This window comes from Aliiglaciecola sp. 3_MG-2023 (assembly GCF_030548205.1).
Lineage (GTDB): Bacteria > Pseudomonadota > Gammaproteobacteria > Enterobacterales > Alteromonadaceae > Aliiglaciecola.
Genome location: NZ_JAUORV010000006.1, coordinates 115343 through 173013 on the forward strand (window position 1 = coordinate 115343; position 57671 = coordinate 173013).

Sequence of the window (57671 nt, forward strand, 5' to 3'; positions counted from 1 at the left end):
GATATCTTTTTTGCAACCAAAATAATTGTCTACCAAGGTTTAAACCTGCGGGGAGTTTTGGTGAGAGACTTTCTGAAAAGTCCGGTCTTAAGTCATCATATTCTCCACCACCAATGCCGGAATATTCGTAATCTAGTACAGGTAAGACCAAACCATTAGAAGACGCTTCGCTATTCCTGTCAATAAGTGCAGCAGTTGCTCCATGAGTCGTGACTGAAAAGGCTGTAATTTCGAATTGAGAGGTCAGGCGTTGACAAACGGACACCATCCAACCAAAAATACCATCAACATCTGCATGTGGATAAGCGCCTTTTGTCAATATGCTATTCGCTCTGGATTCACTAAATACCGATTTGCGGTTTTCATCTAAGAGGTGCAATTTAACGTTGGTCTTCCCAATGTCGAGAATTAGACTGTGATACATTTCAATTTTCCATTTTTGTTTGCTTGTAATACATAACCGTCTTTGTATTTATTTTTTACTTTTTAAACATTATGTAATACTTAATGAGCAATTTATTAATTGATTGTTAAATACTTTACCTTTAAGTGACTTGTTTTGCAATTATTTGATTGGATATGCTGATTGAGGTGTGGGGAAGCTAAGTCGATTTGGATGTGAGCCTGAACAAATATGCGTGTAAGTAGTGTTGTATGTTATATACATCGCTAACTCGCTAAACTAAAATAACAACCTTAAATTTTCATATAGCGTCGATTCACGCCCATACTAAAAAGGCTTAATCGTAATTAAGCCTTTTGCTGAATTGACTTTTAGTAAATGTGTATACTTAGAGTTTAACTGTCATACCAAGGGTGATACGGCGATCGGTCAAGCTTTGTTCACAGAGTAACGTACCTTCATTGAAACACCATTTTGTGCGATCCTCACGAGTTAAATTCACGCCTTCTACGCCGACAGAAATCATTTCATTGATATCATAATTGACACTCATATTCAGTTGTCCACGAGCACCTATTACCGGTGGGAGGTTAAATCTCATTACGTTTTCTGATTGTGTAAAAGAATCTCTCCAGGTGTATCGCATACGGACGTTTAAACCGTATTTGTCGTAAAATGCGGTAATGTTATATGCATTTTCAGATAAGTTATCTAAGGTAATACGTTCTGTAACAACGTCGTCGGCTAAGGTTGCTGTGCTGTTGTCAGTATCTGTTCTACCTAATAATTGATTAATAGGATTGGTCGCATCGCGGAATTCATCAAGGGCTTCCCCTGATTTTTGGTACGTATAATTGGCAATAATACCAAAGCCCGAAGCCCAACCTAACTCGTCTTCATATTCGCTCAAATCGAATTGACCAGCAATTTCAATTCCAGATTGCGTCTCTGTGCCACTGGCATTAATTTGACTGCGTTTAATTACACAAATACCAGTAGTGTCCGTTCGGCTGGAGAAAACGTTATAATTTTCTGCAGGTACATTTGGATTGAAAATACCGCCTCCTTCACAGGGCGCAGTGACGTCACGCTCAATTTGTCCCGTTTCTCCTATCGGCTCAGCGGGTTGGTCTTGAATACTTGCAATCAGATTTTTACGCTCTTTGTGAAAAGCGCCAATACTGACAAAACTTGAATTTGTAAAATAGTATTCCATAGACAAGTCGTATGACCAAATCTGCTCCGGCTCAAGTGCTGGGTTACCTACATTTACGATCCCTGAAGCACTTGTGCCAAAAGTAGTAGAGGTAGATAGAGAATCAAAGTCTGGTCGACGTATATCTTTTCCTATACCCGCTCTAACAACGAGTTGCTCAGTTAATTCTGCCGCTAAGTTGATTCTTGGAAGTAAGAAGTTATAGCTTGATGATTCAGTACTCGGTGTGACTACACCGTTAATTTCACTTGTTCCGAGTGATTCAATATCGGTTGTAATATAACGCAGGCCAACATTACCTCTTAATATTGTATCCCCCAATTCAAGATTGTAGTTTCCTTGAGCATATAGAGCTGTTGTGGTTTCCTCTATATCGAAAAAAGACGAAATTTGTGTCTGTGGAGTGGCGAGTTGAGGGTTTACCTCCTCTCCATAAATCGCATTATTAGCAGTAATTGCCTGGTTAATTGTATCGAGCACGAGCTGTGGATTTTCAAACGAAACATTGTTATCGATTATTAAATAATCTGGTATGAACAAAGTTCGACCATCAGCGTCATTAAAGTTATTTGCGCCAGGAACCACGATATCTGCAAATAAATCAGCAGTAGGGCGGTTCCAGTTACCAAAGCTGTTACTCGACGATATACTATTGTTTGAATTTGATGTTTTATTCCACCGCACCCCTAAATCAACGTCATAAAAAAAAGAATTCATGTCTGATACATCGTAAGTAAAATCGAGTCGAGCAGCGGCTTCACTACCTTTGCGTCCACCTAACCCTTGTCCGATACTTCTTATTGCGTAATTACTAGGATCAAGTAATTGGGCACTGGTTGGTGACTCGGGCAAGCCCTGTGCAATACCAAATTCAAAGGTATTATTCGCAATATTAAATATTGCTGGTGTGCCATTGTCGTTGAAGGTATCCGGTCCTGGCTGAGTGCTATTAGGATTAATGAAGTCGAGCTGAGAGTTTAAAGAAGGACTATTTGTCTCTGAGTCAGAATAGGATAATTCAGCAACGAGTGTATACCGATCACCGGTCCATTCACTGCCTAAAGCAAATACGCTACTTTCTGTAAGTCGGGTAGAGTTTTGGTTTCCTGTACGCAAATTAGGATCGATTCGCTCACTACCGCCTACTAACTCAGAACCTACCCCCAAAATACCACTAGTAACAACCTCTACAACCCCCAAATCTAAAGAACCATAGCGACCATCAACGCTACCTAAATCGATACTTTCGAAGCCTGTATTGGTGGTGGCATTGATAACTGGATTACCGCCAGTGCCAGAAAAGAACACCCGCGAATTCTTCTGGGCACGTTCCTGATCATTTAAGGTGGCATCAAAATAGAATTTTAAATTAGATGACTTCTCAAGCTCGAAAGAGGCTGTTAAGTTTTTAGTTTCATAATCAGCCGCATTCAATGGTTGGTCTAAAAACTGTGTTCTTAAAAATGGAAATGTTTCTGCACTAGCTAATCCAGAATCAGGTAAAACCACTCTATCGCGATCAAATCTGGGGTTTGCAGAAGCAACATCTTGTTCCGCATAGCTGCCGGTTACAACAATACCAACCTTACCAAAGTCAGTCTGCCAATTGTCGCCAAATGTACCAGAAAACCTCGGGACTGTGCTGTCCGCTAAATCACTATTTTCAGCTTGAATTCTAAATTGCATTAGACGTTTTTTGAGGCTATTACCGCGCAAAGTACGTAAATTGATTGTACCACCTACAGAGCCTTCTACGGTTTTCGCGGTAGACGCTTTGGTGACCTCCAATGAGGCTATTAGGGCTGCTGGTAAGTCATCGAAACTAATACCTGTTCGTCCGCTGCCTGATGTAACTGTTGATACTCCATTAATTTCTACTCTGTTTGCATTGGTACCGCGAATTTGTACGCCCGTTCCTACGCCGTTTGTTCTATCAATTTGAACACCTGTGATATTTTCGAGTACTTCTGCTAGATTATTGTCTGGCAGTTTACCTATGTCATCCGCTTGGATGACTTCTTTTAAGTTTGCAGCATTTCTCTTTTCATACAGTGCACTGGCTAATGCACTTCGGATACCTTTGACTTCAATTACTTCGGTCTCCATGTTGTCTGATTCTGTGTCAACTGTTTGTGCAATCGATGCCATTGATGTTCCATATAATGCTGATGCTACAGCAACTGCAATGACTAATTTTTTGTTGTGTGTATTTGCTACCATTGTCGCTCCGTTTTCCCTTGAACTTTTGTGTTGAATAATAAATATAAACACAAAATTAACAATTAACAAACAATATAGGTACAATTAGATCATATTAGGTCGTCTTTGTTTGTTTTTGGTAGGGGGAATGCGCAAAATATGTCATTTATTATTAGGTGCTTGGCGTATCGGCAATCAATACTTCGACTTCAAAGGATTCAAAAAAGCGAATTAATTCGTTGGTAATAGCAGAGTCGGTTATCAATATATCGACTTCTGTTAGAGGGCATAAAATGTATTTACAGCGTTTGCCAATTTTACTGCTGTCGGCCAGTACAATAAGCTTGTCAGTGCGCTTTTTTAATTTTTGTTCCGATCTAATTAACAAGGGATCTGATTCCATTAAGCCATACTTGCCAATGCCTGATACCCCCATAAACATCATGCTCCCATGGTAATATTCAGAACCATCGTTTTCGTATGAACTTAACAATATTCCTTGTTCTCTATAGACTTCTCCACTGGGTAGAGAAATACGGTTTTCGCTATTTGCATTTAAATAGTTGGCTAAGACTAATGAGTTGGTCATTATATTGAGGTTTAAATCGGTCAAGTATTCGGCCATTAAATAAGTGGAGTGGCTTCCATTTATGATTAATGAGTCCCCATTTTTACACAATTGCGCCGCTTTTTTGGCTATCTGTTTTTTTACCGAATTTTTACTGTCTTTAGATTCAGAAAAGCTCGGGATATCCAGTATTTTTTTATTCAATGGGCGCTCGATAGATTCAGCTCCGCCTTGAATCTTTTTTACTACCCCCGTCTCTGATAATTTATTTATGTCTCTTCTTATTGTTGCCTCTGATACCTGTAATTGTTGCGTAAGGCTTTTAACACTCGCAAATTGCTTTTTGGCTAAAACCTCTTTTATTAATTCTTGTCTGTGTTTTTCTAACATCTGTCTTATACCTCATCGTATCCCAACATCGGCCTATTAATAGCTTTACAGATTATTCTCTACTTTTACTTGTCCCATTTTCCAATTGAAGTTCTCAGTAAGACTAAGAAAATCGCCAAGTAAAAATCAATTATAGTCAATTATTATCATAAATTGGAGTAACAAGTCATTTACAATCGTTAAAATTCACATTAAACTACCATTTATTATCATTTTGACAACAATTTGATTGAAAATGGTTTATTGATTTGCAGCAAGGTGATTATCTAATTGTGAACAATAAGGTTTGATTTTTTCTTTTTGAAGGGGAGTTACATGCCTAGAATAAGAGCAATTAATTACAAGCGTTTCAGTTTGTTATTGCTTGTGGTGATGCTGTTATCGTCTTGTTCAAAACTCTACGATTCTACAACTACCATTCCTCTTGCTCATACATTAGATGTTAACCATCCAGTTCATCTAGCGCTTTTGCACATGGATAAACGATTACAGGAATTATCTTCGGGACAAATGAAATTGAAAATTTTTCCTTCTGGCCAATTAGGTACAGAGCGTGAAATTCTTGAACTGGTTCAAATTGGTAGTTTGGGCATGACAAAAGTGTCGGCCAGCCCTCTGGAAGCATTTGTGCCTAAAATGAAGGTTTTTAGCTTACCGTATTTGTTTAATAACAATAAACATTATTGGGATACGTTAAACGGTGAAGTGGGTAAACGTTTGTTAAATGAAGGGACAGCATTTCGCATAAAAGGTTTAGGCTATTTCGATGCAGGTAGCAGAAGTTTTTATTCTTCTGATAATTTAATAAAAACGCCAGATGATTTGAACGGCATGAAAATTAGAGTTATGAATAGTCAATCTGCTGTAGATATGGTTAATACCATTGGTGGTTCAGCAACTCCTGTCAGCTTCGGTGAATTATACACTGCGCTTCAACAAGGGGTTGTGGATGGTGCAGAGAATAATCCGCCTAGCTTTTACTTTTCAAAACATTTCGAAGTCAGTAAATACTATTTATTGGATGAACATACCTCCATACCAGATGTAATTATTATTGGTACTCACATTTGGAATAACTTAAATAGTCAACAACAGGATTGGTTGACCCAAGCAATGAGTGAAGCAACGGATTATCAACGGGTTTTATGGAAGGAATCTACGGAACAATCGTTGAAAGCGGTAAAAGAAGCTGGGGTAGAAATTATTGTTGCTGATAAAAAGCCATTTCAAGAAAGTGTTAAGCCGATCTACGACAACTTGAAAGATGAAGAAATAATCACTTTAGTAGATGAAATCAAGTTGATAGGGGAACTGCCATGAGGCAAGTGAAATTAATGCTTGAGAAGCTTGATTATGTCCTTAGCAGATTACTAGCTTTCATTATGGTGATATTGGTTGTTGATGTCGCATGGCAGGTGATTACTCGTTTTATACTGCCAAAACCGAGTTCTTTCACCGAGGAGGTTGCTAGGTTTTTACTTATTTGGCTTAGTTTATTGGGTGCGGCCTATGCCTATAAATTGCACGCACATTTAGGGCTCGATATTCTGGTTCGCAAGTTATCTGCAAAGAATGCGTTAAGAGTTTTCCGCTTTAACTGTTCTTTGGTGGCTATATTCTCCGTTGTGATACTAATTTGTGGTGGAAGTCACTTGGTTTGGTTGACTTGGGTGTTAGGTCAGCAATCGCCAGTATTGAACATGCCAATGGCCTATGTTTACGTCGCAATCCCTCTCAGTGGGCTGATATTTCTTATTTATAGTATCTCTTTTATTTTTGCACCATCTGATAGCAAAGTTGATGATGCGAAGTAACAATTTGATCGTTCTCAGGGAAAACCAAAGTGATTAGCTTAATCTTATTCTTAGTATTTACGATTCTACTTATTATCAATCTACCGATTGCCCTCGCGATTATTTTTGCGACCCTTGTCACTATGCTCTTTACCATCGATACCTTGCCTGCCATCACTACCATAGCTCAGCGTTTGGCAGTTGGGATTGATAGTTTTGCGTTGCTTGCAATTCCTTATTTTATCTTGTCTGGCTATTTGATGGGACAGGGGGGGATTGCTGCTAGATTAGTTAATTTTGCTAAAACCTTAGTAGGTAGGTTGCCTGGTGGACTTGCTTACGTAAACGTTATTTCATGTGCCTTGTTTGGTTCTATTTCGGGATCTTCTGTAGCCGCTACCTCAGCCGTAGGAGGTTTTATGATCCCGGCAATGGAAAAGGAAGGGTATAACCGCCCATTTAGTGCCGCTGTCACTGTTACTGCGGCCACCACAGGTATGTTAATTCCACCAAGTAATATATTAATTATATACTCGTTAGCCAGTGGTGGAGTCTCAATTGCTGCTTTATTTATCGCCGGTTATTTGCCCGGTATACTCGTTGCCTTATTGCTTATGCTGGCGTGTGCACTCTATGTTAAACGCAACAAGATTAAGCCATTAGAAAAAGAAGCTATTGATCCTTTTTGGCCATCTTTTATAGGCGCATTGCCTAGTTTGTTTCTTGTTTTTGTGATTATTGGTGGAATTATTGGGGGGATATTTACGCCAACTGAAGCTGGTGTGGTCGCGGTTTTATATTCGTTGATTTTGTCTGTGGTTATTTATCGAGAATTAAAGATAAGTGATTTATATCCTATTTTGATTAAGTCGGTAATTACCACTTCAATTGTTATGCTTCTAATTGGTTCATCGTCGGCAATGTCTTGGTTAATGACCTATGAATCCATTCCTCAAGATATAAGCCAACTATTGTTAACTTTGTCAGATAATCCCTTAATCGTTTTGTTGATCATCAACTTAATTCTTCTGGTTATTGGTACTTTTATGGACATGACTCCAGCGGTATTAATATTCACTCCTATTTTACTGCCAGTTGTTGAAAACCTCGGAATTTCACCATTGCATTTTGGCATTATGATGATTTTAAACTTATCAATTGGATTATGTTCACCGCCGGTGGGAAGTGTTTTATTTATCGGTTGTAGTATCGCCAAAGTAAACATTACCGAAATAATAAAGCCTATTATTCCTCTTTATTTGGCGATGATTGCAGCGCTTGTGCTGGTGACTATCTTCCCTTCCATTAGTGAATTCTTACCAAAACTCCTTGGCCTAATCTAAATCTAGAACAATCAAGGGTTGATGTGAACATTGATGGGTAACAGAAACTGAATTAATTGCATCTCAAAGTGCATTAGTTCAGTTTTTCAACCCATAACTACATGAGTACAGCCGTAAAGTCATAGCGTTAGATAATTAGGTTTATGGGGCGGGGAGTTGCAACAGATAGAGAAGGATATAGCGCTTTGTATGTTTGTTGCGGTAACAAACATACAAAGCTTGAGATTAATTAGCAGAGGATCAATTACCTAGCCATCCAACCGCCATCGACTAATAGTGTATGACCATTGACATAATCCGATGCAGACGACGCTAAAAATATTGCCGCTCCTGCTAAATCTTCAGGCTGTCCCCATCGACCTGCAGGGATCCTAGCTGATATTGAATCATTGCGCTCTTTGTCGGCTCTTAAAGCTGAGGTATTGTCTGTTGCAAAATAGCCAGGGGCTATGGCATTTACGTTAAGTCCTTTTGCGGCCCATTCATTCGCGAGGGCTTTTGTTAGTTGCATTACCGCGCCTTTAGATGCGCTATATGCTGGAACCGTAATGCCACCGGAAAAACTGAGTAAAGATGCAATATTAATGATTTTTCCACTACCATTTGCCAACATGTGTTTGCCTATACCTCTAGAGAGTCTAAACACACCGTTTATATTTGCTTCCATTACCAAGTCCCAATCTTCATCTGAAAAGTCTTCAGCTGGGGCTCTTCTGATAGTACCTGCATTATTAACTAATATATCGACTTTACCAAAAGCTGCGATAGCATCATCTACAAGTTGCTTAACTTGCTCGGGTTTATCTTGCTCGCATCCCAAAGCAACAACGTTGCTGGTACCAAGCTTTTCTATTTCTGCGACTGTTTCTGCTACATTTTCTTTTTTCGACGCTACCGCAATGATATCTGCACCGGCTTGTGCTAAGCCAAGGGCAATAGCGCGTCCTAATCCTCGACTTGCGCCAGTAACTAATGCAACTTTGCCGCTAAGATCAAACATATTACTCATAAAACTCACTCCAATTAAAAAATTTCATCTACAGTAAGGTGATCCATATCTGTAAATTCTTGGTTTTCACCTCCCATTGCCCAACAAAATGTATATGCATTTGTTCCACAACCACTATGAATTGACCAGCTTGGAGACAATGCGACTTGTTGATTTCGCATCACTAAGGGACGAACATTATCTGCTTCGCCCATAAAGTGAAAAACAATATTTTCAGGGCTTAGGGTGTAATACATATAATATTCACTTCTTCGTCTGTGAGTATGTGGGGCCATTGTGTTCCACACACTACCAGGTTCAAGGCTTGTAAAACCCATCACTATCTGACACGTATCAAGATTGTCTGGACTGATAGCTTGGTAAATTGTGCGTTTGTTTGATGTTTCCATCGAACCCATATCTATTTTCTTAGCCATGGATTTGGTGATAAGTTTTGTAGGGTATTCTTTGTGTGCAGGGTAACTGACAATATAAAACTTTGCAGGGTTATTGCTATCTTCGCTCTCGAAGGTAATATCTTCGTTTCCTCTGCCAATATACAAACTATCTTCAAATGCTAACGGATACTCTTTTTGGTTGATGGTTACTTTCCCTTTTCCACCAATGTTTAACACGCCAACCTCTCTGCGTTGGGTGAAATAGCTGCAGGCCAGCTCTTTATGCACCGGTAGCTCAAGCGCTTTGTTGACTGGTACAGCTGATGCGACAACGCCTCTGTCTATGTCTGAGTAAGTCATAGGCACTTCATCTTCTGTAAATAAATTATCGACTAAAAAACTACTTCTTAGTTCGCTGCTAGTCATGCGTTTGTATCTAATATTGTCTGCTGAAACTCTTAAGTCCACTCTCAACTCCTCGTAAAATTTTACGTTATAAACATCGCGAAAATACGTGCTCTCTTATTTAGAATAATCAATATTGGCTAATCAACATTACTATTCCAAATACACGGATTTTTTGGGTCAATATTGATAATATACAGTCATATGTGATTAATATAAAGCAAAGTATATCATTTAAGGGTGAGAGAGTAGAGTACTTAAATAGTACAAATTTGAGTACTTGGTATTGAGGGAAGTTAAATTAGTAATTAGTCGATAAAAGTGCTGTTATTTAACACCTAATTTACTATTCTACACAGCATGTTGGCTATTCACTGTCAGGAACAGCAACGGTAATTACTTGGATCTTATGTTTTTCAAATAATTCTAAAAATCGGGGTTCGACCTTGTTGTCAGTTATTAGAATATTAACTTTATCAAGAGAACATAAAATCAAAGAGCTACGTTTACCAATTTTCGAGCTATCCGCTAAAACAATCAGTTGATCTGCCTGTTTTAATAACTTTTGCTCTGACAGTACCAGCATTGGATCTGTTTCCATCAAGCCAAACTCACCTATCGCAGGTGTGCCCATAAACATTTTACTACCGTGGTAATTAGAGATGCCATCGTTTTCAAATGAGCTTAAAATGATACTCTGTTTTCTATATAACTCACCGCCAGGAAGGGTTACTTGATTGTCAGAGTTATCGGCTAACTCCTGAGCTAGGGCAAACGAATTGGTTAGGATGTTTAAGTGTCTACTAGCAAGGGCGTCTTTCATCATAAAAGTGCTACTTCCACCATTAATAATGATTGATTCACCTTCTTCACATAAGGATACGGCTTTCTCAGCTATTAACGCTTTAATATCCTTATTTTGCTCAGTATCGGCCAGAAACACAGAGCCTTTAAGATGTCTGCGTTCGTGAATTTGAGACGAAACATTATTTGATTGGGCTCCGCCTCTAATTTTAGTTAACGCTTTTCTTTTTGAAAGTTTAGTAATATCACGACGAATAGTCGCTTCTGACGCTTTCAATTTATTTGATAAAACAGGAACAGATGCATAACCCATTTCGGCTAGTAACTCTAGAAGCAAATGATGTCTTTGTTTTTCAAGCATTTAATTAATCCTTTTTACATTATCTTCATATCCTAACCTAATTTGACAATTAAAGACATAATGTGAAAATTATTTATTTTAATTAATTATCGATATTATAAATGAGGTGAAATTAAGTTATAAGGTTTACTAGGAGTATTGTTCAAAATGATGGCATTAATGCCTTCTGAATTTGCAGATTGTGGGGCAAATTAACCGAGTATTTACCTATTTCCAGCACAGGTTTGTCGGGAGAGAATGATAAAGGTTTCTGGCAAGTTTGAGTGTTGGTTTATTTCAGTAATGCAGTTAGTTCAACGTTTCTTAGGTTTTTGTATCCTTATGTTTTCTAGCTATGTTAAATCCAGCCTGTACTAGCCTATGCTAGCTAGTTCAGGCTGTTGCATCATATAAGTTAATGACTCTAGGTGTGTTAATTTGCAACGATCTTAAATGTTCCTTTTGAGCGCACATAGAGAATGCTTTCATTTGTGGTGGCTATATTGTGGCTGAAATTGCCAGATGAATTGAACATTGAACCAGCCTGTAGATCCTTGGATTGGCGCATCTCTATGGAATCATAATTAACGTTACCCTGGATGACAACTGCCTTGAACTCAGTGGTTTTACTGCTGATTTTTCCGCTAAAGTTCGCAGGAAGTTTTATTAGGCTTCCGCTAAGTTGCTCCGATTTGTGGCTTTTCCAAAGGTTTGCAAGCTGTACGTTATCGCCGTCAATTAAATTTGTTTCTCTTTGTGTTAACCACACTAAATTAGAAGAGTGCACATTAATGGGTCTCTCGCCATTGTCATATTGCTCGTCAACTGATTTAACTAAGTATGGACCACTGTCAATTTCCAAATAGATTAAATTTGATTCTCCATTGGCCGCGGTAATGTGGTTTTCTCCTGCCGGTTGTGTCCAGAATGAGGTTTTGGGTAGCCACATGTGGTCTGCGTTGGGGTCATCATTGTGCATTAAACCTTGGATCACAATTCCCCGATAGGAGATGTTGTGAATATGCGGCGGTGAAGAAAATCCTTTGTTGAATTTTACCAACATACCGGTAGCGACATTTTTCGTTCTGTCTCCCCATAAATCCGCTGCTCCAGGACTCTTATCGCCGCGTAATGGGTTCAAATAACCCCATTTAATCTCTGCAGCATCAATCACTTTCGATTGATTTTTTGGGCTCTGTGCCATGCTTGTGGAGCTGAAAATAACGAGGCTTATGATTAGCGCTGCGCGTCGTATAGACATGTTCATCGTATGTACCTTTAAATGTATTTCTATTTTAATTACGTTTGTTACATTAAATCGCGAATTAGGTGACTGTTGATTTTTGCAATAATAAATTAAATATTGATAACCACTTTACCCATTGCTTTGCCACTTTCTAAACGCTTGTGTGCTTTGCCTACATCTGCCAAAAAGAAAACTGAATCGTCGAGTACGGGCTTTAGATCACCGGCTTCAACTATGCTTGTTAAGGCTTTCAAAATAGCGCCATGCTTTTCACGATGGAAATCATGTAACATGGGAATTAACATGAATACCACGTGTAAAGACAGTCCTTTGAAGTGAGCAGTGGTTAAATCAAGTTCAACCATGGAGACAGTTGATGCAACTTGGCCATTGAGTGCTGCAGCTTCAAAAGATTTAGCCATATTTGCGCCACCGACTGAGTCAAATACAAGGTCGAAACCGGCACCATTGGTGTGTTTTTGCACGTAGTCTTCAACTGATTCTGTGACATAGTTTATGGGTGTCGCACCGAGTTGTTGAATCATTTCCAGCTGCACATTGCCGCCACCTGTTGAAAATACATTAGCGCCAAAATGGCGTGCAAGCTGAATGGCGACGTGGCCTACACCACCAGAACCGCCGTGAACCAATACATTTTGACCTGCTTTTATTCCTGCTCGTTGTAAACCTTCATAAGCGGTAATCGCGACTAGCGGTAACGCTGCTGCTTCTCGCATGTTCAGATTTTTCGGTTTGAGTCCAATTAGATTGGCGTCTGCGACAATATACTCGGCTAGTGTCCCTGGAAGATCGGCTAGCCCGCCGGCGCAACCATAGACTTCATCGCCAATATTGTATTCGCTTACGTTTTCGCCAACCTCTTCAATAACCCCAGCAAAATCCATCCCTAATAATGCAGGTGCAGCGGGTGAAAGAGGTAACTCTGGTCCCATCTGACGGATCATTGTGTCTACGGTATTGACGCTGGTCGCCTCAATTTTAACTCGCACATGCCCCGGCTTTAGTGCTGGTTTAGGGAGTTCCATTGATTCAAATACATCAGAATCGCCAAAGTTGTTTACGATCATTGCTTTCATGTTTTGTTACCCTTAGTAGATTTACTGTTTAATTTAAAATAAAGAGATGAGTGTATTCTGCTACTTTATTGCGACTAGGCTTTGACGCCGAGTCGAGCCAGCACATCTTCCATGGCGGAAAGCAAAGCTGTATTTTTGGCGAGATCAAGTGCATCGGGATGGGGTTGTGACCAATTGCCAATATCGTTATCAAAATATTTGCCTGTGGCAGAGGCAAACTCGTCACTCAATGCAGCTCGTACTAAAATGTCCGCGCCAATTTGCAAGTCTTTTCCCTTTGAACCATAAGCTTCTTTAACCATTTTGCTGCCCAGAAAAGACGCAGGGTTGATAGCAATAAAAACCGGAGCGTTGCTGCTGTTTTCTTTCGCTAATTGGAATGTCCACATTGTTAGCGCTAGTTTACTTTGCGCATATGCATCGCTATCTGATAGAGACTGTTCGCCCTGTATGGCTTTCAGATTGACGGGGGCTTGAGCGGCGGAAGAAAGGTTGATAACCCGGCCACTAGCATTGAACAGTGGTAATATTTTCCGAGTTAATAAATAAGGGGCGAGGGTATTTACCATAAAACGAATATCGTAGCCTTCGTCTGTTATTGGATTAGGTACTTTGAAAACACCAGCGTTGTTTATCAATACATCAATAGCACTGACCTTTTGTTGTATATCAGATACCATTTTTTCCACATCCGATAAATTTGCCAAGTCTGATTTGAACAACTCGATAGACGTGTTTGGGTTAAGTTTTAAAAGCGTTTCTTTAGTCTGCGCGAGTTTTGCGCCATTGCGACCGTGTAGCAATAAGGTATGACCTTGAGTAGCAAACACTTTAGCGGTTTGCAAACCAATACCGTCGGTTGCACCTGTAAGTAAAATTGTTTTTTTCATTTATCTAGTCCTTTTGCTTGAATGCCCGAAGCACAACGTCTGCTATTTCCGCTAGGGTTTCTTCGGTATTTCGCTTGTTAAAGCGCAGGTTTAAGGCTATGTGATTGACGCCAATCTCTTCTCTAGCTTTGAGGTATTTACACAGTTGATTAATGCCTAGCTTATAACCCAGGTGAATTGGTTGGGGTAAACTGTCAGGGTTTTTGTCTAAATCAATATAAAGAGGCTCCATGACTGGACGGGGGGCGCTACTTTGGTTTTGACTATTGTCCCTTAGTTGCTGAATAAATTGCTGCTGCAGTTGTTGTGCTCTAGGGTAGGTAATCCACCCGTCACCATGTTCTGCTAACCAACTTGGAGATTGCTGGGATGAGCCAGTTATCAGCAAAGGTAAACGACGATTTTGAGGTTTAGGCAGCATGTCGATATTTCCTGCCGCTTTTCCAAAAGTATTATCAAATTTTGGATTAGAACCTGCCAGACGACGAATATATTCATAACTTTCTCGAAATAGTTTTCCACGGTCATGATATGACACATTCATGGCCGGATATTCTTCTGGACGATCACCACTGGCGATCCCTAAAATCAGCCGTCCTCCAGAGAGTTGGTCAACAGAAGCCGCTGCCTTTGCAACATGTGCGGGATGCCTAAGGGGTAAAATCAAACTGGCAACGCCAAGGGCTATGTCTGACGTTTGTCCAGCCAGTAAGCCAAGATATACAAAGGGATCGAGTAACTGCCCGGCATCACCAAAAGATGGGACGTTAAAGGGTACATCTCGCAACCACACCGCTGAGAATCCTAATTTTTCAGCTAATTGAACCCGTTCCACATGAGCATGCATTGACGGTACAGAATTTGTTGCGTAATTCTCAATGGGAACCACCAGGCCGATAGATAGCTTGCCTAGTTTGAATACACTATTGAAGCCTCGGTTAATGCTAGGAAAAGCAGTTTCATTGTATTTAGCTTGAACTAACAAGGTGACTCCTTAAAGTAGAGGTTCAGAACGATCCTGAATAATTTGATGAACTTATGGTATTGGTTTTGATATGATGTATAAATGGCTATTATAAGTAATCAGAATTCTGTTTTTGGATATAATAAGTGGACACAAGTGGCGTTCGACTCTTCGTTTTGGCAGCAGATATGCTCAATATCAGTGCTGCAGGTCGCAAGTTAGGGCTAGCACCGTCTGTTGCTAGTGCACGACTATCTAAACTTGAAATTCAATTAAAGGCAGATTTATTTCACCGATCAACCCGTAAGGTCAGTTTATCCATAGAAGGGGCTGAGTTTCTTCCATTCGCAAGAGAAATAATAGCACAAGAGGATGCCGCTTATGCGGCCCTAGGTCGGGGTAATTCTAATGTAAGCGGTACGCTCAGATTCGCATCTTCCAGTACCTTTGCTCAGCGTTATATCGTGCCAATACTGCCTGAGTTTTTACAATGCTATCCAGATGTAAATGTTGAGCTAAAACTCTCGGATACCCAGGTGAATCTAATTGATGGTGGTTTTGATTTAGCGCTACGTAATTATGCAGTAGAAGACAGCAGTTTAATTGGCAGAAGGCTGGCAAAAGATACCCGAGTATTATGCGCGTCACCGGATTATCTAGAAAGAAACGGTATACCCCACAGCCCCGACGATTTGAATCATCATCAATTGTTGATCTTTATGAATTCCAAACCAAGAAGGTTAATATCTTTAACTGGTAAACAGGAATACTCGTTTCCTCCTGCAAAGAGTCTATCTCGTGTCGTGTGCGACGATGGCGCTAGTATGCGAATAGCAGCCATTGCTGGTGGAGGAATTTGTATGAGTTCCATCTGGAATATTCATGCTGAATTAAAGCAAGGTAGCTTAGTAAAGGTACTGCCAGACTACCAAATTGATGATCATGCTGCTATTTGGCTTGTCTATCCAAAATCCAACGTTCTGACTTCTAAAGTTAGGGTATTCATTGACTTTCTAATTGAAAAAATTGCCAGTCCGCCAATTTGGGAAACTTAAACCTGGCTTCAATAGGGTCTATTCAGTCAAATTTGAATGCTATTGGGTGTTCTAAATCCTTTTTAATCTAGTGCATTTGCTGAATAACAAAAGACAAACTAAAAGCATAAGTGAGTAGGGAAGTTGTTGTTAAACCTTTAACGGCAAAGACTACCCATTCTTAATATTATGTCATCGTGCTTTGTCAGCTTAATCACATTTCCAAATACGCCTCGTTGTGAATAAAAAATCATACTTTTCAAATGCTTTGAAACAAGAATTAAAACTAAGCAAATAATTTTGAATTTAGCGTTGACCTTAGTAGTGTAATTGTCTAATCTAAATGATAATGATTATCAATTAGGTTTGTTGGCATGTATTGTTATACTTTTTCGTGTTTGGAAATGGCGGTTAAAAATCCTTCTAAAGACGCCGAACTGGAACTCATAAATCGATATGTACACGCGGGTTTAGAAAGAGCTAAAGCAATGGGCAATATCAAAGAGACTAAAACTGCGCACTTGCGGATCCTTGATACCTTATTGCATGTAGTATGCGATAGCTTGCTATCCACATCATGGCGTAAATATTGTTATCGCATGGTTCAACGTCTGAAACCGCTGTTATTTGAGATACTAGATAAGCGTCAATACCAACGAAAAATGGCGCAAATTAGTCTGCTTCATAATTATTTTATTGCTTATACACAGGGAGCAGATACAACCGATTTAAAAGCCTGTGTACCTCACATATTTTCTTATAATCCACCACGTAAATAATCAACATCGCGAGGTTTTTGCATGTCAAATTTTCAGTTTGTTTGTCCGAGTCACCAAAATTGGGTAGAAGACCATCCCAAAGAAGCATTTCAAAAAGTAAACGAGTTAACAGATTATGCGGAACTTCTGTTTCAAAAAGGCCAATACCAAAATGTGATTCCATTTTTAGGTACCGCGTTAGAGACAACTGAAATTATTTTCGATAGCCGGTTGGAATCGCCGCAATTGACGACGAAAATGACAGCTATTGCCATTATGTTGGCCAATTCATATTCTGCATTAGGGCAAACAGATAAAGCGGGTATCTTTATACGCAAAATTCGCCAAAAATTAAATAGAGCAATTAATTGTGCCGAAGGTTATTCTGCTAAAGTGGCATTTTTTAGACATTGTGAAACGGCTTTACTAGAAGCAAATTCAAATTTACAAGAAAATCATGGTTATTTTGACAATATGTTAGTTTCTCAATTGCATTAATTTAATAACTTTTTAAGATTCAATGTGTTGAATAACAAAGAAGCGTCTCTCTTAAGATTGAGAGTGTCTTTTGCTGAAGCTGATATATTTTTTCTAGCTTATTTAAGGTCATGCTTTTATTGAATATTATGTGTGAATTATAATTCCTCGTTGAACTTACTTATTGGGTCTGTTTTCGCTACTTTGTGCTGGAAGGATTGCTATTGAGGGAAATGCGGGTTCTAATATGCGGCTTTAGATATTGTACTAAAGTGAACTTTTCATTTTAGGTTGAAGTTGTATCAGGACGCATTTTTGAAAACATTTACATGCCAATGTGGGAATACATTACATTTCGCGAACGTTCAATGCGTTTCGTGTGGTTTAATGTTGGGTTTTATTCCGCAAGAAAACAGGTTGAGTGCTTTTACCACTAATCAGTATGGTAATTTGCAAGCCTCCAGCAATGGTAAGTTATATAAACAGTGTAAAAATTATTCTGAGCACAATGTTTGCAACTGGATGGTTCCCCTCGAAGATGATCATGATTATTGCGTTTCCTGTCGACTCAATGAGGCAATTCCTGATTTAAATGATCCTGAAAATAAAGCCTTATGGGCGAAAATGGAACAGTCAAAAAGGCGTTTGTTGTACACCTTATTAAAACTCAATTTACCCCTTGTTGATCGTGTGCAGGATCCAACCAATGGATTAGGCTTTGCATTTTTAAGAGACAAAACTCAAGATTCATTTGGCAATGAATTGACGGTGAAAAGCTTTGTGACCACAGGCCATGCAAATGGATTGATCACCATTAATCTGAATGAAGCAGATGATTCGGCTCGCGTGGATATGCGCGAGAAAATGAATGAGCGATATCGCACACTGCTTGGCCATTTTCGACATGAATCAGGGCATTATTATTGGGATAGATTGATATCCGGCACAGATAAAATAGATGAATTTCGCAGGTTGTTTGGTGACGAACGATTAGATTACGTGCAATCTATGGAAAGTTACTATCAAAATGGCCCTAGCGAAAATTGGCAGAGTGTCTGGATAAGTGCCTATGCCAGCATGCACCCCTGGGAAGATTGGGCCGAAACCTGGGCACACTATTTACATATGCTAGATACCCTTGAAACTGCAAATGATTACGATTTTTCGATTTCAGGTAATAAAATAGCCAGCCCGATACCGAATACCGATAGCGTCATCGACCAAATTTATACTTCAACCTCGTTCACCCACTTGTTTAATGATTGGTGTCAATTGACTAAGGTATTGAATGCTCTGAATAGAAGTATGGGCTTAGATGATGCTTATCCTTTTGTTATTTCTATATCTGCCCTAGATAAACTGCGATTCATTCATGAAGTAGTATTAGATACTGATATGCTTAAATTAACAGAAGGGGCCGCTTGAACTCGGGGCGCTTTTGTATCTGTACCTTCACTTTTTGATAAACTGATGATGAATCAGTGATTCAACTGAAATCACCATTGTTTCTTCTAACCCCGTATATCTTCGGTCTTTGCCTAATGACACCCTAGGGGAGAAGTTACTTCTCCCAATCGAAACGGGGGAGGTTCTCAAACGCTTTCTTTAGCCCTTCGTTCCACTGCTTCTGCACTGATCTGTACATGTTACTATTTGTGGTCAATACGTTGTGATAAGGCTCTTCAATATGGTCATTGCGATGAATCGCTATTTCAATTGGTGGCCCAACAGAAATGTTACTGCGGATTGTGGAGTCTAATGAAACGATTGCACATCTAGCTGCGTCTTCTAAAGAAGTACTAGGGGTAATAATACGGTCTAAAATAGGTTTTCCATATTTATTTTCGCCTATTTGCAAATACGGTGTTTCATCTGAGGCAGAAATATAGTTTCCTTGGGGGTAGATTAGGAAAATCTCACTTTTATTCCCTTTAATTTGGCCCCCTAATAAAAAGCTAGATTCATTGCTGGTCTTTGACTTCTCCATGGCGTCCGCATGGCGATTTTGTTCCTGTTGACTCAAGTCACCAATATATTGGGCTACTTCATGAAGATAGTTTCCTCGACTGATATCAAAGTCAGCGTTGGGATTTGCTAAGTCGCGCTTTATGGCGTTAATCACCGCTTGAGAAGTGGCTAAACTGCCAGAGGTGGTTAACACTATTGTGCGATTATCTGGAAACACGAAGGTCGTCATTTTACTGTAAGTGGCAACGTAATCTACCCCTGCGTTTGTGCGAGAGTCAGAGGCAAAAACTAAACCTTTATTCAAGGCAATGGCTAAACAGTAAGTCAATTGGCTTCCTTTTGATGTTGTGGTGTTTAAAAACCTTTGGTTATCGACAAAATCTTGTTCTTATAACTCTTTTTCGATATTTTGAACTCTGGTGAAATTAAAAACAATAGAATTTTAAATATAGCATCTATCAAATCATAACTAGTTGAGTATACTGATATAAAACAACAATAAATCAGCGCGGAGGATCTATGGCGATTAGATGGGGAAACTATGCAATAGGTCAATTCTACGATGAGCTGATACAGGGGCGTTCTAAACCCAGAAAACATGCAAAAGATTTGTGTGATTATCTCAAAGGGTTATCCGATAACGAAATAAAAGAGTATAAAGCGGCCTCTGATTCTGCTATTCAAGTCATGGGAATTACCTTCAGAGTATATAATGATGAAGAGGGATCGATTGACCGAGCTTGGCCTTTCGATATTGTTCCACGCCTTATTGAACTCAAAGAATGGCAACAAATTGAACTGGGCCTTAAACAACGAGTGAAAGCCCTGAATATGTTTATTGATGATCTCTACAATGATCAGAACATAATAAAAGATGGGGTGTTTCCAGCCGACTTATTAAAGAAATCGAAAAACTTTTTAAAAGATTGTATTGGCGTAAAACCACCGCAGGGGATATGGGCGCATATTTGTGGCTCTGATTTGGTAAGGGACCACAATGGCACTTTTTACGTTCTAGAAGACAATTTACGTGTTCCGTCAGGTGTTTCATACATGCTTGAAAATCGCCAGGTAATGAAACGTGTTTTCCCTGAAATGTTTGAAAAGTACAATATTCTTCCTATCGATAATTACCCTTCAGACTTATATGACATGTTGGCAAGTCTGTCGCCACGGGATGTAAAAGAGCCTGAAATTGTCGTACTCACCCCTGGAATTTATAATTCAGCTTATTTTGAGCATGCTTATTTGGCCCAACAAATGGGGGCTGAATTAGTTACCGGTGATGACTTAGTGGTTAAGGATGATGATTGCGTTTACATGAGAACCATTAACGGATTGAGTCGTGTAGACGTGATTTATCGTCGAATCGATGATTGGTACATAGATCCGGAAGTATTCCACCCAGATTCTCAATTAGGTGTTCCTGGGATCATGCGAGCATGGAAAAAAGGCAATGTAGGTTTAGCCAATGCACCAGGTTCCGGGGTTGCCGATGACAAAGTTGTTTATAGCTATGTTCCAGACATTATCAAATACTATTTAAATGAAGAGGCATTACTGCCGAACGTTCCAACCTATCGTTGTATTAACCCCGATGAACGTGAGTATGTTTTAGAAAATATTGAACAAATGGTGGTCAAACCGGCAAATGAATCCGGGGGTTATGGCATGTTGATTGGTCCACATGCATCGAAAAGAGAACATCAGAAATTTCGCCAGTTAATAAAAAAAGATCCACGCAATTATGTGGCACAACCCATGTTACTGCTGTCAACGGCACCCACTTTGATAGATAACAAAGCGGAAGGTCGTCATTTGGATTTAAGGCCATTCATTTTAAGCGGGCAAGATATTAAAGTTACCATGGGAGGGTTAACCAGAGTTGCAATGACTAAGGGCTCTACAGTGGTTAATTCATCCCAAGGTGGTGGTAGCAAAGATACATGGATTGTTGATATGGAGGGCGATTAATATGTTGTCACGTGTAGCCAGTAATTTGTGTTGGATGGGGCGTTATCTGGAACGTGCGGAAAACACCGCAAGACTAATTAATGTTAACTTTAATTTACTATTAGATCTCCCGAAAAGTATTGTTCTAGGTTGGGAGCCCCTGGTTGATATTGTCTCTAATCGAGACGAGTTTTACGCTAAATACCAAGAAGCAAATGAGCGTAGTGTTTTGAATTTTATGGTGGGGGATACTAAAAATTTAGGGTCTATTGTGAGCTCATTAAATGCTGCACGAGAAAACGCTAGAACTATCCGTGAAATTATTCCTAGAGAGGCTTGGGAACAAATTAATGAGTTGTATTTGTTTGCCCACAGCAATCGTCAAAAAGCCATCGCTCGACGTTCTCGCTATGAATATTTGACGGAAATTATTGAGTCAAATCAGAAAATAACCGGCATACTCGTTAGCACTATGACCCGCGATGAAGCTTATCAATTTTTGCGTATAGGTCGCAATTTGGAAAGAGCTGATATGACAACGCGGATCATTGATGTGCGTTCGGCGTCCTTAGTGCAAGATATGGAAACAGAACAATCCGCTTTAGAAAACCTGCAATGGATGAGCGTGTTAAAGTCACTGACTGCTTATCAAATGTATCGTCGAGAAGTGCGTTTCAAAATTCGCCGCCCGGATGTTTTAAAGTTTCTTATGTTGGAGAGCCGCTTTCCCAGAGCACTGATTCATACTTTGCAACAGGTTGAATATTGCTTGCGGGAACTGCCTAACTACGAGCAGTGTGTGGAAATGACGTCAATGGTAGAAAAGCAATTGATGGAAGCGAACCCGCAATTACTTATTCAAGATAAACTTCACGAATTTATCGATGAAATGCAACTTGGTTTGATTAAGGTATATAACAAGATAGACGAAACCTACTTTTAATCACGTTTGTATTTAGCTAAAAAGGCTCAACATTCACCAGATGTTGAGCCTTTTTTCGTTAGTTTGCCCCATCGTTGGCTGCGTCTTGTATTGCATCGCCTGCGCTTTCGATATCTTTACCAGCACCTTCAATGGTGGCGCAACCTGATAGTAAGAGTAGGGTGGTGATTAATGTAACAATAATTTTAGTTTTTGATTGTAAATTCATAATGTTGCCTCACTGAAATTAAACAGGGTATTTTCGTTTTCGAAAAAACTTCATTTTGCTTAAACTCGCTTTCCAGTATTCATAAAGCGAGTATAGTGCCAATAGTTAAGTTTATGAAAATTAACAGGTTTATTTTTTTGTTAATATTTTGAGGGTAAAGCTTTTTGCATTTTTTCATACAAATCGGAAGATTTTACACATCAACACTAATGAAAATGTAGCCGATTTAGATTACGCATTTGTTGGTCAAAGACGATCATGTTGATAACTGTGGTAGAGCTTCCCCCATTGCCATGAAAGTCCTAAATTGCATAGTTTTAATTGAATTTCACTTGGCTGGTCAGCACTGTTTATAGGTAAATCTGACGATAAATAGCGCACTCGCCAAATTCCAATGTTTGCGTCCCGTTGAAACTGAATCTTGCCGATCAATTGATTTTGTTTATAAACAAAACAAGTGCGTTTTGAGTAGCGAATTTTACTGGTTTGCATAACTGTTATTATATACAGTATCGTTTGTTTGGCTAGATTTTTTCTGAATCACTAACAGCGATTAAACAGCTCTTGCCACAGGCTCTTATGGATACGAAGTGCCTCAATATAAGCTTCAAAATCTAACTCTCTTTGTCCTAGAAAATCTGTGAATGGTTTCGCCAGTATTGGGTTTTCCTGCAACTTTTTAAAATGAGGCGTTAGTAGATTGGCAACATCAATTAAACGATCAGTTGTTGGTTGTATCTTCTTTATAAAAGTGTCGTCGTATAATTTTTTAAGGTTTTCTAATTGAGTGGAAGTGGCGGTAGACGAGCATGAAACGTCATTAAACTGTTGCTGTAAGTGCTTATTCATATCATTAAGCCAACGCGTCAACTGTCTTTGCGAGTACCATAATTGCGCCGCCAACGACTGTTTTCGCAAAGTATTTAATGCCAATTCTAAGTTTTCTATATCTGATGCTGTAGGTGAGTAAAGGGCAACTAATAGTCTTAGGGAGTCTTGATAGCTGTGTAGTTGTTGTTGGCCTATTTGGCTAAATAGTTCTGTTTTGGTAGTAAAAGAACCCCTGATTTCGCTACTGTGTAGGACCATGTGCGCCCAAACCAAAGGCAGCATTTGCTGTTTCTGCGCTATCCATTGCCTTAACTGTTGTTGCTTATCTTTTTCATGAGTGCGTTGAAGGCAGTCTCTAAGACCCTGTATTAATTGAACTTCATAGGCAAACCGTTTAGAGGGCAATTGAACCTTGCCCAGCGCCGTATTTCGTTGTGCTATTAACAGGGAAACAGAACAATGTTTTAAACCATAAAAGTCACTTAGCTTAATGGTGGTTTCAGGAATGATAACTTTGATGTCCTCTGAAGAGGGATAGCGAATAGCGACGCGGTCAGTGTTAAGCTGCATTGCAATGTTAAATTCGTCACTAATTTGATTTTGGTAATCACGAAAATTTGATTGAACAGAGGGTTGACCGCACGCATTAACTAACATTAAGCAACAGAAAAGTAGCAGCAACTGAACAGTTGACAAATGAACCCCCTTTTTGGCCTGTTTAAAGTCGCGTCTGCTATGGCTTTAAACAAGCGCAGTAGATGATGTTAATTATTAGCTTACTTTAATTGGCTACTCTAATAAAACTGCTCATCATCCGAATTAACCTTAATTTGAAGTTTATGGTTAAGCTCATCAATATGCAGTTTAACGTGAAACTCGTGACAACAATTTGGACATTCTTCAAAAAAGTCTTGATCACCATTACTGCAATCGACTCTTATATGCAGGTGATGCCCGCACTCTGGACAAGTAATGGTTTGTTCGGTTTCAAATACTTCAGTACTCATTAATTCTCCTATGCGACACTAGGGTTCGCTATGCTACGACCTCCATCAACCGCTAATATCTGTCCGGTGACATATGAAGCCGAGATTAGAAATGCGATTGCTTCAGATATATCTTTTTCGCTGCCTAATCGGCGCAAAGGTATCTGTGACAGAATCGCACTTTTCTCATTTTCAGGTAGAGCAGTGTCTGGCCACAAAATTGCGCCAGGAGCAACACCATTTACACGAACTTGAGGGGCTAATTCCTGTGCAAGTGATTGGGTCAGGGTCACTAAAGCTGCCTTCGCCATGCAATATATAGTATGGCCTGACAATGGACGTTGTGCATGAATATCTACCATATTGATTACAACGCCTTGATTTTGTATAAGTTGTTTTTGCAACTTTTGAATTAAAAATAGTGGTGCTTGGGCGTTACTCCCCATGAGAGCTTGCCAATCTGTTGAGTTGAAGTCGTTCAAAGGAGTAGGGTAGAAAGCCGAGGCGTTATTAATTAACACATCTATGCGCCCAAAGGCGTCAATTGCTGATTGGGCAACCCTATTTAATTCTTTTAAGTTGCATAGGTCGCCTTGAACCCATTTTGCTGAGTCAGCACGTTTTTCATTTAATTGTGTGGATAAATCTTTCACTTGTTCAATTGAATGGTGACAATGCAATACTATTCGATATCCTAAATTATGTAGAAATTTTGCGCTGTATGCGCCAAGACGCTTCGCGCTTCCAGTAATAAATACGACTTTGTTTTCCATAATGCCTAATTGTTTACGTTAGTGTTTCAGTTAGTATGGTTAAGAAGATTATCTGGGAAAGAATTTAGGTACAAGTTTGCTTTTAGCTTTGCACCCTGCTGCATGATTTAACCTTGCATGTTTTTCAGTAATGATTTCGCGGTTTGCAAATAAGTGCCACCAAATAACAAGGCGTGATTTAAAATATGGTAGAGCTGGTATACCGGCTTTCTGTAGGTATATTCATTGCTCAGTGGCCACACTGTATTATAGCCATCATAAAAAGCTCCCGGGAATTTGTTGAATAGTTCGGTCATCGCAATATCTGTTTCTCTATCGCCATAATAAAATGCCGGATCAAATATCACCGGCAAGTCATGTTGAAACCCTGTATTACCTATCCATAAATCACCATGCAGCATAGAAGCGGCTGGATTATGGCCATGTAATAGTTTTTCAACAGAAACCACTACCTCATCGATTGCTGCAAGAGCATGACCTTGTTCTGCCAGAAGCTGAAGCAGGTAACCAATACGCTGCTCGGCAAAAAATTGTGGCCACTTCTTGGTCCAGGGATTAGGTTGAGGAGTTAGGCCAATAAAGTTATCTTCTTGCCAGCCAAACATGTTCTGGGTTTGAGTTTGGTGCATGCAAGCTAATTTAGAGCCAAAGCTATACCAGCTCTGCTCATTTCCTTGGGCTAACCGCAGGTATTCTAATACTAGGTAACTTTTGTTTTCTGACACCCCATAACAGATCACCTTAGGTGTTTTGAAAATATTAGCTTTTGCAATGTGTTCTAAGCCCTCAGCTTCAGCACTGAAATTTAATATTTTATCTTCATCATTGAGTTTAACAAAAAAACGTTTGTGACCGTCTGAAATTCGGTAGGCGCTGTGAGAATCGCCTTCGGTTATTTCTCGGATATCATCACAAATAAATTCTTGGTTTAATTGTTGACTAATTTGATCGCTAACAAAATGCCACATAGTTTTGACTTAATTTAGCTGTAAATCCTGAGTATGGAACACGCAAAAATAATTGAAGGTATTTTTAATTATTAAAATGCGCTTATTATAACTTTTAGTGATTTGGTGAAGGTGGTGCACCTAAGGTTTCTCCTAAATTGCGAAACGTTTTAAACATAGAAGATAGGGCTAATTTATTGGCGAGCCAAATGGGAATATTACCTGAGGGCTCACCATAGCCGATATACTCAATCTTCATTTTATTAGTCCCAGTGCTTTGTATTAGCCAATTGCCTTTCACATTCTGCATCTGAACATATGAAGGGCGGGGGGGATAATGCTCAGAATAATCTTCTATTCGAATCCGAATGGTCTGGCTTTGAGGATCAATTTCAGTGAAAGACTGAGTTATCATTTCTCGGTTTTTGACTGGCCAAGGCGCGTTGAAAGTGGTTCTAACTATTTTCTCAGTAGTTGAAGAGGTGGTAAGAATTTCAACTTTTTCGCAATTATCAATCCAACTGGCGGCTATGTCTGTATTGTCTAGAAGGGTTAAAAAATCGTTGGGTTGGCCATGAACTAAAACAGAGGCTTTAAGCCAAACATAACCGCTTTTGTCTTTTGTTGTATGTAGACTGACATGTTCTTTTTGTTTAACCAACAACCACTTTGCGTTTGCAGGCTCAGCAAAGGTTTGAATAGGTAACATCAAGGAAAAGCAGGCAAAGGCATATTTTACGTATGCAATTGTCTGTTGTGATTGCATCGCCAGCAACATTTTAGGTATCATATAGCCTCCTCCCTGATCGTAGCAGGGCTGATTTTTTATTAACTTATCTATTTTTCGGTTTAAGTTACTTAAACACCCATATTTGGGTGTTTTTTATTGCTTATACATTAAGAGCCGAAAAATAACTTTATAATTCACAAGTGGCGCTTGGTAGGTGTCACCACTGTGTAAAGGATTATTCAATGCTTACAATTACGCTTCCTGATGGCAGTCAACGCCAGTTCGAACATTCCATTTCTGTATTAGATGTAGCCAATGATATTGGACCAGGGTTAGCGAAAGCTACCATCGCTGGCAAAATAAATGGCGAACTGGTCGATGCAGTCGACATGATCACCGAAGATGCTAGTTTACAGATTATTACCGCCAGAGATGAAGAAGGTCTAGAAATTATTCGTCATTCCTGTGCGCATTTGATTGGACACGCCATTAAACAACTCTACCCAGATGTGAAAATGGCCATAGGTCCAACTATTGATAACGGTTTTTATTACGATATCGATATGGAACATTCTTTAAATGAAGATGATTTGTTAAAACTTGAAAAGCACATGTTGAAGCTGGCTAAAACCAGTTATGACGTAGTCAAGAAGAAAGTGAGTTGGCAAGAAGCTCGGGATACCTTCGAAGCCCGTGGCGAGACTTATAAAATGGAAATTTTGGACGAAAATATCAGTAAAGATGACCGTCCAGGACTATACCATCATGAAGAATATGTCGATATGTGTCGTGGTCCTCACGTACCTAATATGCGTTTCTGCCAACACTTTAAAGTTATGAAAGTGGCTGGGGCGTACTGGCGTGGCAACAGTGATAACAAAATGTTGCAACGTATTTACGGCACGGCTTGGGCAGACAAAAAACAACTTAAAGCTTATCTCAATCGTTTAGAAGAAGCGGAAAAGCGTGATCACCGTAAAATTGGTAAAGCCCTTGATTTATTCCATTGGCAAGAAGAAGCGCCAGGCATGGTGTTTTGGCACAACGATGGTTGGAGCATATACACCGAGCTAGAAAAGTACATCCGTGAAAAACAACGTGAATATGGCTTTGGTGAAGTGAAAGGGCCCTTGATGATGGACCGTGTACTTTGGGAAAAGTCTGGCCATTGGGACAAATATGCGGAAAACATGTTTACCACTGAGTCAGAAAAGCGCGAGTATGCTATCAAACCGATGAACTGTCCGGGTCACGTACAGATTTTTAATCAAGGCTTGAAATCCTATCGCGATTTGCCGTTGCGTATGGCCGAATTTGGTTGCTGTCACCGTAATGAACCCTCTGGTGCATTGCACGGTTTAATGCGCGTTCGCGGCTTTACACAAGACGATGCGCATATTTTCTGTACTGAAGATCAGATTGAAGCAGAAGTCGCAAGTTGCATTGAAATGATTTACGAAGTCTACAAAGTCTTTGGATTTGAAAAAATTGTAGTGAAATTGTCGACTCGTCCTGAAAAACGGGTTGGTTCAGATGAAGTCTGGGATAAAGCGGAACAAAAATTGGCCGATGCACTCACGTCAAAGAACATTGATTTCCAATATTTGCCAGGAGAAGGGGCGTTTTATGGTCCTAAAATTGAATTCACTCTTCATGATTGCTTAGATCGAGCTTGGCAATGCGGTACCGTGCAGCTTGATTTCTCCATGCCTGAGCGTTTAGGCGCGACTTATGTTGCCGAAGACGGTGAGCGTAAAGTGCCTGTTATGATCCACCGTGCAACATTAGGCTCGTTAGAGCGTTTTATCGGTATCTTGACAGAAGAATACGCCGGTTTGTATCCAACATGGTTGGCACCCACACAAGTTGTGGTAATGAATATTACCGATAAACAGGGTGAATATGCGGCAAATGTAGCGAAAAAATTACAACAAATTGGAATTAGATCGAAGTCGGACTTGAGAAATGAGAAGATAGGCTTTAAAATCCGCGAGCACACTCTTAGACGTGTTCCATTTTTATTAGTCGTAGGCGACAAAGAAATGGAAGCAAACGAAGTAGCGGTGCGCTCTCGCAAGGGTGATGACCTCGGTAAATTCTCAATAGAAGGGTTTATGGAGTTGATTAATCAACAGGTCGCATCTAAGCAATTAGATTAATTTCGTGGAGGAACGACATATTAAAGGCGCTAATAATAAGGCTCAAGGCGATAAAGCCAACATCAATGAAGAAATCACAGCGACGGAAGTTCGCTTAATTGGTAAAGAAGGTGAACAGCTAGGGATAGTATCTCTAGGAGAAGCTCAAACTCTCGCCGACCAAGCTAGTTTGGATCTAGTAGAGATAAGTCCGAACGCTGAGCCGCCTGTATGTAAGGTAATGGATTACGGAAAGTTCCTTTTCGAGAAGAGTAAAGCTCAAAAAGAGCAGAAGAAGAAACAAAAGCAAATTCAGGTCAAGGAGATTAAATTTCGCCCTGGCACTGATGAAGGCGACTACCAGGTAAAACTGCGCAACCTGCGTCGCTTTCTAGAAGGAGGTGATAAGGCCAAGGTAACGATTCGTTTTCGCGGACGTGAAATGGCCCACCAAGAGATTGGCATTGAGCAACTGAAACGTGTTCGCACGGATTTAGAAGACATTGCCAACTGCGAGTCTTTCCCTCATAGGGTAGAGGGTCGTCAGATGATCATGGTGCTTGCCCCAATTAAGAAGTAGTAAAGGTTTACAAGTAACTGAGGACCGTAAAATCGGATCTGCACCTTAAGTTCACCTTGCTACTATGTTGAAACATCGACCCCAGAGTAGTCATGCAAAGCATGTCCTCAAGTGTGGTCTTAACAATGCGGAGTTTTAGCAATGCCTAAAATGAAATCCAATAGTGGAGCAGCCAAGCGTTTTAAAAAAACCGCTTCAGGTCGTTTCAAAAGCAAGCAGTCTCACTTGCGTCACATTTTGACCAAGAAGAGCTCTAAGCGTAAACGTCACTTGCGTGGCAAGAAATTAGCCCATTCAGCTGACACTGCGTTGATTCAACGCATGTTACCTTACGTTTAAAGCACAGGAGACTAAAAAATGGCAAGAGTAAAACGTGGTGTAGTTGCCCGTGCCCGTCATAAGAAGGTACTAAAGCAAGCCAAAGGTTATTACGGAGCTCGTAGTCGAGTTTATCGCGTTGCTGTCCAGGCAGTAACAAAAGCAGGTCAATATGCATACCGTGACCGTCGTCAGCGTAAGCGTCAATTCCGTCAATTATGGATTGCACGTATTAATGCTGCGGCACGTCAAAATGGCATGTCTTATAGCCGTTTCATTAACGGTTTGAAGAAAGCGTCTGTCGAAATCGATCGTAAGATCCTTGCAGACATCGCTGTGCATGATAAAGGCGCGTTTACTGCATTGGTTGATGCAGCAAAAGGCGCATTGGCTTAATTTTTTAACAATTAAGTTTAAGTTCTTTCGGAAAAAGGCGAACCAGGATGGTTCGCCTTTTTTCGTTTTAGGTCTTCAGTAGCCAAGCTCGGAGGATAAGGTGAAGCAAAGTAAACAGCTAAACCCTTAAAAAAAGTGCAAAGAGGCTATTCAGAACTTGCCTTTTAGTATGAGTTTATAAGATAATAAATGAAAATAGTTCTCATTTGTGGTCAGTTAATTATGTTGCAAAATACAGTGTGGGAACTTCCTACAAAAAAATCCGCTAAAATCGTTGGATTACAAAATGGATTGTCGGTTGCGATGAGTAATCGACTCAAAGAAATGGGCTTTTGTGACGGAGAGACTATCTCATGTCTAAAACAATGTCCGTTTAATGGTCCAAAGGTCGTGGAGTTGGGTGGAGCTATCTTGTCAATTGACAAAGAAATAGCACAAAATATCAAAATAAAAATGTAACGCAAATTCTACGAAGTAATTTAACCGTTATTTTCTACATTACTAATTCTCACTAAACAGGTACCCGTAGTGTCTTCAACTGTTTCAGATAATCATAAGAGTGCTCAACAAAAGGTCGTTTTAATTGGGCGGCCGAATAGCGGTAAAAGTTTACTGTTTAACCAATTAACTGGCTTGCAGCAAAAAGTGGCTAATTTCCCTGGTGTCACAGTAGAGCTGAAATCTGGAAAAATGAAAGATCTAACCATTGTTGATTTTCCGGGAACCTATTCATTACACAGTTTTTCTCAAGATGAGCAAGTGGCAGTAGACGCAATTTACAAAGCCTTAGATAGTGATGAGACTAGTTTAATCGTCTGTGTTTTGGATGCATCTCGCCTTGAACGCAGTTTGGTATTTGGTTTACAAATTCAAGCATTAGCTAAAAAGCATAATAAAGGCTTTGTGTTTGTAATTAATATGATCGATGACGCATTGCGTTTTGGTCATGAAATTGATGTACAGGGACTTTCCGCAGAATTAGGCTCGCCAGTTTTTGCATTGTCAGCAAAAACACTTATAGGATTATCTGAGTTTCAACAAGCATTACCTGATTTAGTCGAACAACAGACCTGTACTCCACAAAACGTGAGTGAAAATCATGATGAGGTGATAACACAAAGTCGCCACCTCGCTTATAAATACGGCATGAACGCCAATGTTGTGTTAAAACAGCAAAATAAAATTGATCAATTCCTACTGCATAATTGGTTGGGTGGTATCGCTTTTATGGCGATTATGTTCCTGTTGTTCCAAAGTATATTTACCTGGGCCACGCCGTTAATGGATGCAGTAGAAAGTGGCATAGGTATACTGGCTACTTTTGTGAGTGGCGCACTCCCAGAGGGGGTTATAAATGACTTCTTAAATGATGCAATTTTTGGCGGTGTGGGTTCTTTCTTAGTCTTTGTACCGCAGATTATGGTGTTAACCTTTATCATAGGGTTGTTAGAAGACAGTGGTTATCTAGCCAGAGCGGCGCTAATTTGTCATAAACCCTTAAGTTTCTTTGGTTTGTCTGGTAGAAGCTTTATTCCTTATTTATCCGGTCATGCCTGCGCCATACCCGCCATTATGGCGGCACGTACAATTGAATCACCTCGTAAGCGTTTGATTACAATGATGACGATTCCCCTCATGTCATGTTCTGCACGCTTACCCGTTTATGCCTTGTTAATTGCCGTATTTATTCCACAAACTCAGTATCTAGGCGGTTTAGTGAATACCCAAGGTATGGTGTTTTTTGGTTTGTATATGACCGGCATCATGACAGCACTGATTGTCAGCTTTGTTATGGATAAAATGCACTTTGCAGACGGTGATAAAAGCGAAATGCCATTTATATTGGAATTACCCAGTTACCGTTTACCCCATTGGAAACCACTGATGTATCGCGTATTTAATAGCGCTAAGTATTTTATACGTCGTGCCGCTCCGGTTATTTTTATGGTTGCTGTGGGGATCTGGTTTTTGGGGTATTTCCCAATCCATGAAGGGGGATTAGAAAATTCTTATTTAGGTCATATTGGTCACTTTATTGAACCTTTGTTTGAACCTCTTGGTGTGGATTGGCGTTATGGTGTCGCTATTCTGATGTCCTTCTTAGCCAGAGAAGTATTTGTGGGTACCTTAGGCACTTTGTTTGGAATTGAAGGTGCAGATGAAAATATTGCTGGTTTGGCTGCCAATATCCAAAACGATGGTTTAACCTTTGGTGCTGGAATGGGCTTACTAATCTTTTATGTTATTGCCTTACAATGCGTGGCTACAGTTGCAACCATTAAAGCTGAAACCGGAAGTCAAAAAATTGCCTGGGGCTTAGTGGTCGGTTATGGGGCACTTGCTTATTTAATGGCCTTTATAGTGAATTCTATTTTTTAAGTATAACTTCATTACAACCAGCATTAAGTCATCTGATATCGACTTTTTGAAACATGTAAAAATACAAAAAAGTGACAATATGATTGTCACTTTTTTTGTTTTACCGCCATTCAAATTGTTCATTATTAGTTAAATATAATTTCACTAATTTACTGAACTGCTAGCTTTCACCCTTATTTATCTTCCTTATCACCTAAATATACAAAAAATTGCTGATCAAACATAGCCTGATGCTAGCTATAAAGGTCTGATTTCGTGTAGAATTACCGGTTCTTTTTTAAAGTACACTTATCAGGTTTGTGAAGATAGGCCTTTAATTTATTAAGTAAAATTCCAATCCGAGGAAGCTATGGATCTCGACGCCATAATTGAACAGGCACAAATTAAAATTAACGATGCACAAGATGCGGCCACTTTAGACGCTGTGAGAGTAGAGTTTATGGGTAAAAAAGGTCATATGACTGATTTACTCAAAGGACTCGGAAAGTTATCTGCTGAAGAGCGTCCTATTGCCGGACAAAAGATAAACTTAGCGAAGCAAAAAATCCAAGGGCTTATTTCAGTTCGTGGTGAATATTTGCGAGATGCTGAGCTCAACGCAAAACTAGCTGGTGAAACCATTGATGTTACCTTACCCGGCAGAACGGAAAACTTAGGTGGATTACACCCCGTAAGTCGTACTATTCGTCGAATTGAAAGCTTCTTTGGAGAGCTTGGTTTTACAGTGAAATCTGGACCAGAAGTAGAAGATGGTTTTCATAATTTTGACGCATTGAATATACCGGCTAATCACCCGGCTCGAGCTGATCACGATACCTTTTATTTCAATCCTGATGTGATGCTTCGTACGCAAACATCAGGTGTGCAAATTCGCACTATGGAAGTTGAGAAGCCGCCACTGCGAATAATCTCTCCAGGTCGCGTATACCGAAATGACTATGACCAAACCCATACGCCTATGTTTCATCAGGTTGAAGGCTTGATGGTTGATAAAAATGTCAGTTTTGCTGAGTTAAAAGGCGTTTTACATGACTTTTTAAATAACTTCTTTGAGGCTGACTTGCAAGTTCGTTTCCGTCCATCTTACTTTCCATTTACAGAGCCTTCTGCTGAAGTGGATGTGATGGGACAAAACGGCAAATGGTTGGAAGTGTTAGGGTGCGGTATGGTTCATCCAAATGTCTTAAGAGCAGTCAATATTGACCCAGAAGAATATACTGGATTTGCCTTTGGAATGGGGGTAGAGCGTCTAACCATGTTACGTTATGGTGTGAACGATCTCCGAGCCTTTTTTGAGAACGATCTTCGTTTTCTTAAGCAGTTTAATTAAGAGTATTCGAACAAATGAAATTCAGTGAAAAGTGGTTGAGAGAATGGGTTAACCCAGCGGTATCAACGGAACAATTGTCAGAACAGCTGAGTATGGCCGGCTTGGAAGTTGATGGACTTGAACCCGTAGCAGGCGAGTTTTCAGGTGTTCTAGTGGGCGAGGTTGTCGAGTGTGGGCAACACCCCAATGCAGATAAATTACGTGTAACTAAAATTAATATCGGTCAAGACGAGTTAATTGATATTGTTTGCGGTGCGCCAAACTGTCGTCAGGGTATCAAGGTTGCCGTAGCAACGGTTGGCGCTGTGCTGCCGGGGAACTTTAAAATTAAAAAAGCCAAATTACGCGGTGAGCCTTCCTTTGGCATGTTGTGTAGTTTTTCTGAACTGGGCATTAGTGAAGATCATGATGGTATTATTGAACTACCGAGTGACGCACCTATTGGCCAAGATATCCGTGACTACCTAGCATTAGATGACGTTACTATCGAGGTGGATTTAACCCCTAATCGTGCGGACTGCTTAGGAATTAGAGGTGTTGCGCGAGAAGTGGGTGTTTTGAATCAGGTAGAAGTGACAACACCGAAGATTGAAAGTGTTGAGTGTCAAATTGACGATACTCGTGACATCCAACTTGCTGCTCCAGATGCTTGTCCAAGATACTTAGGACGAGTGATTAAAGATATTAATGTTAATGCGTCATCGCCGTTGTGGATGCAAGAAAAACTTAGACGAAGCGGTATTCGTAGCATTGATCCTGTGGTAGACGTAACCAATTACGTGTTACTCGAACTGGGTCATCCAATGCATGCATTTGATTTGGATAAATTAGATGGTGACATCATTGTCCGTTTTGCAAATGAAAAAGAAACCTTAACCCTTCTAGATGGTAATGAAACGACTTTGAAAACCAATACATTGGTCATAGCCGATCAACGTAAAGCCTTAGCTATGGCGGGTATTTTTGGTGGTTTACAATCAGGTGTTACTGCTGAATCCAAACACATATTTTTAGAAAGTGCGTTTTTTGCGCCAGATGCAATTATGGGTAAGGCCCGTCAATATGGTTTACATACTGATGCATCCCATCGTTATGAACGTGGCGTTGACCCACAATTACAACGCGTGGCAATGGAGCGGGCAACCCAACTTCTTGTTGAGATTGTTGGTGGTAAAGCTGGCCCTATTACTGAGTCAGTTAGTCAAGAACATCTACCAGCAGAAAAGACCATCGAATTACGCGCTGCTCGTCTTACTCGTATCCTTGGGATCCATGTTGAAGACTCGAAAGTAACAGATATCCTTATGCGCTTAGGGTTAGAGGTTAATTTTTCTAACAATAAGTGGAGTGTTGTTGTTCCTGCGTATCGTTTCGACATCAGCATTGAAGAAGATTTGATTGAAGAGATTGCCAGAGTATACGGATACAACAGTATTCCAACCATAGCGCCTACGGCGAAGTTAAAAATGTCAGTCCATAAGGAACAAAACCTTAGTGTAGACAGACTAAAACAAACATTGGTTGAGCGTGATTATCAAGAAGCCATTACGTATTCGTTTGTGGATCCTAAGGTACAAAGTGCTTTATTTCCTGACATGATTGGCATGCAACTGCCACATCCAATTTCTTCGGACATGTCTGCGATGCGAGTTAGTTTATGGACAGGATTATTACAGTCGGTGTCCTATAATCAAAAACGCCAACAAAGTCGCGTTAGATTGTTTGAGACGGGGTTGCGATTTGTACCAGATAGCAGTGAAAAAACCGGTGTAAGGCAAGAAGTCGTGATCGGTGGTGTTATCTGCGGTAACCGCAACAATGAACATTGGAATGTGGAAGATCGCGCCGTTGACTTTTACGATATTAAAGCAGATGTAGAAGCGCTATTACAGACCACAGCGAATCTTTCTGAGTTTAGTTTTAAGGCTGCTGAACACTCAGCTCTTCATCCTGGTCAAAGTGCGCAAATATATCGTGGCCAAGAATTGGTTGGCTATGTGGGAGCTGTTCACCCAAAATTCACTAAAATTTTGGGCCTAAACGGTAAAACCTACGTATTTGAACTTGATTTTAATGCAATCGGCGGTAAAAAATTGCCTATAGCACAAGAAATTTCAAAATTTCCTGCTAATAGACGTGACATTGCCATCGTTGTAGAGGAAGATAAAGTTGTAGGTGAGATAATTTCTTACATCGAAAAATTTGGCGGAAATCAACTAGTTGGCCTAAACTTATTCGATGTGTACAAAGGTAAGGGAATAGAGGCCGGTTATAAAAGCTTGGCAATCTCTCTTATTTTACAGGACCAAACAAGAACGCTTGAAGAAAATGACATTCAAGCGGTAGTTGAAGATATTCTGTCCCAGTTAGCAGAAAAGTTCGGGGCATCATTGAGGGAATGACTTTATGGCGTTAACCAAAGCTGAAATGGCTGAACATTTATTCGAAAAATTGGGTATTAATAAGCGGGATGCTAAAGATCTTGTTGAATCATTTTTTGAGGAAGTCCGAGAGGCACTTGAAGACGGAGAGCAAGTAAAATTATCCGGCTTCGGCAACTTTGATTTACGTGAAAAAAATGAGCGTCCAGGTAGAAACCCTAAAACTGGAGAAGATATTCCCATTAAAGCACGCAGAGTTGTGACCTTTAGACCAGGTCAAAAACTAAAAAGCCGTGTTGAAAATACGGAACCTTCAGACTCCTAGAGCAAACTGGTCACACCCTTAACGCCATAAGGGTGTGAAACCTAACAAGTAAATTTCATTGTCGCTGACTTCTAATCAGGAAGTTGACTGAACCCGCTCATTAAACAGAAATAGTAATATCCATGTCTAAAAATCTTATACTGATTGCCGTCGTAATTGTTGCAGCTATTATTGCGTTGACACAATTGAACCATTTCAAATTGGATTTAGATTCAACGACTGACACAACGCAAGGGCAATCGGAAAAACAGCCAAGTTCAATTAAACAATACTCATACAATGATATTTTGAATAATGATGAGTTCAAACAAAGTATGCAGCAAGCCGTTGAAAATAACGATTTGGAACTTGCTAAATCATTACAAAAAAGAGCCATTGAAATAGCTGAAGCAGCCAACTTGCCCGATACCGAAATGTCGCTAATATCAGGGGATAATGGACTGAGGTTTATGCAATTTTTAGCCAGTAGACAACTTTTTGTAGATAAATTCCAGAAATACTACCTTAGTTTCAAAGATATTCAGCAGTTAAAACGTGATTATCCTGAAGCACAAGATTTGTTTGAGCGTTCTGATCAACTGATTGACAAAAGAGACAAACAAATTCAGGCATTAGCAGAGCAACTTGCGCAAGAAAGTGGTGAAGAGGTTGAGATGTATGTGCAGTTGGCGAAGGAACAATGGCAAGAGCGTCAGTCAAAGATCCCTTAAAAGCAGATATTAAAACCAAAATTATTAGAATATAGCGCTATCACTAACGAATTAGTGAGGCTGTTTAATCCTCAAATCTCCAAACTTTTTCTTTTTCCCAGCTTGTGATCCAATTTGGTATTTTACTCGCCAACATAGGTTTAGCGATTCCATATCCTTGGGCCAATTCACAACCTAGATCTAATAGCGCTTTACCATGAGCAATGGTTTCCACACCTTCTGCGATTACTTTACGCTGGAAAGCATTGGCTAGGCTTACCACACCTTGAACAATGGCTAAGTCATCATTATCTTCCAACATATCACGCACAAAGCTCTGATCTATCTTAATTAGATATGCGGGTAAACGTTTGAGATAGGTTAATGAAGAGTAACCAGTGCCAAAGTCGTCAATGGCAAATCGAACTCCTAGCTCTTGGCATTGGATCATTGTTGTTGAGACAAGGCCAGTATCGTGCAAAGCACTGGTTTCAAGTATCTCTAGTTCTAAACGGTTTGGATTGACTTTAGGGTGGGCGCTTAATAGCGTCGCTAAACGAGAGGTAAAATTACTTTGCTGTAATTGATAAGCACTAATGTTAACACTAATGGGCACATCTAAAGCTATTTTTTGCCATTGGTGTAGTTGAGACAACGCATTTTCAATAACCCATTCGCCCACCTTTAAACTGATGCTGTGACCTTCTATCAGGGGTAAAAATTCTAACGGTGGTATCAGAGTATTGTCACTACGTTGCCAACGTATAAGTGCTTCAGCGCCAATAACCTTGCCTGTTCGCATGTTAATTTTGGGCTGGTAGTGCAATAGGAATTCATTATTGTCTAAGGCGAGTTGTATATTCTCTATACTTTCACGTTGAGTATTAATGGCCATATCATGGGCAATATCAAACTGGTGATAGCGATTTTTACCGGCTTGTTTAGCCATATACATAGCTTGATCTGCATGTCGAATGAGTTGATCGGCATCTACATTGTCATGGGGATAAAGCGTCACGCCAATACTGGCTGAAACTTGCATTAACGCATCACCGACTTTGACGGGATCTGACGCTGCCTTTAATAACCGTTTTAACACCAGCTCAGTATCTTCAAATTGGTGTAAATCAACCATTACGGCAATAAATTCATCGCCGCCAATGCGTGCCAGAGTATCTCCTTCACGAAGGGCGTCCTTCATGCGTTGTGATACAGCTATGAGCAGTTCATCTCCTACATTATGCCCATAGGTATCATTGACGCTCTTGAAGCCATCTAAATCCATAAATGCAACGGCTAACGACTGATTGCGTCGCTCACACTGCATTGTTGCTTGTTTTAACCTATCTGCTAACAATACTCGATTAGGTAGGTTTGTTAAGGCATCATAGTGGGCTATGCGCTCAAGTTGTCCTTGATATGTTTTCATCGGCGTAATATCTGTGGACAATGAAACATAATGCAGAATTTCACCTGCGGCATTCTTTACCGCACTGATGGTGACTAATTCTGGATATATTTCGCCATTTTTACGCTGACTCCAAATTTCGCCGCGCCAATGACCGTGGGTCTTGACGGTATTCCACACTTCTTTATAAAAATCTGCGGGGTGACGATCGGAGCGAAAAATACTCGGGTCTTGGCCTTGAACATCTTGGAGTGAATATCCAGTTATCTGCGTAAAGGTATCGTTGATTTCAATAATTTTTACATTGGAATCGGTAATCATGATGCCTTCTTGGGCATGGGTAAATACGCTTGCCGCGCGTTCGAGTTTTTCTTCGGCTTGTTTTTTTTCTATGGCAATACTGGCCAAATTTGCAGTTTGTTCGATTAGCAACAGATCTGCGCTAGTCGGTCGGTGGGATTTTTGGTGATAGATTGCAAATGTCCCAAGCACATTCCCATTAGTGGAACGTATTGGCTCTGACCAACATGCACCTACGTCAGCCGCTTTTGCGAGTTCTTTATATGGGGCCCAGTAAGGGTGGCTCTCAATATCATCTACAATCACCCGTTTATTTGTAAACGCTGCCGTTCCACAAGATCCGACGCCAATACCAATCTCTATGCCGTTAAGTGCGTCATTATAGAATTGGGGTAAGCTGCTAGCGGTGCCAACAACTAAATGTTTTTGCGATTCGTCAAGTAATAAAATGCTACATAGCATTTTTGGATTTTCTTGTTCTACTACCCGAACTATGGCGTTCAAAATGTCATTTAAAGGCTTGCCCCGGGAAATCAGTTCCAACACATGACGACCCGACTTTACCCGCATCTCCGCCTGTTTGCGTTGGCTAATGTCGTGAATGATACCGACTAAAAAATGTTTTCCATGGGAGTCGGTAAAGCGGTTTTTTTTGGTCAGTATGGTTTTTTCTTCGTTTCCTTCTACGGTCAATGTTTCTTCACATAGAATTTCTTTTCCTGTTTTTAACACCTCTTTGTCAATGGTTAAAAAATGCGCTCGTTCTTTAGCCGTGACTCTTTCTTCAAGTGTTTTGCCTAATACTTCTTTTCTTGTCAGCCCGAAGAGCTTACAAAATGCATCGTTTACAAGTAACAATCTGCATTCTTGGTCTTTAACAAAGAGTGGGTCGCCTGTGATATTGAAAGCAGCATTAAAGTACTTTTCAATTTCTCTTGGTTTTTCAAAAAATTGATGCAACGGAGGAGCATTTTTAGGCTTATTCGATGTCATGATACAAACTCCCAGTCAGATAATGTTTAGCAAAAGATATAGACTAATGCGGCTGACCTTTGTGACGATTTAACATTTTTGGTTCTGATACGCATCAACCTCGAATGCTATTATATTTTCCTTGGAATTAATGTTAATTATACATTGGTTATAGACAACTAGCATAAAGTTTACGAAATAAAGATTATCCCATCGAAAATTATGCTGGCCTTTGAGTGAAAATCTATTGCTAAGTAACTCGATGGCGTAAGTTGAGTATTATTAAAGAATGATTGATTGCTAATTAGCGTTAATTTTAGTTGGTTTATAAAGATTCATTAAGCTAGCTCTTAATACTAAGCCAGGCTAGGGTGAAAATAAGAAAATACATTCCGCCGATCACACATAGCATATTCTGCTGTTACTTTTATGAAGGCATTGTGTCTAAAGTGCTTTGATTGAATAGCAATATGCGAATGCATTACTTAGAAAAACAGAAAAACAGAAAAACAGAAAAACAGAAAAACAGAAAAACAGAAAAACAGAAAATCGAGAATGGTGAATTTAACTTTCGTTATGTTATTCATTCTTATATAGTTTTATTTATATCATCAATTTGCTTAAGAGGCCCCAATGGGACCAATAATGCTAGATGTCGAAGGGTACGAAATCAGTCCCGAGGAAAAAGACATCTTAGATCATCCACTAGTTGGCGGAATCATCTTATTTTCGCGAAATTATCACGATCAATTACAACTGAAAGCCTTGGTTACTGAATTACGCAAAAATGCCCGTAATGATGTGTTAATTGCCGTTGATCATGAGGGCGGCCGGGTACAACGTTTCCGCGACGGATTTAGTGCGATTCCAGCCATGGGCAGCTTATGTAGCAAAGATGAAAATCTCACCGAAAGGATTTTAGCCCAGTCTACAACCTTTGGTTGGCTGATGGCAGCAGAATTACTCGCCTTTGATATTGACATGAGTTTTGCACCAGTGTTGGATATACACGGTATATCGGACGTTGTTGGCGACCGCAGCTTTCATCAAAATTCTCAACATGTGATCTCTCTTGCTGGCGCGTTTATACAAGGCATGCACAACGCCGGTATGAAGTGCACAGGCAAGCACTTCCCAGGTCATGGGAATGTAAAAGAAGACTCCCATGTGGCAATGCCGGTAGATAGTCGTAGCAAAGAAGAAATATTTCAACTAGATATGACGATTTTTGACAAGCTAAATCAACAAGGCTTGTTAGATGCAGTGATGCCTGCTCATGTTATTTATCCTGATGTTGATTCCTTACCCGCAGGTTTTTCGCCTACTTGGGTTGGTCAAATTTTACGTAAACAACTAGGATTTAACGGTGTGGTTTTTACTGATGATCTGTCGATGCAAGGGGCAGTGCAATTGGGCTCAATTGTAGAGCGTGTCAAAACCGGTTTAAATGCTGGCTGTGATATGGCATTGGTTTGCAATAGTCCCAAAGATGCTGCTCAGGCTATCGATGGTTTACCCAGTGATTATACCTCTACGGGACGCGCAAAAAGCATGCGCAAGGGGCAGGTTTTAGATTTCCAACAATTACGAAAGACCGATAAATATCAACAGGCACTAAAAACACTAGGCGAATTTTGTGAAGCTTAATTATCCGGTTATTTGTATTGCATTTGTGATTTCTGCTGCGGTTTATACAGGTTTATATTTATTTTTGCAGCAAGATCACCTTATTGCCATTACCGCTTCTATCACCTTGTTCATTGCCACATTATGGGTATCAGAAGCCTTGCCCATTCCGGTAACCTCACTAATCCCATTTTTCGCCTTTCCAATGGCGGGAGTGATTACCCATAAAGAAGCCGCATCAGCACTTGGCAGCCATGTGATCTTGCTATTGATGGGGGCCTTTATGTTGTCAAAATCGTTGGAGCGCTCTAATGTCCACAGTCGATTAGCATTGTATATGATAAGAATGACGGGAAGCCAAAGTCCCAGACGTTTAGTGTTAGGTTTTATGTTAACCGCCGCTCTTTTGAGTATGTGGATTTCTAATACAGCGACAACCTTGATGTTGCTGCCCATAGTTTTGGCTATTGTTCCCCACATAAAACAGCAAAAGATCGTTGTTGCTTTGTTGCTGGGAATCGCTTACTCAGCAAGTTTAGGCGGGGTAGGTACACCAATAGGAACTCCGCCAAATATTATTTTCATGAGCGTTTATGAAGAAGTTCAGGGGCATGAAATTGATTTTTTACAGTGGATGAAGACAGGTGTGCCCGTTGTCATTATTGCGATTCCCCTAATGGCAATCTGGCTAACCCGTGGCTTAAAAACCATGGAAGATTGTCATTTACCGAAAGTTGGACGTTGGCAAATAGCGGAAAAACGCGTATTGATTGTCTTTTCCTTTGTCGCGTTAGCGTGGGTATTAAGACCTTATTGGACAAGCTGGTTAAATATGCCTTTTGTTGGCGATAGCACCATTGCACTATTAGGGGTAGTGCTAATGTTTCTAGTGCCAAATGGAAACTTAACAAAATACGGTAAAAAGGAAACTCTTTTGGATTGGCCTACTGCCAACGATATTCCCTGGGGAATGTTACTGCTATTTGCCGGAGGTATTTGCATCGCTAAGGCATTTAGCGCTTCTGGTTTGAGTGAGGTAATGGGAGGGTGGTTAAATGGATTGTCAGCGCTTCCTGTCCCTATATTAGTTTTGTCAATTTGCCTTTTTGTGACCTTTCTTACGGAGATAACATCCAATACCGCAACCGCGACTTTGTTGATGCCCATTTTAGCTACAGCAGGCATCGCTGCAGGTGTTGATCCTGCGCTCTTAATGATGCCAGCAGCAATGAGTGCCAGTTGTGCCTTTATGCTACCGGTAGCCACCGCGCCAAACGCCATCGTTTATGGCACGGGTAAATTCAGTATTCAAACCATGGCCAGAGAAGGGTTTATGCTAAACATCATTGCCGCTTTAGTTATCACTGGTGTCAGTGTTGTGACTTTCTAAGTAAATTGAAACGCTATCTAGGAAACCTTTGTTTCTTCGACGACGTAGTGATGGTTAATCGCTCTGGCCAATACAAATAAGTAATCTGACAATCTATTTAAGTATTGTAAACAAATATCAGGTACTGGATAGTTTGTCAGTAAAGCCACCAAGCGTCTTTCTGCTCTTCTGGCTACAGTTCGACAAACTTGCGCTTGTGCAGCAATAGGATGACCGCCGGGTAAGATAAAGTGGGTTTGTGGCGCTAATTGAGCCTGTAAAGTATCGATATGGGTTTCAATGGTTGTAAGGGCGCTATCGTTTAAAGCCGCATTGTCTGACATGGCAAACCCGATTTGAAACAAGTTTTTTTGAATATCCGTTAATAATTCAGTCTCAGCGCTGATCACCGGACAAAGACTATTGCTTATTAACAGGCCTACATTGGCATTCAGTTCATCTAAGCTTCCATAGCACTCTAAAACATCATCGTTTTTAGGCAAACGAACGACTTTATCCGCATAAATTTGGGTTTTACCTGTATCGCCTGTTTTTGTATAAATTTTCAAATTAATTGCTCTTTAATTTTAATGGTTATCAAATGAAGCAGGTAAATCATAACGTCTGATTTGGATAATCATGCCGAACAACGGATGATCAAAATAATGCACTTGCTTGCTGATCACGCGGCGTAATTGCTTAAATGGGTAGCTTTGTAATCGGTCAGGTTGGGGTAAAGATTGTTGTACCTGATTTGCTGCAGCGTCTTCTCTGAGATACGCCGGGGAGTCAAAAACCGGTGCTCTGAAATCAATATCACTATCGATATGCAGGTATGGTGTACGCTGAATATAGCGCAAAAAGACTTTCACTGTGCCATCTAATTCCCAAATATCATTACTATTTAGCGCTGCATCGTCAGAGGATACTTGGTTTTCATTGAGCACATCTAAGGCTGGCAATTTAAATTCAAAATTGTCATCTTCTAAAGCCAATTTAATGTGTTCAATTAAGTCCGTTTGTTGTTCTTGTGGTGCCAGCTCAATTGCAGTTAAACCAGATGAAGTGATGCCTTCGCTCTGATCAACTGACAACCTGTCTGCCAAGTTAGTCAGTGGTGAATTATTGCTATCTTCTGTCAGCCTTAAACCCGTTAAGGCATCGTATTCTTGACCATAGTTTTTGCCTGCAAATAAGTGCAGTGCTAAGGCGTCATCTTGGCCGAAAACAGTTTGCTGTCGCCAGCCCATATGAAGAATGGTTGATAACCCTCTTTGTCGATTAATGTCTCTTGCCAGCTCATTTAATTCAAAGCTATCAGATGAAAGTAATTGGGTTGCATGTAGCGCCGGATCTTCAACATGACTTATTACGCTGGGGACTTTTTCAATGAAAGGTTTTAGGGGCTTTTCACCTTCTATTCGACATAAAAGATTGTCTGGTAATCTGACGGGTTCTAACGGCAAATCAAGTTGCCAGATATCTAGATAAGCCAACGAGTCTGTTGGATTTTCATTTTTGTCTTTCTTAATAAATTGCTCTTTATCAAATGCTACAAAGTTACCAAAGCTGTCGTTGAGTATGATTTCAGAACTGATAGTTTGTTGCTGTGAGGGTTTTGAAAAACACAATGGAAGCCCAACGAATACCTGTTCTAAATCAGGATATAGGTAGTCATGTAAGTTTTCAAAACCGACAGGGGGAGTAATAGTGCTTATCTTGTCAGGAAATTTTTCGACAATAGAAGATGGGTCGATATTGCGTTTGTAGACAATCACTTCCACATCAAACCACCACTGCTTTTCTTGACTGCTGGCAACACCGCTAATTGACAAAAATAGCCCAGCTAACATGGCTTTAGGGATGTACGCCTGACTTAATCTAAAACATTTTTGAGAACAGAACACTGCTAATCTACCTTTCATGCTGCTTTTACCTGACGGCTAAAATCATTCAGTAAGTTTTCGATAACGTCTATTCGGCTTTGAGCTGAATCATTGTTAATGATGACTTTTAATTTATCTGGACCTTCTAATTTAAACTTATTAGGTTTCGTTTGAATCATACGGATAATATAGCCAGGTTCAATTTTAGTGGCGTCTGAAAATTCAATTACAGCACCTTTAATTGTTGCATCTATTTTATTTATTCCCACTGATTTAGCTTGAAGTTTTAATTCCGCGACTCTAACTAAATTCTTAGCAGCATCGGGCAATAAACCGAATCGATCAATCAATTCAATTTGAAATTCTTTTATTTCGGTTAAATTGGAACATCCTGCCAGCTTTTTATACAAAGATAATCGCGTGTTTACATCCCCAATATAATCTTCAGGTAACAATGCGGGTATGCGCAGTTCAATTTCAGTTTGTGCTGACAGAGCATCATCTAAAGAGGGTTCTTTACCAGCTTTTAGGGCTTCTACAGCTTGTTCCAACATATCCATATACAAAGAAAAACCAACGGTAGCGATTTGTCCAGATTGATCGTCACCTAACAATTCTCCTGCACCGCGAATTTCTAGATCGTGTGTGGCTAACGCAAATCCTGCACCCAAATCTTCCAGGTTAGCAATGGCATCTAAGCGTTTTTGTGCATCCTTGGTCATTCGCTTGGGTGGCGGAGTGAGCAAATACGCGTAAGCTTGGTGATGGGAACGACCCACACGACCGCGTAATTGGTGCAACTGAGCCAAGCCTAAATGATCAGCTCTATCCATAATTATGGTATTCGCTGATGGCACATCTATGCCAGTTTCAATGATTGTTGTACATACCAACACATTAAAGCGTTGGTGATAAAATTCGCTCATCACTCGCTCTAGTTCACGTTCTCGCATCTGTCCATGTCCAACGGCAATGCGCGCCTCGGGGACAATCTCAGCAATTTCAGCTGCGGTTTTTTCAATGGTATCCACTTCATTGTGAAGAAAATAAACCTGTCCACCGCGCAATATTTCCCGCATTATTGCTTCCCGAAGAAGCTCTTTACTGCGTTGATGAACAAAGGTTTTAATCGCCAAACGTTTAGCTGGAGCTGTGGCAATAATGGATAAATCACGCATCCCGCTGAGTGCCATATTCAAGGTTCTGGGTATTGGCGTTGCAGTGAGTGTTAAAATATCCACATCAGAGCGCAAGGCTTTAAATTTTTCTTTTTGACGCACGCCAAATCGATGTTCTTCGTCAATAATAACCAAACCTAAATCATTAAACTTCAAATCATCCTGCAATAATTTGTGGGTACCAACAATAATATCCACTTTGCCATTGCCAATACCTTCGATCACTTGCTTTTGTTCTTTCCCTGTAACGAAACGCGATAACACTTCTATTCGAAAAGGGCAGTTCGCAAATCGATCTTTGAAGTTCTCAAAATGTTGCTGTGCGAGCAAAGTAGTGGGCACAAGTATGGCAACTTGTTTACCTTGATTCGCTGCCAGAAAAGCCGCGCGCATAGCTACTTCTGTTTTACCAAAACCAACATCACCACAAACCAATCTATCCATGGCATTCGGGCTGCCCATATCTTGAATGACTGCATTGATGGCTTGTAACTGATCGTCTGTTTCTTCAAATGGAAAACTATCGGCGAAAGCTTGGTATTCTGGCCAGTCAATTTTATAGGCAAATCCGGGTTTAGCTGCTCTTTTGGCGTACACATCTAATAATTGCGCTGCTACATCGCGGACTTTTTCCGCTGCTTTTTGGCGCGCTTTGCTCCAAGCATCTGAGCCGAGGTTATGCAAGGGAGCGTGATCTAAATCGCCGCCACTGTATCGACTGATTAAATGTAATGAAGCAACAGGTACATAGAGCTTCGCTTCTTTAGCATATTCGATGGTCAGATATTCAGTGGTTAACCCCCCGGCATCTAGGGTTTGCAAACCTAAGAAGCGTCCCACACCATGTTCTAAATGGACAACGGGCTGGCCTTGTGTCAGTTCAGCAAGATTACGTATGATTGCACTTTCATCGGTAGCCTGACGTTTTTCTCGTAAGCGCCGTTGACTTACCTTATGGCCTAGCAGCTGGGTTTCGGTGATAAATGCCAACTCGCCATCAGCCTCTAAAAGCTGGAAACTGTTCTCTGCCAAACCAATGGCTATACCAATAGGTTCGTGGCTAGCTAAGAAATCATGAATGTTTTCAAACGCTTTAACTTGAATTTGCGCTTTATGTAAAATCTCTAAAAGACTTTCTCGCCGCCCTTGAGATTCCGCACAAAACAGTACTTTTTGACCTTTGTTCTGCCAGTTTTTAACGGATTCTTTTATACTCGTCCATGGCACTTTATTTTGATGCTTAATGGCTATTTCGCCAATATCATCCGTGGCTAGATTGATTCTGCCTGCCTTTTCTTCCAATTTTTGGCTAGATAAATTGATTCGAGGCCATTGTTTAAACCCCGAAAATAGCTCTTCATAACGTTGGAATATTTGTTGCGGTGGCAATAGCGGACGATCAGGGTTGTAACGGTGTTGTTCATAACGTTCATTTAAATCTGCCCAGTAAAAATCACATGCCGAAGATAAATCACCATAGGTCATGAGTAAGGTGTTAGGGTGCAGATAATCAAACAAAGTCGCTGTGTCATCAAAAAACAAGGGTAAATAGTATTCAATACCACCTGGCATGAGTCCTTTGCCCACTTGGTAGTATATTGAATTTTTACTGTTATTGGCGTCAAAAGCATTGACGTAGTTTTCACGAAAGCGTTTTATGGCTTCTTTGTCCGTTGGAAACTCTCTGGCTGGTAATAAATTAATACCTTCAACTTTGTCACCAGAGCGTTGATTGTCTGGATCGAAGTGACGAATTGAATCAACTTCATCATCGAACATGTCAATTCGAAACGGTTGATTGCTACCCATTGGGAATAAATCAATAATGCTACCGCGAATGCTGAATTCACCATGCCCCATGACCTGATTTACGTGTTGATACCCCGATTTGTTTAAACTGAGTCTAAACTCATCTATATCTAAGGTTTGCCCAGTTTTTAAAATCAACAAGTAACGCCCCAAAAAGTCTACGGGGGGCATTCTGAGTAATAAGGTGTTTACTGGCACAATAAAAATGCAGCGTTTATTCTGGGTCAGCTCAAATAAGGTTTCTAAGCGTTGGGAGATAATATCCTGATGGGGTGAAAAGTTATCATACGGTAAGGTTTCCCAATCGGGTAACAACTTTACTTCTAACTCGTCGTCGCCGGCACCGGCGAGAAAAAAATGCAGTTCTTTTTCCAGTTTTAATGCCGTTGGGGTGTCTGCAGTAACCAATAGAGTGGAACCAGGATTACGTTTAGCGCCATTAGCAATTGCCAATGATAAACTACTACCATGCATATTGCCCCAGTGCACAATATTGCCGGATTTTTTAGGTAACTCAGGGGTAAAAATACTTATTGTCATTAATTTGAATCATTGTTTTGTTGTTTCGAGCGGGCGCGAAGTTGCAGTGTCTGCAAATGTAAACTGGCTCTAACTAGCAGTTCTTGGTCTTCTTCGCGAATTCGCCTAAAGAGTAAATAAATATGGTAATCGTCACCATTAGGTTCAGCTTTGATGACTTCTGAATAACAATAAACAGCAGCGGACTCTTCAGTTAAAAATACTTTGAGTTCTACAACTGTGCCTTCAGCCAAGGGGGCATCTCGTTTTAATATAATGCCTCCACCGCCAAATTCCACTGACATATATCGATGTTTTGGATCATCTTGTTGCTGCAGAATATAAGACATCATCAAATCTATTTTTTTATTTTGATGATTGAGAAAATCAGTGAGATCTTTGGCATGTTCACTCAGATTACGTAACGGCCTAATAGCTTGCGAGTCTACATTTGATACTTCTGCAGCAATTTTAAATGCATAGGGCATTTGACTCACTAAATCTTCTAAATTGGGAAGTTGAAAATCATCACTGACAGGGGTCATATTCACGCTGAGTTGATGTTTTATGGTAAAAAACTCATGAAACTGAGCCATTTTTTGTTCCAAACTAAGTGGATCCATGTATTCCCCATTTGATTCGATTTTAACGACTTTGTTTTGATAAATTTAGTTATCTATTAAATTACTTCAATTTAACCCCATAGTCGCTGTAAGTCTTTGATTATAGTTTACCAAATTGAGATAACTTTGTTTCTTGTTTAGCTGATCTCAAACACGTATTATGCCAGTTTATGGTTCACAATGAACAGCCAAAGGCTAAATATTGTGTTCAATATGTTGGTTTAATTGATTTCCAAAAAGGCTAGATACCCAAATATGTCTTATCCTGTATCCACCTTTATCGGCTTTAGATACGCAAGAGCCAGTAAAAGTAGTCATTTTATTGCCTTTATTAATTTGTTCTCTGTGGTCGGTATTGCGTTAGGACTCATTGCCCTGATCACCGTTTCATCCGTTATGAACGGATTTGAATTGCAATTGAAAAGTAGAATGTTAGGCATTACGCCTCATATAGTCGTTGATACTCGTCAAGCTACACCTGACAAAATCACTCAGTTGGCGGAAATTGAAGGGGTAGAAGGGGTTTCCGCTATTATTGAAAGTGAAGGGATTGTGCAATCTCGCCGGGGTATCCAAGGCGTGCAAATACATGGTGTTTCAGCAGATTTTATGCAGCAACATTCTATCGTTGCTGAGAATATGATTTTTGGGCAGTTTGGGCAACTAAAGGCCGGGCAATACAATATAATATTGGGCCGAGCGCTGGCCAGTAAGCTCAGTATCCGTCCTGGTGACCAAGTGCGCATAATATCAGCTGGTGCTAGTTCTTATTCTCCCATGGGCAGAATGCCCAGCCAGCGCTTGTTCACAGTAGTGGGATTATTCGATTTAGCATCCCAGTTAGACGATAAAGTGGTGTACATTGATATCCAAGATAATGCCAAATTATTGCGTAAATCGGCAGACAAGTTACAACAAACCCGATTATTTTTAGAAGACGCTTTTCAATACCAAAAAGTTGAACAGCAAATCGATCTACCCACTGTGGATTGGCGAGTGCGACAAGGCCCTTTATTCGACGCGGTAAAAATGGAAAAAAACATGATGTCGTTGATGTTACTACTCATCATTGCTGTAGCTGCGTTTAACATTGTTTCGGCATTAGTAATGGTGGTCACTGAGAAACAAGGCGATATTGCGATTTTACGTACTCAGGGAATGCGCGGCAGCAGCATCATTGTTATCTTTTTAATCAATGGTCTATATAACGGCATTAAAGGAACGGTGATTGGTCTGATCTTGGGCATTTTACTGGTCACCCAGTTAAATACGATTTTAACGGTTTTAGGGATACCAATTGCGGTAGGAGATGGACAGGGTTTGCCTGTTGATATTCGTTGGCAGCAAATTGTTTCTCTGGTAATACTGTCCATAGGTTTGTGTTTTATTGCAACCCTTTATCCAGCGTACAAAGCGTTAAAGGTGCAACCTGCTGAAGCATTAAAATACGAGTAGGGGATAAATTGGCTAGGATTTCTCAACACTTTATCCAATGCTTTCGCTATAATTGTCAACAGACAGAAAAATCCTACTCAAAAAACAACAGGTTTTAGCCAAAACCGTTTTTGAGTCTTTGTAAATTAAGGTTAATTAATGCAAAAAACGTATATAACTGCACAAAAATTGTTGGAAGATTCTTTTCGTTTAGCGGCAAAAGTTTATCAAGACGGATTTCGTCCGCAATTTATTGTCGGTATTTGGCGTGGGGGAGCTCCCATTGGTATTGCAGTGCAAGAATATTTTGATTATAAAAAAGTAGAAACTGATCATATTGCAGTACGTACTTCTTCGTATTATGGGATTGATAAACAGTCTAAAGAAATCAAAGTACACGGCCTACATTATTTAATTGAAAATGCCAACGCAAGCGATGGGTTATTGATTGTAGATGATGTGTTTGATTCAGGACGTAGCGTAAATGCACTCATTGAACAAATTAAAAAGCTTTCAAGACTGAATATGCCCGGAGACATCCGAGTCGCCTGCCCGTATTACAAACCAGAGAATAATAAAACTGAAATGGTGCCAGATTATTTCATCCATGAAAGTGATGAGTGGTTGGTTTTCCCCCATGAAATTTCAGGTTTAACGCCGGATGAAATTATTGAAGGTAAAACGGATCTAAAAAACGTTCACGATATTTTGTTTGACGAGTAAGTCACAAATTTGTTGAACAAAGGGCGGCATTATCCGCCCTTTTTTAGTTTTTGGATTCACTTGCCATGTAAGTAGTATTTATCGTAAAAAGTGTACACCCACGTAGGCTTGTAGATGACCAATATAGTCATGGTCCAGCCGTTGAGCATACCTTCAGACATCAGCAATAAAGGTATTAACAGCAAGTAAGAGTTGTACAGTGTGTCGGCGTCATAAATACCATCCACATAATAATAACCAGCCATTAGCAGCATTTTTACTGCGATCATCGCGGCACCTGCGAAAAACGAACAGACAAACACATACACAAAAAAGTGTCTGGGAAATTTGTGAAAGGAAAAGTTGTAAATCAAATAACTGGTTACGATGGGAATGCTGATCCCCAAAACACCATTAATCCCGAACATGTGCCAACTGTCATAACCCGCTACGGTAGACACAATGAGGGTGCAAAACCCGGCTAATAGTGCCCAGCGTAAGCCCAGCAATAGTGTCATTGCGGTAAGCCACAAAAAATGAACATCCAGTCCAGGCTCCACGCCAACTCGGAAAAGCCATAAACCAAAAACGGACACTGACGAGCCAAGGACTAAATGTTGTAGCTTTTTGTTTTGCTTAAATTGGGCGAAAGATACCCGTGTTAATACAAATCCAATGCCGAGTACATAAATAAGCCAAGCTGCACTTTGAAGTATGGTTAAATCAAACATTTAAAACTCGTAGGTTGCCCAAATTGGCGCGTGATCTGAAGGCTTTTCAATTCCTCTAAGCTCATAATCAATGCCTGCTTCTAAGAGCTTTTCATGGAGTTTAGGGGTGGCCAAAATTAAATCTATGCGTAATCCTCGATTGTCATTGAATCCCTTAGAACGATAGTCAAACCAGCTGTATTGTTCGCCACCAGCAGGATTTAATGTTCTAAAACCATCTTCGAATCCCCAATCAAATAACGTATTTAGCCATTCACGTTCTTCTGGCAAAAAGCTACACTTTTTCGTTCTTAACCAACGTTTACGGTTCTCTTCACCTATGCCAATATCCAGATCTGTGTGGGATATATTCACATCGCCCATTACGATGACATTTTCATCAGGAGTATGGTTTGCGTTTAAATACCCCATTAAATCTTTATAAAATTTACGTTTCGCTGGGTATTTCGTCTCATGGGTTTGATTTTCACCCTGGGGGAAGTAACCATTTAAAACGCTTACTTTCTCGCCATTGGGCAATGGATAAGTCACCATGATCATTCGTCGTTGGGCATCTTCTTCATCGCTAGGAAAACCATACTGCACGTTAATAGGCTTTTCTTTGCAAAGCATCGCCACACCATAATGACCTTTTTGCCCATGGAAATAAACGTGGTAACCCATTGCAGTGACATCTTCCACAGGAAATTGGTCGTTATGTACCTTGATTTCTTGCAGTCCTATGACATCGGGTTGATGTTTTTCGATAAGTGCCTGCAATTGATGCAATCTGGCTCGAATACCGTTTATATTAAAGGAAATAAATTTCATGTTTCTACCATCGACTAAAATTTGCCGATGATTCTAACAAACAAAGCTACTGAGTTGAAAATAAAGATAGTCAGCGGTTTTGAAAACGGGGTTATTTGTGATTGCTGGAACTGGTTTAAACGCGCTAACATGACTTCTGATAAACCGATAAGTTGTGGAATAAAATGGAAAAGGGTGTTGTGTGTTACATTTAATTCAGTCAAATAAAATGGAAGTGTTACTGGCTGATTTGTTAGATAAGTTATCACCAAAGTCGTCGCCAGACGTTTTCCAACAGCAATCGTATAGCGAAAATTTGAACGCTTTACTTATTCCTGACACCATCATTGTGCAGAGCCCGGGTATGGCGCAATGGATTAAAATTGCCATTGCCGAAACCCTAGGCGTGGCGGCTAACATCGAATTTCCACTACCGTCAAGCTATATCTGGCAACAATACAAATGCTTTTTTAATGATTTGCCTGAAACTTCCGCATTTACTAAACCTAATATGGTTTGGAAGTTAATGAGTATTCTTGAAGATTTTCTAGACGCCCCTGAATTTAGTGAAATTAATCTTTATTTAAATGGAGACCGAGACCTAAAGTTCTATCAACTCTGTCAAAAAATCGCCGACGTGTACGATCAATATCAAGTGTATCGGCCCGAGTGGATTAACCTGTGGGAAACCGGAGAAAACAGCGTTGATGGTAAGGTGCTCACTTCACACCTTTGGCAACCCATTCTTTGGCGCGCCTTGGTGGCACAAACCCAAAAACTACATGAGTCTGTTTATCATCGTGCCAATTTGCACGCGCAGTTGCTTCAGCGAATCGCACAAAGTGAGCCGGAATCTGAGCAAAAGCCGCTGTACGTGTTTGGCATATCTACCTTGCCACAACAACAACTAGACGTATTTCAAGGTTTAGCTGAACATCGTGAAGTATTTTTGTTTTGGTGTAATCCCAGTCAACATTTTTGGGGCGACATTGTGGATGAAAACACCTTGAGTCGCCATAAACTAAAAGAAGGTGACACCCACTCAGAGCGCAGTGCATTGTATGACGTGGGCAACCCGTTATTGGCGAGTTGGGGGAAGCCCGGGCGTGATTATTTTGAAATGCTAATGGAAAGTCATGCACAACCCACCGATATATTTGTTGAGGTGCAGCCCAATACATTGTTGGATTGGCTACAGCATGAAATATGTGAATTAACCATGCGTGATACGCAGCCGCCATTGCATGCAGATGAGTTATTGAGTAATGGGCTGGCTTACCCCAAAATTGAAATAACAGAAAATGATAAATCGCTGCAAATTCATAGTTGCCATTCGAAAGTCAGAGAGCTTGAGGTGTTACACGACCATTTACTGCAACATTTTTCGCAAGATGCAGAATTAAAGCCTTCGGATATTGTGGTAATGATGCCTGATGTGGCGGCTTACGCCCCTTATATCGATGGCGTTTTTGGCAGTGCGGAGTCTGAGTTGTTTATTCCCTATGGTATTTCTGACCGCAACGCCTCCCAAGAATCTCACATTATAGAAAGCTTCATTAATTTATTGAGTTTACACCACAGTCGCATCAGCCTGTCTGAATCACTGGTGTTTTTAGAAATCCCAGCTATCCAAAAATGTTTCGATATTGCTGCCAATGAATATGAAGATATCCGCGATTGGTTAATTGAAGTTGGTTTCCGTTGGGGGTTGAGTGGTGCGGATAAACACCGCTGGTCGGTGCCAGAGGAACCACAAAACACACTGATTTTCGCACTTGAACGTTTATTGTCAGGTTACGCATTAAGCGGCGACTTTCTATTTGCCCGGGCCGAATCTGATAGCCCACCCATTGCCCCATACAAGAATATAGAAGGACAACGTGCCATAGCCCTAGGGAAGCTATATCGTTTTGCTTTATTACTGCAGGATATACTCACCTTTTGCTCAACCAGCGACACCTTAGATAATAAGGTAAAACAGAGTTTATCTTTTATCGAGCGCATTTATGCGGTTGATGAAAATGAGCAGGTCTATTTAAATCAATTACGTCAAGCATTGGAGAGTATTCAGGGGCACGTTAAACAGTTTAATCAACAAGTGAGTCAGGACATTTTTGTGGCCGAATTATCCCAACGCCTGCAAGACAAAGGGGTAGGGCAGCGCTTTTTAGCTGGCAAAGTGAATTTCTGTACTTTAATGCCAATGCGCAGTATTCCCTTTAAATTGGTCTGTTTACTGGGGATGAACGACCAGGACTATCCACGTCAAACTGTGCCAATCGGTTTTGATTTAATGCGTGAAAGCCAAAACCGTAGAGGGGATCGCTCCAGAAGAATGGACGATCGTTATTTGTTTTTAGAGGCAATCTTATCTGCTCGTAATGAGTTATATATTAGCTTTCTAGGCAATAGTAGCCGCGATAACTCAGAACGAAACCCTTCGATTTTGGTGACTGAGTTATTAGATTACTGCCAGCAGGTATTTTGTCTTGAAGACACTCTAGCTTTGCCAGTTGAGCAAACCCAACAACAACTCAATGGCCACTTACTACAAAAACACGGTTTACAGCCATTTTCAAAACAGTATTTTGATAACAGCAACAGCCTGCAAAGTTATCAGTCGATTTGGTTAAACGTATTAAATGCGAAAATGATCGAAAGTGAAAACGCTCACTTTTTTAATCACAGCTTACCCAGTCAATTAGAAGATGATGGCCCAGTGGTAGAATTGAATGATTTGATTGCGTTTTTCCAAAATCCCCCAAAGTATTTCTTTCGTCAACGTTGGCGAACTAATTTATCGTTGTACTTTAATGAATTGGTAGATGAAGAACCTTTTGAAATTGATTCTTTAACCCGGTATCAGTTAAATGAAAGCATGTTAGAGGCAATGCTCAAACACGATATGGATGAAGCGGCCTTTAAACAACAGTTTTATGAAGACTACCTGGCACAAGGCAAGCTACCTACAGGTACAGCAGCACCTTTGAGTTTTCAACAAGTTTGGCAAGCATCTGAGACCCTTCGTAGCCAATTGATTGATAATGTGAAAGCTAAAAAAGCCAGTTTAGTGGAAGTTGATCTCGTGTTAGCTAACGGCACTATTCAAGGTTGGTTAAAGCAAATTTATAGCACTGATTTAGTGCTATACCGAGGGGCTAAAATGCGCGGTAAAGATATCATTGAACTTTGGTTGAAATGGCTATGTTACTGCGCATCCTCTGAACGAAACAGTGGTGTAGCGCGGTATTTAAGTATTGAAAAACCTTTCGAGCTGTCGATTGTACCCCAAAAGCAAGCATTAGCTCTGTTAACCAGTTTACTAACGATTTATAGGGAAGGTTTGAATAAACCTCCTATGTTTTTTGCTAATAGCGCGAAAAAATGGTTTGAGACCCAAGATATAGACAAAACCTTAGCTGAGTTTAATGGCTCGAACTTTAGTACAGGTGAAGGTCAAGAAACCAATATTCATCGAGTATGTCCTGATTTATCCGTTAACTTTGCTGAATTTCAGCAACTGAGTGAAACAATTTTAGCGCCAATTTTTGATTATAAGGTATCGAAATGAACCCTCTTGATACTTATTCCTATCCACTTTTAGGCGCATCGCTTATTGAAGCGAGTGCTGGCACGGGTAAAACTTACACCATCGTTAACTTGTATTTACGCTTATTGCTGGGACACCAATGCGAGGGGTTAAGGGATGCAAAATCCCATCAACGCCTGGGGTTGGGTGTTGAGCAAATTTTAGTGGTGACCTTTACCAACGCTGCTACAGCAGAGCTTAAGCAGCGCATAGGTCGACGTTTACAAACTGCTTATTTGGATTTTTATCGAGGTAGCAGTAGCGACGACTTTATTCAGCAGTTAATCGACGATACCTCTGATATTGAATTGGCATGTGAAACTTTGTTGCTAGCGTCTCGACAAATGGATGAAGCTGCTATTTTCACTATTCATGGTTTTAGTCAGCGCATGTTGTCGGAGCACGCGTTTGCTAGCGGTAGCGTGTTTGATGAGCAGTTGGAATTAGATCAATCGACCTGGATACAACAAGCGGTAGAAGACTATTGGCGCAGTGCCATTGTTCCTTTGTCAAAAAACATGGTTGAGTACATTCGTAATATTTGGTCCGGGCCCGAGCAATTAATTAAGTCGTTAAAAGGGATTTTGGAGCGCGAGTTTTTACCCAGTAAACAGGTAACAATCGCCGATGCCCAAGACTTATTAGCGCAACTCAATGAGCAAACAAATAGCCTCAAACAGTGGTGGCTGACGGAAAATGTCTCAGCGCAATTACAGCAAGCAAAACTTAAAGGGAATACTAAGCTTGGCAAACCTAACATCTATCACAGCATGGACGCATTCTGCCAAAGTGACTCTTTAGTTTGTCCTTTCGACAACGGATGGACCGACTTTTTCCCAGAAAAAGTGGCAAAGGCCCGGTCTAAGGCTAGCCCTGAATTAACAAATCTGGATTTCCAACGATTTGAACTCACTGAAACGCTGCGGCAAACATTCATCAGTACACTGAGTATTGGCGTTCAAAATAGTGCGTTAGTACAGGTACGAAGTAACTTAGAAGAGTTTAAAGCTAGAAGCAGTAAACTATCGCCCAATGACTTACTTACCCGTTTAAATGATGGTTTGCTGGGGGAAAATGGTGCAACGTTAGGGGAGCTCATACGTCAGCAGTTTCCCGCCGCCATGATTGATGAGTTTCAAGATACCGATCATTGTCAATTGAGTGTATTCAGTCAAGTTTATCCACTTCACGACGACCATCAATTGGCTTATTCATTAATAATGATCGGTGATCCTAAACAGGCAATTTATGGATTCAGAGGCGCGGATATTTACACTTATATTCAAGCTAAGCAGCAGATTGGCAGTCAAAAGCAGTTTACCTTGGCAACCAATTGGCGCTCTCAGCAAGCCTTGGTTGATGCCGTCAATCAATTATTCGTCAACAGTGAAAATGGTTTTCTGTTTGACCAGGCCATTCCATTTTTACCGGTCGCGGCGGCATCTTCGTCTACGCAATTGCGCACTAATGAAAGCGACTACGCCAGTTTAACTTTCTATCACTTACAGGGTGCCAAAGAGATAATCAGTAACAAAGATGCTAAAAATG

The 57671-nt window shown here is 40.3% G+C and carries 49 protein-coding genes (2 of these 49 running past the window's edge); 25 read left to right on the top strand and 24 right to left on the bottom strand.

Annotated elements, in window-relative coordinates; genetic code table 11:
• From Q4574_RS08515 to Q4574_RS08525, 3 genes are all read right to left on the bottom strand, one after another.
• A protein-coding gene (locus Q4574_RS08515; RefSeq protein WP_303473553.1) for an FGGY-family carbohydrate kinase crosses the window boundary here: on the bottom strand, positions 1-424 show its 5' portion. The gene continues 974 nt to the left of window position 1, outside the view; only the first 424 of its 1398 coding nucleotides appear in the window; it begins with the start codon at positions 422-424; its stop codon lies off the left edge, out of view.
• A 367-nt stretch (positions 425-791) separates the two neighbouring features.
• Positions 792-3839 carry a TonB-dependent receptor gene (locus Q4574_RS08520; RefSeq protein ID WP_303473555.1) on the bottom strand — a complete coding sequence of 1016 codons (3048 nt, stop codon included), beginning with the start codon at positions 3837-3839 and terminating at the stop codon, positions 792-794.
• Positions 3840-3990: 151 nt separating this feature from the next.
• Positions 3991-4776, bottom strand: a complete 786-nt coding sequence (locus Q4574_RS08525; RefSeq protein WP_303473557.1) for a DeoR/GlpR family DNA-binding transcription regulator — start codon at positions 4774-4776, stop codon at positions 3991-3993.
• Positions 4777-5091: 315 nt separating this feature from the next.
• On the opposite strand from Q4574_RS08525, the gene Q4574_RS08530 reads away from it, so the two are divergent.
• From Q4574_RS08530 to Q4574_RS08540, 3 genes are read left to right on the top strand one after another with little or no spacing between them, the layout of a single operon-like run.
• Entirely contained in the window at positions 5092-6096 is a 1005-nt protein-coding gene (locus tag Q4574_RS08530) for a TRAP transporter substrate-binding protein (protein WP_303473559.1), read from the top strand.
• A complete protein-coding gene (locus Q4574_RS08535; protein ID WP_303473564.1) occupies positions 6093-6590 on the top strand; it encodes a TRAP transporter small permease in 498 nt (165 codons plus the stop codon). The genes Q4574_RS08530 and Q4574_RS08535 overlap by 4 nt, the downstream gene beginning before the upstream one ends.
• 29 nt (positions 6591-6619) lie before the next feature.
• Positions 6620-7912 (top strand): TRAP transporter large permease, encoded by a 1293-nt coding sequence (locus tag Q4574_RS08540; RefSeq protein WP_303473566.1) that lies wholly within the window; start codon positions 6620-6622, stop codon positions 7910-7912.
• Between the two features lie 244 nt (positions 7913-8156).
• Here the strand turns inward: Q4574_RS08540 and kduD are convergent, their stop codons facing one another.
• From kduD to Q4574_RS08575, 7 genes are all read right to left on the bottom strand, one after another.
• Positions 8157-8921, bottom strand: coding sequence for a 2-dehydro-3-deoxy-D-gluconate 5-dehydrogenase KduD (gene kduD / locus Q4574_RS08545; RefSeq protein WP_303473568.1), 765 nt, complete (start codon positions 8919-8921; stop codon positions 8157-8159).
• Positions 8922-8935: 14 nt separating this feature from the next.
• A complete protein-coding gene (gene kduI / locus Q4574_RS08550; protein ID WP_303473570.1) occupies positions 8936-9766 on the bottom strand; it encodes a 5-dehydro-4-deoxy-D-glucuronate isomerase in 831 nt (276 codons plus the stop codon).
• Between the two features lie 304 nt (positions 9767-10070).
• Positions 10071-10868, bottom strand: a complete 798-nt coding sequence (locus tag Q4574_RS08555) for a DeoR/GlpR family DNA-binding transcription regulator (RefSeq protein WP_303473572.1) — start codon at positions 10866-10868, stop codon at positions 10071-10073.
• 412 nt (positions 10869-11280) lie between these two features.
• Positions 11281-12114, bottom strand: coding sequence for a DUF4437 domain-containing protein (locus Q4574_RS08560; protein WP_303473574.1), 834 nt, complete (start codon positions 12112-12114; stop codon positions 11281-11283).
• Between the two features lie 89 nt (positions 12115-12203).
• Positions 12204-13190 (bottom strand): zinc-dependent alcohol dehydrogenase family protein, encoded by a 987-nt coding sequence (locus tag Q4574_RS08565; protein ID WP_303473577.1) that lies wholly within the window; start codon positions 13188-13190, stop codon positions 12204-12206.
• 74 nt (positions 13191-13264) lie between these two features.
• Positions 13265-14080 carry an SDR family NAD(P)-dependent oxidoreductase gene (locus Q4574_RS08570; RefSeq protein ID WP_303473579.1) on the bottom strand — a complete coding sequence of 272 codons (816 nt, stop codon included), beginning with the start codon at positions 14078-14080 and terminating at the stop codon, positions 13265-13267.
• Positions 14081-14084: 4 nt separating this feature from the next.
• The gene (locus tag Q4574_RS08575) at positions 14085-15065 is read right to left on the bottom strand and encodes an LLM class oxidoreductase (protein ID WP_303473581.1); all 981 of its coding nucleotides are present in this window, start codon (positions 15063-15065) and stop codon (positions 14085-14087) included.
• Between the two features lie 125 nt (positions 15066-15190).
• Here Q4574_RS08575 and Q4574_RS08580 point away from each other — a divergent pair, with 125 nt between their 5' ends.
• The 4 genes from Q4574_RS08580 (at position 15191) to Q4574_RS08595 (ending at position 18738) form a co-directional block, all read left to right on the top strand.
• A complete protein-coding gene (locus Q4574_RS08580; protein ID WP_303473584.1) occupies positions 15191-16099 on the top strand; it encodes a LysR family transcriptional regulator in 909 nt (302 codons plus the stop codon).
• 353 nt (positions 16100-16452) lie between these two features.
• Positions 16453-16857, top strand: a complete 405-nt coding sequence (locus tag Q4574_RS08585; RefSeq protein WP_303473586.1) for a hypothetical protein — start codon at positions 16453-16455, stop codon at positions 16855-16857.
• A 21-nt stretch (positions 16858-16878) separates the two neighbouring features.
• A complete protein-coding gene (locus tag Q4574_RS08590; protein ID WP_303473588.1) occupies positions 16879-17334 on the top strand; it encodes a hypothetical protein in 456 nt (151 codons plus the stop codon).
• Positions 17335-17628: 294 nt separating this feature from the next.
• Positions 17629-18738: a putative zinc-binding metallopeptidase gene (locus Q4574_RS08595; protein ID WP_303473591.1), complete on the top strand. Its 1110-nt coding sequence runs from the start codon at positions 17629-17631 to the stop codon at positions 18736-18738.
• A 136-nt stretch (positions 18739-18874) separates the two neighbouring features.
• On the opposite strand, the gene Q4574_RS08600 is transcribed toward Q4574_RS08595, so the two are convergent.
• Positions 18875-19609 carry a peptidase gene (locus Q4574_RS08600; RefSeq protein ID WP_303473594.1) on the bottom strand — a complete coding sequence of 245 codons (735 nt, stop codon included), beginning with the start codon at positions 19607-19609 and terminating at the stop codon, positions 18875-18877.
• A gap of 191 nt (positions 19610-19800) precedes the next feature.
• Here Q4574_RS08600 and Q4574_RS08605 point away from each other — a divergent pair, with 191 nt between their 5' ends.
• Together Q4574_RS08605 and Q4574_RS08610 are read left to right on the top strand one after the other, a co-directional pair.
• Entirely contained in the window at positions 19801-21255 is a 1455-nt protein-coding gene (locus Q4574_RS08605) for a circularly permuted type 2 ATP-grasp protein (protein ID WP_303473596.1), read from the top strand.
• 1 nt (position 21256) lies between these two features.
• Entirely contained in the window at positions 21257-22177 is a 921-nt protein-coding gene (locus Q4574_RS08610) for an alpha-E domain-containing protein (RefSeq protein WP_303473598.1), read from the top strand.
• 58 nt (positions 22178-22235) lie between these two features.
• Here the strand turns inward: Q4574_RS08610 and Q4574_RS08615 are convergent, their stop codons facing one another.
• The 6 genes from Q4574_RS08615 to Q4574_RS08640 all read right to left on the bottom strand — a co-directional run bounded on the left by Q4574_RS08615 (position 22236) and on the right by Q4574_RS08640 (position 26712).
• On the bottom strand, positions 22236-22385 hold the full coding sequence (locus Q4574_RS08615; protein ID WP_303473600.1) for an entericidin A/B family lipoprotein: 150 nt from the start codon (positions 22383-22385) through the stop codon (positions 22236-22238).
• Positions 22386-22928: 543 nt separating this feature from the next.
• Positions 22929-23912, bottom strand: a complete 984-nt coding sequence (locus Q4574_RS08620) for a DUF3080 family protein (protein WP_303473602.1) — start codon at positions 23910-23912, stop codon at positions 22929-22931.
• Positions 23913-24010: 98 nt separating this feature from the next.
• A complete protein-coding gene (locus Q4574_RS08625) occupies positions 24011-24223 on the bottom strand; it encodes a CPXCG motif-containing cysteine-rich protein (protein WP_303473603.1) in 213 nt (70 codons plus the stop codon).
• A gap of 8 nt (positions 24224-24231) precedes the next feature.
• The gene (locus Q4574_RS08630) at positions 24232-24975 is read right to left on the bottom strand and encodes a pteridine reductase (protein ID WP_303473605.1); all 744 of its coding nucleotides are present in this window, start codon (positions 24973-24975) and stop codon (positions 24232-24234) included.
• Positions 24976-25082: 107 nt separating this feature from the next.
• The gene (locus Q4574_RS08635; RefSeq protein WP_303473607.1) at positions 25083-25943 is read right to left on the bottom strand and encodes a fructosamine kinase family protein; all 861 of its coding nucleotides are present in this window, start codon (positions 25941-25943) and stop codon (positions 25083-25085) included.
• Between the two features lie 94 nt (positions 25944-26037).
• Positions 26038-26712, bottom strand: a complete 675-nt coding sequence (locus Q4574_RS08640; protein WP_303473609.1) for an START domain-containing protein — start codon at positions 26710-26712, stop codon at positions 26038-26040.
• A gap of 182 nt (positions 26713-26894) precedes the next feature.
• Here Q4574_RS08640 and thrS point away from each other — a divergent pair, with 182 nt between their 5' ends.
• The 10 genes from thrS (at position 26895) to Q4574_RS08690 (ending at position 37209) form a co-directional block, all read left to right on the top strand.
• Positions 26895-28811 carry a threonine--tRNA ligase gene (gene thrS / locus Q4574_RS08645; protein ID WP_303473611.1) on the top strand — a complete coding sequence of 639 codons (1917 nt, stop codon included), beginning with the start codon at positions 26895-26897 and terminating at the stop codon, positions 28809-28811.
• 4 nt (positions 28812-28815) lie between these two features.
• Positions 28816-29370, top strand: a complete 555-nt coding sequence (infC, locus tag Q4574_RS08650; RefSeq protein WP_303473613.1) for a translation initiation factor IF-3 — start codon at positions 28816-28818, stop codon at positions 29368-29370.
• Positions 29371-29511: 141 nt separating this feature from the next.
• Positions 29512-29709 (top strand): 50S ribosomal protein L35, encoded by a 198-nt coding sequence (rpmI, locus tag Q4574_RS08655; protein WP_216047299.1) that lies wholly within the window; start codon positions 29512-29514, stop codon positions 29707-29709.
• A gap of 18 nt (positions 29710-29727) precedes the next feature.
• Positions 29728-30084, top strand: coding sequence for a 50S ribosomal protein L20 (gene rplT / locus Q4574_RS08660; protein WP_216047298.1), 357 nt, complete (start codon positions 29728-29730; stop codon positions 30082-30084).
• 189 nt (positions 30085-30273) lie between these two features.
• Positions 30274-30543, top strand: a complete 270-nt coding sequence (locus Q4574_RS08665) for a FeoA family protein (RefSeq protein WP_303473618.1) — start codon at positions 30274-30276, stop codon at positions 30541-30543.
• A gap of 69 nt (positions 30544-30612) precedes the next feature.
• Positions 30613-32463, top strand: coding sequence for a ferrous iron transporter B (locus Q4574_RS08670; protein ID WP_303473620.1), 1851 nt, complete (start codon positions 30613-30615; stop codon positions 32461-32463).
• Between the two features lie 349 nt (positions 32464-32812).
• Entirely contained in the window at positions 32813-33793 is a 981-nt protein-coding gene (gene pheS, locus Q4574_RS08675) for a phenylalanine--tRNA ligase subunit alpha (protein ID WP_216047295.1), read from the top strand.
• A gap of 14 nt (positions 33794-33807) precedes the next feature.
• Positions 33808-36195 (top strand): phenylalanine--tRNA ligase subunit beta, encoded by a 2388-nt coding sequence (gene pheT / locus Q4574_RS08680; RefSeq protein WP_303473623.1) that lies wholly within the window; start codon positions 33808-33810, stop codon positions 36193-36195.
• Between the two features lie 4 nt (positions 36196-36199).
• Positions 36200-36499, top strand: a complete 300-nt coding sequence (locus Q4574_RS08685; protein WP_303473625.1) for an integration host factor subunit alpha — start codon at positions 36200-36202, stop codon at positions 36497-36499.
• Positions 36500-36621: 122 nt separating this feature from the next.
• Positions 36622-37209, top strand: a complete 588-nt coding sequence (locus Q4574_RS08690; RefSeq protein ID WP_303473627.1) for a hypothetical protein — start codon at positions 36622-36624, stop codon at positions 37207-37209.
• Between the two features lie 64 nt (positions 37210-37273).
• On the opposite strand, the gene Q4574_RS08695 is transcribed toward Q4574_RS08690, so the two are convergent.
• The gene (locus tag Q4574_RS08695) at positions 37274-39889 is read right to left on the bottom strand and encodes an EAL domain-containing protein (RefSeq protein ID WP_303473629.1); all 2616 of its coding nucleotides are present in this window, start codon (positions 39887-39889) and stop codon (positions 37274-37276) included.
• A 612-nt stretch (positions 39890-40501) separates the two neighbouring features.
• Here Q4574_RS08695 and nagZ point away from each other — a divergent pair.
• Both nagZ and Q4574_RS08705 read left to right on the top strand, forming a co-directional pair.
• Positions 40502-41515 carry a beta-N-acetylhexosaminidase gene (nagZ, locus tag Q4574_RS08700; RefSeq protein ID WP_303473632.1) on the top strand — a complete coding sequence of 338 codons (1014 nt, stop codon included), beginning with the start codon at positions 40502-40504 and terminating at the stop codon, positions 41513-41515.
• Positions 41505-42884: an SLC13 family permease gene (locus Q4574_RS08705; RefSeq protein WP_303473634.1), complete on the top strand. Its 1380-nt coding sequence runs from the start codon at positions 41505-41507 to the stop codon at positions 42882-42884. The genes nagZ and Q4574_RS08705 overlap by 11 nt, the downstream gene beginning before the upstream one ends.
• 17 nt (positions 42885-42901) lie before the next feature.
• Here the strand turns inward: Q4574_RS08705 and Q4574_RS08710 are convergent, their stop codons facing one another.
• Genes Q4574_RS08710 through Q4574_RS08725 form a run of 4 tightly spaced genes read right to left on the bottom strand, consistent with a single transcriptional unit; the run spans position 42902 to position 48878 of the window.
• A complete protein-coding gene (locus tag Q4574_RS08710) occupies positions 42902-43432 on the bottom strand; it encodes a cob(I)yrinic acid a,c-diamide adenosyltransferase (RefSeq protein WP_303473636.1) in 531 nt (176 codons plus the stop codon).
• An 18-nt stretch (positions 43433-43450) separates the two neighbouring features.
• Positions 43451-44788 (bottom strand): CsiV family protein, encoded by a 1338-nt coding sequence (locus Q4574_RS08715; RefSeq protein WP_303473638.1) that lies wholly within the window; start codon positions 44786-44788, stop codon positions 43451-43453.
• Positions 44785-48276, bottom strand: coding sequence for a transcription-repair coupling factor (gene mfd, locus Q4574_RS08720; protein WP_303473640.1), 3492 nt, complete (start codon positions 48274-48276; stop codon positions 44785-44787). Before mfd ends, Q4574_RS08715 begins: the two co-directional genes overlap by 4 nt.
• On the bottom strand, positions 48276-48878 hold the full coding sequence (locus Q4574_RS08725) for a PilZ domain-containing protein (RefSeq protein ID WP_303473642.1): 603 nt from the start codon (positions 48876-48878) through the stop codon (positions 48276-48278). Before Q4574_RS08725 ends, mfd begins: the two co-directional genes overlap by 1 nt.
• Positions 48879-49133: 255 nt before the next feature.
• On the opposite strand from Q4574_RS08725, the gene Q4574_RS08730 reads away from it, so the two are divergent.
• Positions 49134-50333: a lipoprotein-releasing ABC transporter permease subunit gene (locus tag Q4574_RS08730; protein WP_303473644.1), complete on the top strand. Its 1200-nt coding sequence runs from the start codon at positions 49134-49136 to the stop codon at positions 50331-50333.
• Positions 50334-50471: 138 nt separating this feature from the next.
• Complete coding sequence (locus Q4574_RS08735) at positions 50472-51035, top strand: phosphoribosyltransferase (RefSeq protein ID WP_303473646.1); 564 nt, start codon at positions 50472-50474, stop codon at positions 51033-51035.
• Positions 51036-51091: 56 nt separating this feature from the next.
• Here Q4574_RS08735 and Q4574_RS08740 read toward each other — a convergent pair whose 3' ends face one another.
• On the bottom strand, positions 51092-51745 hold the full coding sequence (locus Q4574_RS08740) for an energy-coupling factor ABC transporter permease (RefSeq protein ID WP_303473649.1): 654 nt from the start codon (positions 51743-51745) through the stop codon (positions 51092-51094).
• Positions 51746-52555: an exodeoxyribonuclease III gene (xthA, locus tag Q4574_RS08745; RefSeq protein WP_303473651.1), complete on the bottom strand. Its 810-nt coding sequence runs from the start codon at positions 52553-52555 to the stop codon at positions 51746-51748.
• Between the two features lie 181 nt (positions 52556-52736).
• Here xthA and recC point away from each other — a divergent pair, with 181 nt between their 5' ends.
• Together recC and recB are read left to right on the top strand one after the other, a co-directional pair.
• Positions 52737-56105 carry an exodeoxyribonuclease V subunit gamma gene (gene recC, locus Q4574_RS08750; RefSeq protein ID WP_303473653.1) on the top strand — a complete coding sequence of 1123 codons (3369 nt, stop codon included), beginning with the start codon at positions 52737-52739 and terminating at the stop codon, positions 56103-56105.
• Positions 56102-57671, top strand: partial view of an exodeoxyribonuclease V subunit beta gene (gene recB, locus Q4574_RS08755; RefSeq protein WP_303473655.1) — the beginning only. Its footprint extends 2087 nt past the window's final position; only the first 1570 of its 3657 coding nucleotides appear in the window; it begins with the start codon at positions 56102-56104; its stop codon lies off the right edge, out of view. The genes recC and recB overlap by 4 nt, the downstream gene beginning before the upstream one ends.

Bases quoted from the DNA above. Each gene is read 5' to 3' on its own strand.
- Q4574_RS08520 (WP_303473555.1), bottom strand. From the start codon at position 3,839: ATGGTAGCAAATACACACAACAAAAAATTAGTCATTGCAGTTGCTGTA.
- Q4574_RS08525 (WP_303473557.1), bottom strand. From the start codon at position 4,776: ATGTTAGAAAAACACAGACAAGAATTAATAAAAGAGGTTTTAGCCAAA.
- Q4574_RS08530 (WP_303473559.1), top strand. From the start codon at position 5,092: ATGCCTAGAATAAGAGCAATTAATTACAAGCGTTTCAGTTTGTTATTG.
- Q4574_RS08535 (WP_303473564.1), top strand. From the start codon at position 6,093: ATGAGGCAAGTGAAATTAATGCTTGAGAAGCTTGATTATGTCCTTAGC.
- kduD (WP_303473568.1), bottom strand. From the start codon at position 8,921: ATGAGTAATATGTTTGATCTTAGCGGCAAAGTTGCATTAGTTACTGGC.
- Q4574_RS08555 (WP_303473572.1), bottom strand. From the start codon at position 10,868: ATGCTTGAAAAACAAAGACATCATTTGCTTCTAGAGTTACTAGCCGAA.
- Q4574_RS08560 (WP_303473574.1), bottom strand. From the start codon at position 12,114: ATGAACATGTCTATACGACGCGCAGCGCTAATCATAAGCCTCGTTATT.
- Q4574_RS08565 (WP_303473577.1), bottom strand. From the start codon at position 13,190: ATGAAAGCAATGATCGTAAACAACTTTGGCGATTCTGATGTATTTGAA.
- Q4574_RS08570 (WP_303473579.1), bottom strand. From the start codon at position 14,080: ATGAAAAAAACAATTTTACTTACAGGTGCAACCGACGGTATTGGTTTG.
- Q4574_RS08585 (WP_303473586.1), top strand. From the start codon at position 16,453: ATGTATTGTTATACTTTTTCGTGTTTGGAAATGGCGGTTAAAAATCCT.
- Q4574_RS08590 (WP_303473588.1), top strand. From the start codon at position 16,879: ATGTCAAATTTTCAGTTTGTTTGTCCGAGTCACCAAAATTGGGTAGAA.
- Q4574_RS08605 (WP_303473596.1), top strand. From the start codon at position 19,801: ATGGCGATTAGATGGGGAAACTATGCAATAGGTCAATTCTACGATGAG.
- Q4574_RS08610 (WP_303473598.1), top strand. From the start codon at position 21,257: ATGTTGTCACGTGTAGCCAGTAATTTGTGTTGGATGGGGCGTTATCTG.
- Q4574_RS08615 (WP_303473600.1), bottom strand. From the start codon at position 22,385: ATGAATTTACAATCAAAAACTAAAATTATTGTTACATTAATCACCACC.
- Q4574_RS08625 (WP_303473603.1), bottom strand. From the start codon at position 24,223: ATGAGTACTGAAGTATTTGAAACCGAACAAACCATTACTTGTCCAGAG.
- Q4574_RS08630 (WP_303473605.1), bottom strand. From the start codon at position 24,975: ATGGAAAACAAAGTCGTATTTATTACTGGAAGCGCGAAGCGTCTTGGC.
- Q4574_RS08635 (WP_303473607.1), bottom strand. From the start codon at position 25,943: ATGTGGCATTTTGTTAGCGATCAAATTAGTCAACAATTAAACCAAGAA.
- Q4574_RS08640 (WP_303473609.1), bottom strand. From the start codon at position 26,712: ATGATACCTAAAATGTTGCTGGCGATGCAATCACAACAGACAATTGCA.
- thrS (WP_303473611.1), top strand. From the start codon at position 26,895: ATGCTTACAATTACGCTTCCTGATGGCAGTCAACGCCAGTTCGAACAT.
- rpmI (WP_216047299.1), top strand. From the start codon at position 29,512: ATGCCTAAAATGAAATCCAATAGTGGAGCAGCCAAGCGTTTTAAAAAA.
- rplT (WP_216047298.1), top strand. From the start codon at position 29,728: ATGGCAAGAGTAAAACGTGGTGTAGTTGCCCGTGCCCGTCATAAGAAG.
- Q4574_RS08665 (WP_303473618.1), top strand. From the start codon at position 30,274: ATGAAAATAGTTCTCATTTGTGGTCAGTTAATTATGTTGCAAAATACA.
- pheS (WP_216047295.1), top strand. From the start codon at position 32,813: ATGGATCTCGACGCCATAATTGAACAGGCACAAATTAAAATTAACGAT.
- pheT (WP_303473623.1), top strand. From the start codon at position 33,808: ATGAAATTCAGTGAAAAGTGGTTGAGAGAATGGGTTAACCCAGCGGTA.
- Q4574_RS08685 (WP_303473625.1), top strand. From the start codon at position 36,200: ATGGCGTTAACCAAAGCTGAAATGGCTGAACATTTATTCGAAAAATTG.
- Q4574_RS08690 (WP_303473627.1), top strand. From the start codon at position 36,622: ATGTCTAAAAATCTTATACTGATTGCCGTCGTAATTGTTGCAGCTATT.
- Q4574_RS08695 (WP_303473629.1), bottom strand. From the start codon at position 39,889: ATGACATCGAATAAGCCTAAAAATGCTCCTCCGTTGCATCAATTTTTT.
- nagZ (WP_303473632.1), top strand. From the start codon at position 40,502: ATGGGACCAATAATGCTAGATGTCGAAGGGTACGAAATCAGTCCCGAG.
- Q4574_RS08715 (WP_303473638.1), bottom strand. From the start codon at position 44,788: ATGAAAGGTAGATTAGCAGTGTTCTGTTCTCAAAAATGTTTTAGATTA.
- mfd (WP_303473640.1), bottom strand. From the start codon at position 48,276: ATGACAATAAGTATTTTTACCCCTGAGTTACCTAAAAAATCCGGCAAT.
- Q4574_RS08725 (WP_303473642.1), bottom strand. From the start codon at position 48,878: ATGGATCCACTTAGTTTGGAACAAAAAATGGCTCAGTTTCATGAGTTT.
- Q4574_RS08730 (WP_303473644.1), top strand. From the start codon at position 49,134: ATGTCTTATCCTGTATCCACCTTTATCGGCTTTAGATACGCAAGAGCC.
- Q4574_RS08735 (WP_303473646.1), top strand. From the start codon at position 50,472: ATGCAAAAAACGTATATAACTGCACAAAAATTGTTGGAAGATTCTTTT.
- Q4574_RS08740 (WP_303473649.1), bottom strand. From the start codon at position 51,745: ATGTTTGATTTAACCATACTTCAAAGTGCAGCTTGGCTTATTTATGTA.
- xthA (WP_303473651.1), bottom strand. From the start codon at position 52,555: ATGAAATTTATTTCCTTTAATATAAACGGTATTCGAGCCAGATTGCAT.